The organism is Pseudomonas sp. LBUM1660, from assembly GCF_059695935.1.
In genome coordinates this window covers 5,534,718-5,590,767 of record NZ_CP166795.1, presented here as the reverse complement: position 1 = coordinate 5,590,767, position 56,050 = coordinate 5,534,718, and the positions used below count along the sequence as shown (strand labels likewise).

Here is a 56,050-nt window from a genome sequence, read left to right as displayed (position 1 = left end):
ACCCATTTGCCTTTTTCGAGGTCTTTGTAGTTCTCGAAGAAGTGCTTGATCTGTTCCAGCAGCAGCGGAGGCAGATCGGTGTATTCCTTCACGTCGACGTACAGCTGGGACAGCTTGTCGTGTGGGACTGCGATGACTTTGGCATCGCCGCCGCCGTCGTCGGTCATGTGCAGGATGCCGACCGGACGGGCGCGGATGACCGAACCTGGAGTAACCGGGTAAGGGGTCACGACCAGTACGTCGAGGGGGTCACCGTCGTCGGCCAGGGTGTTCGGAATGAAACCGTAGTTGGCCGGGTAGAACATCGGGGTGGCCATGAAACGGTCAACGAACAGGCAATCGCTGTCTTTGTCGATTTCGTACTTGATCGGCGCGTGGTTGGCCGGAATCTCGATCGCGACGTAGATGTCGTTCGGCAGGTCTTTGCCAGCCGGAATCTTGCTGTAGCTCATTGGGCGTTGCCCCCGTTAGTTGACCAAAAACACTTGGCCGGATTGACCAAAAAGTGGCGGCGATTATAGGCATATTCCGCCGTTGATGCTACGTACCAAGGGTCGTAGAGACCTTAGTCGTGTGCCTGATAGACCGGGTCATTGGCCAGAAGTTGCCGCAGCCGGGCCAACGGATCCTGGCGGTAAAACAGCCTCAGCTGCTCATAGACCTGAGGATACGCCTCGTGCAGCAAATCCGGGGCGCTGAAGAAGTATTCGCTGGTGACGGCGAAGAACTCGGCGGGATTTTCTGCTGCATACGGATCGATGGCTGTTTCGGCGTCTGGATTGCGGTCAAGGTGCCGATTGAGGTCGTCGTAGGCGTGCTGCATGACCTTGGCCCACTCGCTGACGCGCATGTCGGGGTGCAGCGGCGGCAAGCCGTTGGCATCGCCGTTGAGCATGTCGAGTTTGTGCGCGAGTTCGTGAATCACCAGGTTGTAGCCTTCCCAGCCGCCGCTGGCCATCACGCCGGGCCAGGCAAGGATGATCGGGCCTTGCTGCCAGGCTTCGCCGCTGTGTTCGCCGTCCCACTCGTGTTCGACGCCACTGGCATCGCGATGCCGTTGGGGGCTGAGGAAGTCGTCGGGGTAGAGGACGATTTCGTGAAAACCCTGATACCAGTTCAGATCGCCCAGGTTCAGCAGTGGCAATTGTGCCTGGGCGGCGAGCAGCAGGCGTTGCTCCTGGTGGAGTTCGACGCCGGGCAGGGCGGTCAAGTGTTTATCTTCCAGGAACAGCACGCAGGCTTCGCGCAGCCACTGATCTTCCGCGGCGCTGAGGCCATCGAGAAAACTCAAGTGATGGCGCACCCGTTGCCACAGGTCGTCGGCAATCGGGTGTCTGGCCAGGATGCGCCGGCGACGCCAGGCGCTCAGGGACCACATCGCGAGTCAGCGCGATGGGGTTTTAGGCGCGGCGTTGCCGAAGCGGCTGCGGACTACGCCGATGATCATCGGTACCAGCGACAGCAGGATGATGGCCACCACCAGCAGCGAAAGGTTTTTCTTGATGAACGGCACGTTGCCGAAGAAGTAACCCAAGGTCACCAGACCGCCGACCCACAGAATGGTGCCGAGGACACTGAAGGCAAAGAAGCGTGGGTAAGGCATTTTGGCAACGCCGGCGACGAACGGTGCAAAGGTGCGGATGATCGGCAGGAAGCGCGCCAGGGTCACGGTTTTGCCACCGTGTTTGTCATAGAAGTCGTGGGTCTGTTGTAGATAGTCGCGGCGGAAGATTTTCGAGTTCGGGTTGCTGAACAAGCGTTCGCCCGCTGTTCGGCCGATGACGTAGTTGGTGCTGTCACCGAGGATCGCCGCCAGCATCAGCAAGCCGCCCAGCAACACCGGGTCCATGCCGCCGCCGGCCGCAACGGCGCCCGCGATGAACAGCAGGGAGTCGCCCGGCAGGAAGGGCATCACCACCAGACCGGTTTCGCAGAAGATCACCAGAAACAGGATGGCGTAGATCCATGGCCCGTAGTTGTTCACCAGCAAGTCGAGGTAAACATCGAGATGCAGGATAAGGTCGATCGGGTTGAAATCCATGAGGGCACCTGTGGTGACGGCCAGACTCAGCAGGCCTGTGCGGATGACTTCGCGAAAGCCTACAGACGAGTGTAGTTTTTCTTACAAGCCGAAAAGGTCGGCATTATACGGCCTGAGTGGTGAAACGCGCGTCGAGATTGTAGCGGGGGATGTCGATGGGGCGACAGGAAGTCGCGTGACAATAAATAACCCTTTCTGCGAGAAGGGAACGTGCCCACTTCTCACAGAAATTGGCCTGGCTGCAAGGATCAGAGCTCGTCGCTGATCGGCAGCACGTAGTTCTTGAACTCGGTGTCTTCCTTGAACCCGATGGATTCGTAGGTTTTCTGCGCCACTTCGTTATTGCTGCTGGTGGAAACGCGCATGCGCACGGCATTGGTTTCCTTGGCCATTTTCTTCGCGGTACGGATGAGGTTGTCGGCCACCAGCTGGCGGCGGGCGTCTTCGGCGACATAGATGTCGTTGAGGATCCACACGCGCTTGAGCGAAAGGGATGAGAAGCTCGGATATAACTGACAGAACCCCATCAGTTTGTCGTCGCCATCGGCCAGCGCCAGGTAAATCACCGATTCCTTGCGCCGCAGACGTTTTTCAAGGAACGCCCGAGAGGAGTCTGGATAGGCCAGTGAGCCATAAAACTCGCGATATTTGACGAACAACGGGGTCAGCAGGTCCAGGTGTTCGAGGGTCGCTTGAATAATCCGCATCGATAGGTCTCATCTTCAAGTGGCTGTCTTCACGTGCTCTGACGGCGAACGGTTCTTCACTCGGGCAGCCGTGCATCGATCCTGCCTGAAACCGGAACAGAAACGCAATGCGGAAACGGTTCAGGTATTCGGCGGGCTCAGTAGGAAATTACCTTTCATGTCTGCACCTGTGTCCGACTCCAGCGTCTGAACCTGGGCTTCATCCTTCAGATTGACCCCCGACAGTTGCCGCCGGCAAGCCTCACGCATCAGGTACAGCAAACGGTGTGCCGCCATTCCGTAGCTCAAGCCCTCGAGCCGGACATTGGAGATGCAATTGCGGTAGGCGTCGGTCAGCCCGACCTTAGGACTGTAGGTGAAATATAACCCCAGGCTGTCCGGCGAACTGAGGCCAGGGCGTTCACCGATCAGGATCACCACCATTTTCGCGCCGAGCAGTTCGCCAATCTCGTCGGCCACTGCGACCCGGCCTTGCTCCACCAGCACCACCGGTGAAACGGACCAGCCTTCAGCCACAATCTGCTCTTGCATCCGCGCCAGAAACGGCAAGGTATGGCGATGAACGGCCAGCGCCGACAAGCCATCGGCAACTACGATCACCAGGTCCACACCCCCAGGTTTTGCCTGTGCGTACCCGCGCAGGATCTGCGCCGACTCATCACTCAACTTTCGCCCCAGATCGGGCCGCTGCAAGTAACTGTCCCGGTTCGTGGCGGCGCTGTGCAGCAGCAAACTCTCGCGCCCGGCCTCGGCCAGTTGTGAGCTGAGCCCTGCATGGTCGAATGGCAAGTGCACCGCGTCCCGGGCTTGTGCGTGGGCGTATTGGAAATCCAGTTGCGCACTCGTCGGCATGCTGGTGCCGGTTCGACCCAGGGCAATCCGCGCCGGGGTCAGGCGACGCAGTTGCAGCAACGGATTTTCTGGATCAACAGGTGGTTTATCCATTTCAACACTCATCCCAGTTGCGCCATCGCTTGGCGGAAGGCTGGCGGCAGGCTGTCGCCGAAGTGAATCTTGCCGTCCGTCTGGGTCAGGATGCCCATTCTCGCCAGCCATTGTTCGAACTCCGGCGCCGGTTTCAGGCCCAGCGTCTGGCGAGCGTAAAGGGCGTCGTGGAACGAGGTGGTCTGGTAGTTGAGCATGATGTCATCGGAGCCTGGGATGCCCATGATGAAATTGATCCCGGCCACGCCCAGTAGGGTCAGCAGGGTGTCCATGTCATCCTGATCGGCTTCGGCGTGGTTGGTGTAACAGATGTCGCAGCCCATCGGTACGCCCAATAGCTTGCCGCAGAAGTGATCTTCAAGGCCGGCGCGGATGATCTGTTTGCCGTTGTAGAGGTATTCCGGGCCGATGAATCCTACGACGGTGTTGACCAGGAACGGCTTGAAATGGCGCGCCACGGCGTAGGCGCGGGTTTCGCAGGTCTGTTGATCGATGCCGTGGTGGGCGTTGGCTGACAGGGCACTGCCTTGGCCGGTTTCGAAATACATCAGGTTCTGGCCCAGGGGGCCGCGATTCAGGCTCAGCCCGGCGTCGTAACCTTCCTGCAAGACATTCAGGTTGATGCCGAAACTCGCGTTGGCCGCTTCGGTGCCGGCGATCGACTGGAACACCAGGTCCAGCGGAACCCCGCGATTGATCGCCTCGATGGAGGTGGTGACGTGGGTCAGCACGCAGGCCTGGGTCGGGATTTCGTAGCGCTGGATGATCGCGTCGAGCATTTCCAGCATGGCGCAGATCGACGCGATGCTGTCTGTGGCCGGGTTGATGCCGATCATCGCGTCACCGTTGCCGTACAGCAGGCCGTCGAGAATGCTCGCCGCAATGCCGGCCGGTTCGTCGGTGGGGTGGTTGGGTTGCAGGCGCGTGGATAACCTCCCGCGCAAGCCCATCGTGCCGCGGAATTTCGTGACCACGCGGATTTTTTGCGCCACCAGCACCAGATCCTGCACGCGCATGATCTTCGACACGGCGGCGACCATCTCCGGGGTCAGGCCGGGCGCCAGGGCGCGCAGGCTCTGTTCTTCGGCCGCATCGCTGAGCAGCCAGTCGCGAAAACCGCCGACGGTGAGGTGGCTGACGGCCGTAAACGCGTGTTTGTCATGCGTGTCGATGATCAGCCGGGTGACCTCATCAGTCTCGTAAGGAATCAATACTTCCTGCAGGAAGTGAGTCAGGGGGATGTCAGCCAGGGCCATTTGCGCCGCTACGCGCTCGCCATCGTTGAGGGCGGCGACGCCGGCCAGGAAATCCCCGGAGCGCGCCGGGCTGGCTTTGGCCATGACGTCCTTGAGACTCGCGAAGCGGTAGGTCTGGGCGCCGACGGAGTGGGCAAATTGGGCCATGGGACGGTGTCCTCCTGATGTGTAGAAGTCTTGATACCCTGACATTCCCTTGTGGGAGCCAGCCTGCTGGCGATTGCAGTGTGTCATTCAAAATCGATGCTGACTGTCAGACCGCAATCGCCAGCAGGCTAGCTCCCACAGGGGAACTGCGTGCACTTCTATATGGCAGGCGCCGGACAACAGGCCCGGCGCCGGTGCAACTCAGACGCCTTCGAGCATCGCATCGGCCGGTGCGTCGAAGCGCTGCTTGGCGGTCAGATGGAAATACAAGTAACCGGCCGCCATGAAGCCGAGGAACACGCACCCGATCAGCGGGTTGAACCACGCCATCGCCACCAGGCACACCACCGCCAGAAACAGCGCGATCCCCGGAACGATCGGATAGCCCGGCGCGCGGAAGCTGCGTTCCAGGTTCGGTTCGGTTTTACGCAGTTTGAACAGGCTCAGCATACTGATGATGTACATCACGATGGCGCCGAATACCGACATGGTGATCATCGCAGCCGTCAGCGTCATGCCTTGCAGGTTAACCAGGCCGTCGCTGTAAATCGCCGCAATGCCGATTACGCCGCCAGCGAGGATGGCGCGGTGCGGGGTCTGGAAACGCGAGAGCTTGGCCAGGCCGCGAGGCAGGTAACCGGCACGCGCCAGGGCGAAGAACTGCCGCGAATAGCCAAGGATGATCCCGTGGAAACTGGCCACCAGGCCAAACAAGCCGATCCACACCAGCATGTGCATCCAGCTTGAATTGTTGCCGACCACCGCTTTCATTGCCTGAGGCAGCGGGTCGTTGATGTTCGACAGTTGGCGCCAGTCGCCGACGCCGCCCGCCATGACCATTACGCCGATGGCCAGGAACACCAGGGTCAGAATGCCGCTGACATAAGCCCTGGGAATTGTGCGTTTCGGGTCCTTGGCTTCTTCAGCCGCCATCGCCGCGCCTTCAATGGCCAGGAAAAACCAGATCGCAAAGGGGATCGCCGCAAAGATGCCGGGGATCGAGCCCATGGTGAACTCGTTGGCGCCCGACCAGCCGTTAAGTGCGAAATTACTGAAGCTGAAGCCCGGCGCAACGACGCCCATGAACACCAGCAATTCGGCGACTGCCAGCACGGTGACCACCAGTTCGAAGGTGGCGGCGATGCTGACGCCGAGAATGTTCAGGCCCATGAACACGAAATACGCGCCAACGGCCGCGAGCTTGGGATCAAGTTCGGGGTATTGCACGTTGAGGTAAGCGCCGATGGCCATGGCGATGGCCGGGGGCGCAAAGACGAATTCGATCAGGGTGGCGATGCCGGCGATCAATCCGCCTTTCTCACCAAAGGCCCGACGGCTGTAGGCAAACGGCCCGCCAGCGTGAGGAATGGCGGTGGTCAGTTCGGTGAAACTGAAGATGAAGCAGGTGTACATCGTCGCCACCATCAATGCGGTGACGAGGAAACCCAGGGTGCCTGCGGTGCCCCAGCCATAACTCCAGCCGAAGTACTCGCCGGAAATCACCAGGCCGACGGCAATGCCCCATAGATGCAGGGTGCCGAGTGTGGGTTTGAGCTGTGTGGAAGAAGTCATAAGTCCTCGCTGTCTTTTTTATTGTTTGATCTGTTGGACTTGCGGTACGACGTTTTCGTGTAGAGCGGGCACGCAAAGCCCGTGCCAGAGCGGCAGGGCGATGTTAGGTGTGAGGGGGGCGCCATCGCGAGCAAACCAGGCTCTTGTAGGAGCGAGGCTTGCCCGCGAAAGCCGTTACGCGGTGTCGCGCCGCTTTAGAAGAAGCCCAACGGATTGATGTCGTAGCTCACCAGCAGGTTTTTAGTCTGCTGATAGTGATCGAGCATCATCTTGTGGGTTTCACGGCCGACGCCGGACTTTTTGTAACCGCCAAACGCGGCGTGTGCCGGGTACAGGTGGTAGCAGTTGGTCCACACGCGACCGGCCTTGATGGCGCGGCCCATGCGGTAGGCGCGGTTGATGTCGCGGGTCCAGAGGCCGGCACCCAGGCCGAACTCGGTGTCGTTGGCGATCGCCAGGGCTTCGGCTTCGTCCTTGAACGTGGTGATGCTCACCACCGGGCCAAAGATTTCTTCCTGGAACACACGCATTTTGTTGGTGCCCTTGAGCAGGGTCGGCTGGATGTAATACCCGGTCGCCAGGTTGCCCTCGAGTTTTTCCACCTTGCCGCCGGTCAGCAGCTCGGCGCCTTCGCCCTTGGCGATTTCCAGGTACGAAAGGATTTTGTCGAATTGCTGCTCGGACGCCTGGGCGCCGACCATGGTGTCGGTGTCCAGCGGGTCGCCACGCTTGATCGACAACACTTTCTTCATCACGACTTTCATGAAGTCGTCGTAGATCGACTCTTGCACCAATGCACGGGAAGGGCAGGTGCACACTTCGCCCTGGTTGAAGAACGCCAGCACCAGGCCTTCGGCGGCTTTTTCGATGAAGGTTTCTTCGGCTTGCATGATGTCGGCGAAGAAGATGTTCGGCGACTTCCCACCCAGCTCCACGGTGGACGGAATGATGTTTTCGGCGGCGCATTTCATGATGTGCGAGCCGACCGGAGTCGAGCCGGTGAAGGCGATCTTGGCGATGCGTTTGCTGGTGGCCAGGGCCTCGCCGGCTTCTTTGCCGAAGCCTTGCACCACGTTGAGCACGCCCGGCGGCAGCAGGTCGCCGATCAGCTCCATCAGCACAGTAATGCCCAGCGGGGTTTGTTCGGCAGGCTTGAGCACCACGCAGTTACCGGCAGCCAGGGCCGGGGCGAGTTTCCAGGCGGCCATCAGGATCGGGAAGTTCCACGGGATGATCTGGCCGACCACGCCCAGTGGTTCGTGGATGTGATACGCAACAGTGTTGCCATCGATCTCGGCGGCGCTGCCTTCCTGAGCGCGGATGCAACCGGCGAAGTAGCGGAAATGGTCAGCGGCCAGCGGGATGTCGGCGTTGAGGGTTTCACGCACGGCTTTGCCGTTGTCCCAGGATTCAGTGATCGCCAGCAATTCCAGGTTCTGCTCGATGCGGTCGGCGATTTTCAGCAGCACCAGCGAGCGAGCCTGGACGGACGTGGCGCCCCAGGCATCGGCAGCCGCGTGGGCAGCGTCCAGGGCTTTGTCGATGTCTTCGGCCGTGGAGCGCGGGAATTCGGCAATCGGTTGGCCATTTACTGGCGAGGTATTGGTGAAGTACTGACCTTTGACAGGCGCGACGAACTCGCCGCCGATGTAGTTACCGTATTTGCTCTTGAACGAAACGATAGCGCCTTCAGTACCGGGGTGAGCGTAACGCATGATGTTTTCTCCTTGGCTTTTGTACTTATAAGAGAGAGCGCTTGTGCGCTTGTTATAAGCGTAGAGCAAAGGTCGGGCCACTGCCTTGCAGGTCAGACAAATCAAGGCTTTACGCGGTTTTTGTCGGACCGGCGGACGCTGCCTGTGACGCTTTCGGTACAGCCCTGGTGACACTTTGTACCGCTTCTGGCGCAACCTGTGACCGGGCGGTCTTGCCAGCATTGCAATGCAGGCTAGGCTGGAGGATGCTCGGCATCACCTCAACCACGGGTCGCCGAGCTCTCGGGGAGAATAATAAGAAATGCACGACAACCATTTGAGTCGCCATGCCCAGCAAGTCTTGACCGTAACCCAGGGCAAATCCCACCTGCACGGTCCTGGCAGCGACCCGTCCATCGCCCGCTCCTGGTTGCGTTGTCTTGAGGATTATCACCTCGACCCGGCCCTGACGATGGCACCGACGGTGCTGGAGCACGGCCGCGTACTCGAAAGCCGCGAACGCTTGCAGCAAGTGCTGCACATCGCCGGCAACGAAATGACCAGCCTGCATCAGCAACTCTCCGGTGCCGGTCATGCCGTGCTTCTGACCGACGCCCGCGGGGTGATCCTCAACTGCGTCACCGCGCCTGCCGAGCGCAAGATCTTCGAGCGCGCCGGCCTGTGGCTCGGCGCCGACTGGAGCGAAGCGTGCGAAGGCACCAACGGCATCGGCACCTGCCTGGTCGAGCGCCAGTCGCTGACCATCCACCAGGACGAACACTTTCGCGGCCGCCACACCGGCCTGACCTGTTCGGCGAGCCCTGTGTTCGACCCTCACGGCGAGCTGCTGGCGGTGCTCGACGTGTCCTCGGCGCGTCACGAAGTCTCACGTCAAAGCCAGTTCCACACCATGGCCCTGGTCAATCTCTCGGCGAAGATGATCGAGAGCTGCTATTTCCTGCGCTACTTCGACAATCAATGGTTGCTGCGTTTTCACTTGCAGGCGGAGTCCGTCGGGTTGTTCAGCGAAGGATTGCTGGCGTTCGACGGGGAAGGGCGCATCAGCGCGGTCAACCAGAGTGCGCTGAACCTGCTGGGGCACATTCGCGGCGGATTGCTGGGCAAGCCGGTCGAGGTATTTTTCGATTGCTCGCTGGATGACTTGCTCGGCCGCGCAAGTGTCAACGCCAGCGCCAGTTGGCCATTGCGCACCCGTGACGGGCGGAGCCTGTTTGCCGTGTTGCGCGGGCAGCCGCGCAGCATTCCGGTGCCGGTGGTGCCCGGCACGGCGATTGCCGAGCGTCCGCGCCTGTCGGGCATCTGCCTGGGCGATGCCGCGTTGCAGGAAGATTTCCGCAAATCCTTGAGAGTCTTCGAGCGAGACGTGCCGCTGTTGATCAATGGCGAAACCGGTTCCGGCAAAGAGGCCTTTGCCAAAGCCGTGCATCAGGCCAGCCAGCGGGCCGAGAAAGCGTTCGTCGCCCTGAACTGCGCGGCGATCCCTGAAAGCCTGATCGAGAGCGAACTGTTTGGTTATCGCGGCGGCAGCTTCACCGGCGCGCGCAAGGAAGGCATGCGCGGCAAGTTGCAGCAGGCGGACGGCGGCACGCTGTTCCTCGATGAAATCGGCGACATGCCGTTGGCGTTGCAAACCCGGCTATTAAGGGTGCTGGAAGATCGTCAGGTGGTACCGATTGGCGGCGAGCCCGAGTCGGTCAACGTGCGGATCATCAGCGCCACACACCGTAACTTATTGGAGCGGGTGCAGGACGGCAGCTTTCGGGAGGATTTGTATTACCGGCTCAATGGGCTGGAGATTGCGTTGCCGGCGTTGCGTGAACGCAGTGATAAATCGCAGTTGCTTGATTTCCTGCTTGCCGAAGAAGCGGGCGGGGAAACCGTGCAGATCGACGGCCCGGCACGCCAAGCCTTGTTGGGTTTCGCCTGGCCAGGGAACGTGCGGCAGTTGCGCAACGTACTGCGCACCTTGGCGGCGTTGTGTGATGACGGGCGGATCGGGCTGGAGGATTTGCCGATGATGATTCGTCAGGTTCGACCGGTGCCGGTTGTGGCGGTTGAAGAGCCTTCCGAACATCCACTGGACGATGCCGAGCGCCTGGCGTTGCTCAATGCGCTGGAGCAGACGCGTTGGCACATGACCCATACCGCTGAGCAGCTCGGCGTCAGCCGTAATACCCTCTATCGAAAACTGCGCAAACACGGTATCGCCCGCTAGGCACGCCGTACCACTGTAGGAGCGAGGCTTGCCCGCGAAGAACGATTACGCGGTGTATTAGCGGAACCGTGTTATGGCCTTCGCGGGCAAGCCTCGCTCCTACGGGTTTTGCGTTGACCCGAAACAAAGGTGCGATTTTCCCCTCCCTACGCTAACCTGCGGCCATGTTTTACGAGGTCGACTATGCACATTCATATTCTTGGTATCTGCGGCACTTTCATGGGTTCGATGGCGGTTCTGGCCAAAGAGCTGGGCCATCACGTGACGGGCTCCGATGCCAACGTCTATCCGCCGATGAGCACTCAGCTTGAAGCGCAGGGCATTGAGTTGACCCAAGGCTACGACCCCGCCCAACTCGATCCGGCGCCGGATCTGGTGGTGGTCGGCAACGCCATGTCCCGGGGCAACCCGGCCGTTGAATACGTGCTGAACAAAGGCCTGCCTTACGTCTCCGGTCCGCAATGGCTGGCCGACCACGTGCTGCAAGGTCGCTGGGTCTTGGCCGTCGCTGGCACCCATGGCAAAACCACCACCAGCAGCATGCTCGCCTGGGTGCTGGAACATGCGGGCATGAGCCCGGGTTTCCTGATCGGCGGCGTGCCGCAAAACTTCTCGGTGTCGGCGCGTCTGGGTGACACACCGTTCTTCGTCATCGAAGCCGACGAGTACGACAGCGCGTTCTTCGACAAGCGCTCCAAGTTCGTTCACTACCGCCCACGCACGGCCATCCTGAATAACCTGGAATACGATCACGCGGACATCTTCCCGGATCTGCCTGCCATCGAGCGGCAATTCCACCACTTGGTGCGGACCATCCCGAGCGAAGGCCTGGTGATTCACCCGACCACCGAGCCGGCGTTGCAGCGCGTCATTGAGATGGGTTGCTGGACCCCGGTGCAAACCACCGGTGCCGGCGGTCAGTGGCAGGTCAAACTGCTGAGCGAAGACGGCTCGAAGTTTGAAGTGATGTTCGAAGGCGTCGCCCAAGGCGTGGTCGATTGGGACATGACCGGTCAGCACAACGTCGCCAACGCCCTGGCCACATTGGCAGCGGCTCGCCATGTTGGCGTGGTGCCTGCCATGGGTATCGCTGCATTGAGCGCGTTCAAAAGCGTGAAACGCCGGATGGAGAAAGTCGCGGAAGTCCGTGGCATCACCATTTACGACGATTTCGCTCACCATCCGACCGCCATCGCCACGACCCTCGACGGCTTGCGCAAACGCATCGGTGATGCACCGTTGATCGCGATCATCGAGCCGCGCTCCAATTCCATGAAGCTCGGCGCTCACCGCGACGGCCTGCCGGAAAGCGTGGTCGATGCCGATCAAGTGATCTGGTATGCCCCCGCCAACCTCGGTTGGGACCTGGGCGCGACCGCTGCGCTGTGCACGGTGCCATCGATCGTCAGCGATTCCCTGGAAGGCATCATCGAGCGCGTGAAGAGCCAGGCTCAGCCCGGCACCCATGTGGTGATCATGAGCAACGGCGGCTTCGGCGGCCTGCACGGCAAACTCGCCGAGGCGCTGCAATGAACAACGGCCCGGAACGCATCACCCTGGCGATGACCGGCGCTTCGGGCGCCCAGTATGGTTTACGTCTGCTCGATTGCCTGATCCGCGAAGACCGCGAGGTGCATTTCCTGATCTCCAAGGCGGCGCAATTGGTGATGGCCACCGAGACTGACGTGTCGCTGCCGGCCAAACCGCAGACGATGCAGGCCTTCCTCACCGAATACACCGGCGCGGCCGCCGGCCAGATCAAGGTGTACGGCAAGGAAGACTGGATGTCGCCAGTGGCTTCGGGTTCCGGTGCGCCCGCGGCGATGGTGGTGGTGCCGTGTTCCACCGGAACCTTGTCGGCGATCGCGACCGGTGCCTGCAACAACCTGATCGAGCGGGCTGCCGATGTGACGTTGAAAGAGCGTCGCCAGCTGATTCTGGTGCCGCGTGAAGCGCCGTATTCGAGCATTCATCTGGAGCACATGCTCAAGCTGTCGAACATGGGTGTGACGATTTTGCCTGCATCGCCGGGCTTCTATCATCAGCCGCAGACGATCGATGACTTGATCGACTTTGTCGTGGCACGGATTCTCAACCTGCTGAACATCCCGCAAGACATGCTGCCGCGCTGGGGCGAACACCATTTGAGCAGCGATGAATAAGCTGCTGATTGTTCTGCTGGCGCTGCAACTGACGGGTTGCGCCACGGCGCGCACGCTGGACGCGGCCAAGCCGGGCGCTCCGGTGGTGTATGCGGGGACGCGTCTGGATTTGTATGCCATGAATGGCGGTTGCTGCGCGATGGACCGGTTTGGCGCCGAAGCGCCGAGCTACCCCGGCGTCGACCTGCCAGCCAGCGCGTTGCTCGACACACTGTTATTGCCGTTGTCATTGCTGACGGTGATCGGGGTGAGTTTTCAGGCGACGGGTGGGTTGTAGCGTTCGGATTTGAATCGGTGTTGCGCTCTTCGGGAGCAAGCCTCGCTCCTACAGGTTCTCCGTTGCCTGTGTAGGAGCGAGGCTTGCCCGCGAAGGCGCCCGCTCAGACACCACAGGATTATTTGCCTAACTTGCGTAGTTCATCCGACTCGACAATCCGCAACCCATCCTGCTCTTCCAGCGCCAGCCGCCACATGGCGCGGGCCAGTTGGCAGGCCTCGATGCCGCGGTATTTTCCGGGGATCAAGCGCGACAACGGTCCGACAAGTTGCTCGACCGTGCGCGGTTCGAGTCGTTCGCCCAGCAACATGGAAGGTCGGCAAATGGTCAGCTGCGGCCAGTCCTGCGCGCGCAATGCGTATTCCATCTCGCCTTTGACCCTGTTGTAGAAAACCGAGGATCTGCGATCGGCCCCCAAGGCACTGATCACGATCAGGTGCCGTGCGCCCATTTCCCTTGCTCGTTTGGCGAACGCCACCACCATGTCCAGGTCCACTGCGCGAAACGCCTGTTCCGAGCCGGCCTGTTTGATCGTGGTGCCGAGGCAGCAGTAGGCGATGTCGACGCGACCGTTCAGTTGCGGCAGAAACACCGCAGGGTCGCCGACCGGGTTTTCCAGATGGGGATGCTCAGCCAGCGGCCGGCGTGAGGGAGCCAGTACCCTTGAAATCGTTGGCTCATTGAGCAGTCGATCAAGCAAATGCTCACCGGTTAATCCGGTAGCTCCGGCAAGCAATACATGCTGAGGCGTCAAGTACATAGTGTTTCCCCCTTGATACTGTTCAGCTTAGTTGCTCTTTGCGTCCTTGCTGCTGATAGAGACACTTTGTAGCGCTTTTCGTGCCTGCTGTTTGCGTAAAAGCTGCCAGTGCGAGAGGACCGTTTTCGGCGCCCAGATCTGCGGTTCAGAGGCTTCGAAGCCGTCGGCCAGCTCACGTTCCGCCACCGTGGCCTTGGCCAGCTTGAAGGCTTGCTCCAGGTCGTCGGTCTGGTTCAGCGCCTTGGCGAACAGCGCATCGCCGAAGTAGGTGAAGTTGGCTTCTTCCGAGCAACCGAAGGACACCCGATCAGCGCGCGATGCGGTCATGATCAGCGTGCGTTCATCCTTGAGCGCGGGGATGAAGCCGCCGGAATAGCAGGACGAAATCACCACGATCTTGTCGCGATTTTTCAGCGGCGCGAGCACGGCGGCGAGTTCGTCGGCCGGCAGGTCGGCCAACTCCATGCGCGGCTGATCGAGCACCAGCTCATGTTCGCTGCTGCCATGGCTGGTCAGGTAGATGAAGATCAAGTCTTCCGGGCCACTGCGTTCGGCCAGGGTCATCGCGGCGCGGCGCAGGTTTTCCCGGGTGGCCATCGGTCGGTCGACGAGGTGATCGCGATGGTTCACCAGGCGGATCTGGCCGAAGGCGCCGAAGCGGCTGCTGAGCATGTTGCTGACGTAATCGGACTCGCGCAGGAACACGCTCTGCTTGCCGTCGCCGCCCAGGGTCAAGGTGTACAGCTCGACCACCGGGGTCGAGGCCGGCACGTTGGTCAAGGCGTCATCGAGCAGCCGGCCTTGGGCCAGCAAGCCGAGTTCCAGGGTGTCGGGCAGCAACTTGCCATCGGCATCGCGAACACGCTGGCCATTGATCCACGTACCGCTTTGTACCGTGCCATCAGTGAGCACCAAGGTGCCGCGCCCCGAGTAGCTGTCACTGTCGAACTGGCCGATGTAGAAGCTGCCATCGGGCAGGTTCAATCGACCCTGGCCGGTAAAGCGCCAGTCGCTGAACTGGCCGATGTAATGGCTGCCGTCAGCGCCGATCAACTCGCCCTTGCCGTTCAGCGAGCCTTCCTTGAACTGGCCCAGCCAGACATCGCCGTCGGCGTTTTCGTAGCGGCCCTTGCCGTGCAGTTGATTGTTCTTGAAGCCACCGACATAGATGTCGCCGTCGGCGCTGTTGAAGGTCCCGTTGCCTTCCAGCTGACCGTCTTTGAAGTGCCCGGTGAACTGATTGCCGCTGGCGTCGCCGCGCTGGCCTTCACCGTTGGGTTTGCCGTGGGCGAACTGGCCCTGGTAGGTGCTGCCGTCGTCGAGTTCTAGACGACCGAGCCCTGAATATTGATCGGCCTTGAATTCACCGCGATAGGTCATCGCGTTTTCTTTGAGCGTGCCTTCACCGTCACGGCGACCAAGTTTGAATCCGCCGGTGTAGCTGCTGCCGCTGGTGGTCAGTGTGCCCTTGTCGTCGAACAGGCCTTGATTGAATTGGCCGCGATAGACCTCGCCGTTGCTGCCATGCCATTCGCCCTGTCCATGCCATTGCCCCTTGTCGAACTCGCCGGCGTACCAGCTACCGTTGGGGTAGTCGATGCGGCCCTGGCCTTGCAACAAACCGTTGACCAGATCACCGCGATAGCGCCCGCCGTCCGGCAAGCGGGCATCCGGGGGCAGCAGCGATTCGCCATCGCCGCAAGCGGTGAGCAACAGTGTCAAGGCGAGGAGTGCAAGTGAGCGCATAGCGGGATCCGGGCAATTATGCGACGGAGTATGCCGCAGCTATGTGTCGCATTTATAGAGACACGGCAGAGACACGGCGCGAAACAGCGTGAGCTGTTTCGCAATCAGGCCTGTGTCAGACGAAACAGAGGGACAGCGGCTCGGCGATATACGCCGGTTTGTCCGATCCTTCGATTTCAAGCGTGGCGGTGGCTTTGAGCAGCCATTGGCCGGGTTTCTTCTCGATGACTTCGTTCATGTCGACCTTGAGCCGAACCCTGGAGTTGACCTTCACTGGCTGGATGAAACGCACGCTGTCCAGCCCATAGTTGACCACCATCTTCGCCCCTTGAGGGAGGATCAGGATGTCTTCCATCAGTTTCGGGATCAGCGACAGCGACAGGAATCCGTGTGCAATGGTGCTGCCAAATGGCGTTTGCGCGGCTTTGACCGGGTCGACGTGAATAAACTGATAATCGCCTGTGGCTTCTGCGAACAGGTTGATGCGCTCCTGATCGATGGTGAGCCATTCGGAACGTCCGAGTTCCTTGCCGACATAATCTTTGAGCTCTGCAACGGGAACATAGGGCATTGAGACTCTCCTTGGGTTTCATCGGATTTATAGTTTTTCGAGTGGGGGGATTTGGCCTCCCTGTGAACCACTTTAGATCAACATGGCAAATTGCTCCGGTCAACTGACCATGCTTTTGGCGAATGCCGATCCATAGCGTTGACGTGCTTATAATGCCCGGCCCCTTTTTGGTGGGGAGCGCGTGCGGGAGATGCTGGATGTTGTTACGTGGCCTGACCTGGCTGGTGCTGTTCCAATTGCTGGGCACAGCCATCAACCATTTGTTTTTGCCGGTGCTGCCGGGGCCGATTGTCGGCCTGTTGCTGTTGCTGGTGTACCTGATTTCGCGCGGGCAAGTTGGCGAGCCGCTGAACCTGGCGGCCAGCAGCCTTCTGCGTTATTTGCCCTTGCTGCTGGTGCCGCCGGCCGTTGGCGTGATGGTTTATGCCAAGGACATCGCCGCGGACTTCTGGGCCATCGTCGGCGCGCTCGTGTTGTCGCTGGTGTTGTCCATGGCGTTTGCCGGGGTGCTGATGCAGCGCATGGTCAAGCGTCATGCCCATCGCGGAGATCGCCCATGATCCTCGATTGGCACGGCGCGCTGGATTCGGTGATTCATCACCCGTTGTTCGGCATCGGCATTACGTTGGGCGCTTATCAGCTGGTGCTGGCAGCTTTTGAGAAAACCCGCTGGGTCTTTCTGCAGCCGGTGCTGGTCTCCATGTTGTTGGTGATCGGCGTGCTGACGGTGTGCGGGATCACCTTTGCCGAGTACCGCAAGAGCACCGAGATCCTCAGCATCTTGCTCGGACCTGCGACCGTTGCGCTGGCAGTGCCGCTGTACCTCAATCTGCGACGCATTCGGCAGTTGTTCTGGCCGATATTTACTACGCTGGTGATAGGCGGCGTGGTTGCCACGGGCATGGGCGTGTTGTTGGGCTGGTGGTTTGGCGCCGAACACATGATTCTGATGACCATGGCGCCGAAGTCAGTGACGTCGCCGATTGCCATGTTGGTGGCCGAGCAGATCGGTGGTGTCGCGGCGTTGGCCGCGGTGTTCGTGTTGATCACCGGCGTGATCGGTGCGATCTTCGGCCCGAGTCTGTTGACCCGGCTGGGCGTGCACAGCCCTGAAGCCCGGGGCATGGCGCTGGGCATGACCGCCCATGCGGTCGGCACGTCGGTGGCCTTGCAGGAAAGTGAAGAATGCGGCGCCTTCGCGGCGCTGGCGATGAGTCTGATGGGTGTGGCCACGGCGGTGTTCCTGCCGTTGGCGGTGTCGATGGTGGTGTAAGGAAATGTCTATGAACTTGCCGCTTTTTCCGTTGAACACAGTGCTGTTTCCTGGCTGCATCCTCGACTTGCAGATCTTCGAGGCGCGCTACCTGGACATGATCAGCCGCTGCATGAAACAGGGCGGCGGCTTCGGCGTGGTGTGCATTCTCGACGGCGAAGAAGTGGGCATCGCACCGGCCGGCTATGCGCTGGTGGGCTGCGAAGCGTTGATCACTGATTTCAAACAACAGGACAATGGCCTGCTGGGGATTCGGGTGCAGGGTGGGCGGCGTTTTCATGTGTTGCGCACCGAAGTGCAGCGCGATCAGTTGACCCTCGCTGACATCGAATGGCTGGAAGATGAACCTGAACAGCCGCTGCAGGATGAAGACGCGGACCTGGTCGCCCTGCTCAAAGCCTTGGCCGAACACCCGATGGTCGAGGCGTTGAACATGGGCACCGAAGCGACCGGGCAACAGTCGCTGGCGAATCAGCTGGCCTATCTGCTGCCATTTGCCGAAGTGGACAAGATCGACCTGCTGCAACTCGATGATCCCCAGCAGCGGCTGGATGCGATTCAGGCGTTGTTGGATGAGTTGCAGGGTGAGTTGTTTGCCTAGTTGTACTTTGTATTAAGTTGTCTGGTTCGCCACTATTGTCTTCGTAAAGCTCAATCAGTAGTTTGCAGCTATTCGCATGAGGCGAATTAACTGTTAACTATATGGATGTGGTTATGACAATTTATGAAGATGAATGGGTGTTTTGGGATGATATTGCCGGGCGTTATATTTTAAAGCACGCGGGCACCGAGTCTAATACGGCTAATATTATTTACGCCGCTGCTTACTATGCAGATTCAATGGTTGTCGCGCGCCGTAAGCGCAAGCGAGTAAAACTTTCAGTCTCCGGAACGGCTGCCGATGTTTCAGACGCCCCGGCGGCCATTTAGTACACGACTTATAAAATATTCGGCAACGGACTGAATTCCGCACGTATTGCTGAAAAAACAAGAATTGTGTGAAAAGCACATTGAGGTGATCCATGTCTCTGGAAAATCAAAGCAACGCATTTACCGCTAATCTTTACGTCAACGGCATGCCGGTGGTACTCAACCAGCAGCGCCTGAAGCTTCGGCTGCGCGACCCGCGAATCACCCGGCGCGAGCGCCTGGACGTGGAGGTGGCGTTGGCGAGTCACGACAGTGCAAGTATTCTGACGCTGGCCGATCATGAGGATGACAAACCCTTGTTGTTGAAATTTGTGCCCAAGGCTGGCAAATATGAAGTTCTGGCCGTTATTCGAGGTGCCTATGAAGGTAGTCGTTTAACGGTTGATGCCGGAACCCATCATCTTTACATGAATGGCGGTTTGGAAGGTTCCAGTTTTTCCATACGCAAGCACGGGGTGGAGCGAGCTGGTTTTGATGATCTTGTTGCCGGTCCTGTGTATGTGCAGCTCGTGAGTGAGCTTAATAGTCGGCCGCTCTATCTCGCTGACGACAAGGGGAAAGTGCATTTTAAAGATGTTGATCCAAACGCCACCAAGCATGACGCGTTCAATAATGCCCCTGTCAACTTCGTGATCAAGATTGTTGATAAGCCGGGCGAGGTGCGCAAGTAAAAGAACGCCATCAGTCCTGCACTCTGATGGCGTGTACCTCATTAGGTATTAGCCTAATAGGCATATCTCAACATCGCATGCGGCAGATGCCGCAATGCAAAGAACCCGAACAGCGCCACCATCACCGGCAATATCAGCCACCAGACCTTGGGCGGCATGGCATTGAGCGGTGTCTGGCGCTGGCTCAGCCACAGGCTGGCGGCACACACGCACGCCGCCAGCATCGCGCCGGCCAGTATATCCGTTGGCCAGTGCGCGCCCAGGTACACCCGGGACAGGGCAATCGCCAGGGCCGGCAAACAACCCAGCAGCAACCAGGTCAGGCGCATCCGCGGCGGCTGACCGCGACCGGCCAGCACGGCGAGGGCCAGGAACAACGCGAAGGAGCCCGAAGCGTGGCCGCTGGGCATGCTGTAGCTGGTCAGCGGATCACTGAGTACTTCCGGGCGTATGCGGGCGAAAAATTGCTTGGTAAACGTGTTGCCGAGGGCGGTGAAGAGCAGGGCGCTACCGGCAAAAATCGCCTGGCGCCACTGCCGGGTGAGCAGCAGCAATCCGGTCAGCAGGGCGCTGAACACCAGCATGTTGCGGAACTCTCCGATCAGCGTGAAGGTGACGGCCACTTCATCGAGCATCGGGCTGCGGTGTTCCTGAACCAGGGTCATCACGCCTTGATCGAGCGCGGTCAGGTGCGGGTAGCCGATAAACAGCCCCGCCAGAATCAACAGGCCGAGGCTGGCTATATAGGCGGTGGCGTGGCGATGGCGGCGCAGACTGCTGGTCACGCTCAAGCCGATCATTACCGCAATGCTGCCGGCGACGATCCCTGCTTCAGGCCAGAAACCTTCGGGCAATGGCAAGCGAATCGCCGCGCCCGTGGCCCAGCCAGGCAGCAAGTAAGCGACGCTCCAGCCCGCGGCGGCCAGCAAGCTGACAGCGGCGAAGCGCGGGAACGGCATGTCGAACATCCCGGCGACCATCGGTAGCATCGGGCGTAGCGGGCCGATAAAGCGTCCGACCAGCAGGCTGGCAATACCGTAGCGCTGGAAATACGCCTCGGCGCCGGCGATCCATTCCGGATGGTGGCGCAACCCCGGCAGCCGCCGGATGTTCTGGTGGAAATGTCGACCGATGAAGTACGAAACGATGTCGCCCAGCACGCCAGCGACAAACCCCAGCAAAAGCGTTTCGCTCAATGACAGCGCCCCGCTGCCGGCCAGTACCGCCACGGCGAACAGCAACACTGTGCCAGGCACGATCAACCCGGCAATCGCCAGGCACTCGACAAAAGCCACAATGAACACCGCCGCAGCCAGCCATTGCGGGTTAGCCGCCAGCCAACCGGTCACGCTATCGAGCCATGGGCCCATAAAAACAACTCCCTCTGATGTTCATTGGTCCCATGGGACGAACGCAATCTTCAAAACACTACAAGCTCCCACAAGGGGGATATTCATTGTTCAGGACAGCAAAAAATAGTCGCGACCTTCGACCTGCCCCCGTCGCAGCGGGTTCCGCGTGCAATACGGCGCGTAAGCCGCATCGACGAAGCGATACATCAAATGCTCATCGCGTCCGTGGGGAATGCCCAGGCGCGTGGTCTGGATAATCTGGGCAGGCGCTGGGCCGATGTCTTCGACCAGCAACACTTCATGGTCAAAACGCTTGGCATCCCAGATGGGCACCTTCAACCCCAGCGACTTGCACAACAATGTCTGCCCGGCGCAGAGCTTTTGCGAGGGGCGAGGGCGACCTTGGGCGTCGGGATTGTTCAACAGCATCTGCGCCAAGCTCGCCGGCCCGCTCAACTCATCGACCCATGGATAGGCGGATTTGATCAGCACCGCGTTGCCCGGCCCTTGGGCGCTGAAGTTGAGGGAGTCGCCGCCGCGGGCGTAATACATATAGATGTGCCCGCCATCCAGAAACAAAGCCTTACGTTTTTCTGTGTAGCCGAGGGACGCGTGGCTGTCTTTTTCTTCGCAGTAATAGGCCTCGGTTTCGATAATCCGAGCGCTCAGCCACAGGTCGCCGACCCGATGACGGATGACCTTCCCGAGTAAATCCCGGGCCAGGGTTTGCGCGTCGCGGTCGAAAAATGCGTCCGGGAGCCCCGTGGGCAGGCGTGCAGCGGACGCTCGAACAGTCAGGTTGGACATGATGAACGGTGTTTATCAAGGCTGATTGAGTCGTGATGATAACAATTTGCAGCTTAATCCCGGCTGAACGTCGGCAAATTGCCCTCCATTTCGACCATCCGCCCGTCACCGCTGTTAGTCCCGGGACGCGACAGCTATAATCTGCCGCTTTACTCTTTACCAAGACCTTAGCAAAGACCCCCACAGACAATGACTGAGTCCGTTCTTGACTACATGACCCGCTTGGGTCGCGCTGCCCGTGAAGCTTCTCGCGTCATTGGCCGTGCCAGCACTGCGCAGAAAAACCGCGCGTTGCAGGCGGCTGCCAATGCGCTGGACGCTGCACGCGTCGAGCTGACGGCGGCCAATGAGCTGGATTTGGCCGCGGGCCGCGCCAATGGTCTTGAGCCGGCATTGCTTGAGCGTCTGGCGCTGACCCCGGAGCGCATCGACGGCATGATCGTCGGTTTGCGTCAGGTGGCGGCACTGCCGGACCCGGTCGGCGCGATTCGCGACATGAGCTATCGGCCATCGGGTATTCAGGTCGGCAAGATGCGCGTGCCGTTGGGCGTGATCGGGATCATCTACGAATCCCGGCCGAACGTGACCATCGACGCCGCGAGCCTGTGCCTGAAGTCCGGCAACGCGACCATCCTGCGTGGCGGCTCCGAGGCAATCAATTCCAATCGTGCCATTGCCGCCTGCATCCAGCGCGGCCTGGCCGAAGCCGATCTGCCGGCTGCCGTAGTGCAAGTGGTCGAAACCACCGATCGTGCGGCCGTTGGCGCGTTGATCACCATGCCGGAATACGTCGACGTCATTGTGCCCCGTGGTGGCCGTGGCCTGATCGAACGCGTCAGCCGCGATGCCCGCGTGCCAGTCATCAAACATCTGGACGGTATCTGCCACGTCTACGTCAGCGCCCACGCCGATCTGCCGAAAGCCCAGCGCATCGCGTTCAACGCGAAGACTTACCGCTACGGCATCTGCGGCGCGATGGAAACGCTGTTGGTGGATCAAGCCGTTGCCAAGGATTTCCTGCCGTCGATGGCTGCACAGTTCCGCGAAAAAGGCGTCGAACTGCGCGGTTGCGAACGCACCCGGGCGATCATCGATGCGGTGGCGGCCAGCGAAGAAGACTGGAACACCGAATACCTGGCGCCGATTCTTTCGATCCGCGTCGTTGACGGGCTGGACCAGGCGATCGAACACATCAATCAGTACGGCTCGCATCACACCGACTCGATCGTCAGCGAAAACCTCGCCGATACCCGGCGTTTTGTGGCGGAAGTCGATTCATCGTCGGTGATGATCAACACACCGACCTGCTTCGCCGATGGCTTCGAATACGGATTGGGTGCCGAGATTGGCATTTCTACTGATAAGCTGCACGCCCGCGGCCCGGTGGGCCTCGAAGGTCTGACCTGCGAGAAGTACATCGTGGTCGGTGATGGCCAGTTGCGCGGCCAGGCGTCAGTCTGACTTGGGCGACCTCAAACAGGCAGCCCCGCAAACCGCCAGCGAGCCTGCGCCTCGACGCATCGGCGTGCTGGGCGGGACGTTCGACCCGGTGCACATCGGCCATTTGCGCGGTGCGCTGGAGGTCGCCGAGTCGCTGGCGCTCGATGAGTTACGCCTGACACCCAGTGCCAGGCCGCCGCATCGCGGTACGCCGCAGGTGTCGGCAAAGGACCGTCTGGCGATGGTCGAGTGCGCGGTGGCCGGTGTGGCGCCGTTGGTGGTGGACGCCCGCGAATTGCAGCGGGACAAACCGTCCTACACCATCGACACCCTGGAACTGATGCGCGCCGAACTGGCCGCCTCTGACCAGGTTTTTCTACTTTTGGGCTGGGACGCATTTTGCGGCCTGCCCACTTGGCACCGCTGGGAAGAGTTGCTCCAGCATTGCCACATCCTGGTGCTGCAACGCCCGGATGCCGACAGCGAACCGCCGGATGCCTTGCGCAATCTGTTGGCGGCTCGCTCGGTGAGCGACCCGCTGGCCCTCAAAGGGCCGAGCGGACAGATTGCATTCGTCTGGCAGACGCCGCTCGCGGTATCCGCCACCCAGATCCGTCAACTGCTGGCCAGCGGTAAGTCGGTACGTTTCCTGGTGCCCGACGCGGTCCTGGCCTACATCGATGCGCACGGTCTCTACCGTGCGTCGAACTGAAAAAGGGAGCGCTTCAAAACACGTGAACGCGTGTACCGAAGCGCCCGAACATACGAGCAAAACGAGTTTTATATGACGAACAAAGACGTAACTAAAGTAAAGCGCAAAGGCACGTTCAAAAGCGCCCCGCTGCCTGAGCCGGTTCTCACCACCGAGCCACTGAAGGGTGATGAGCTGGTCAAGGTGGCCGTAGCCGCCCTGGAAGACGTGAAAGGCCAGGACATTCAGGTCATCGACGTTCGTGAAAAGCAGAGCATCACGGACTACATGATCATCGCGACCGGTACCTCCAACCGCCAGATCGGCGCCATGCTGGATAAAGTCCGCGAAGCCGTCAAAGCCCTGGGCGTCAAGCCGTTGGGTGAAGAAGGCAAGGGCGACAGCGACTGGGTGCTGCTGGATATGGATGACGTCATCGTTCACATGATGACCGCATCGGCTCGTCAGTTTTACGACCTCGAGCGTCTGTGGTCCGGTGCAGAGCAGAGCCGTGCTCTGAACGCGGCTCACCACAGCCCGGAAAACACCCATGAGCATTTCGTCAAGCTCAACAAAGACCAGCAATAAGGGACCGCTGTGCGACTGCGACTGATCGCCGTCGGCTCCCGCATGCCCAAGTGGGTGGAAGAAGGCTGGCATGAATATGCCAAGCGTCTTCCGTCCGAGCTGGCGCTGGAACTGGTGGAAATACCGCTCAATACCCGTGGCAAGAACGCCGACGTGGCGCGCTTCATCCGTCAGGAAGGCGAAGCCATGCTGGCCAAGGTCGGGCCAAATGAGCGTGTTGTGACCCTCGAAGTCCATGGCAAGCCCTGGAGCACCGAGCAGTTGGCGGTCGAGCTCGATCGCTGGCGTCTGGACTCGCGCACGGTGAATTTCATGGTTGGCGGCCCCGAAGGGCTGGCGCCGGAAGTCTGTGCGCGGGCCGATCAGCGCTGGTCGTTGTCGCCGTTGACGTTGCCGCACCCGCTGGTGCGGATTCTGATCGGCGAACAGCTGTACCGTGCCTGGACAGTCCTGTCCGGCCATCCTTACCACAAGTAGTTCTGCCCTCATGCCTCAGCCGATCCGCATCAAGGACCACGAAAAAGACGCCCGTCTGGTGCGTGGCCGCGTCGTGTTCGGGGCTATTGCGGTGGTGTTGCTGATCTGTGTGCTGATCGCGCGGCTGTATTTCCTCCAGGTGATTCAGTACGAATACCACTCGACCTTGTCGGAAAACAACCGCGTCCATGTGCAGCCGATTCCGCCGACACGCGGGCTGATCTTCGACCGCAATGGCGTGGTGGTGGCCGATAACCGGCCCAGCTTCAGCCTGAGCATGACCCGCGAACGGTCCGGCGACTGGCAGCAAGTGCTCGATGTGATCGTCGAAGTGCTTGAGCTGACGCCCGAGGACCGGGTGATCTTCGAGAAGCGCATGCGTCAGGGGCGTCGGCCGTTCGAGCCGGTGCCGATCCTGTTCGAGCTGACTGAAGAGCAGATCGCCCGCATCGCAGTGAACCAGTTCCGTCTGCCGGGCGTGGAAGTGGTCGCGCAGTTGGTGCGTCACTACCCGCAGGGCGCGCATTTCGCGCACTCGGTGGGCTACATGGGGCGGATCAACGAGAAAGAGCTGAAATCCCTCGATCCGGTCAACTACAGCGGCACCCATCACATCGGCAAAACCGGCATCGAGCGTTTCTACGAGCCGGAGCTGCACGGTCAGGTGGGTTACGAAGAAGTCGAAACCAACGCTCGCGGCCGCGTACTGCGCGTGCTCAAGCGTACAGATCCGATTCCCGGCAAGGACATCGTCCTGAGCCTGGACATCAAATTGCAGGAGGCGGCCGAAGCGGCACTTGGCGGTCGTCGTGGCGCGGTGGTGGCGCTGGACCCGAAAACCGGCGAAGTCCTGGCGATGGTCAGTGCGCCGAGTTTCGACCCTAACCTGTTCGTCACCGGCATCAGCTTCAAGGCCTATTCCGAGTTGCGCGATTCCATCGACCGGCCGCTGTTCAACCGCGTGCTGCGCGGTTTGTACCCACCGGGTTCGACCATCAAGCCGGCGGTAGCGATTGCCGGTCTGGATGCCGGCGTCGTCACTGCGTCGAGTCGAGTGTATGACCCCGGCTATTACCAGTTGCCCAACTACGATCACAAATACCGTAACTGGAACCGTACCGGTGACGGCTACGTCGATCTGGACACGGCGATCATGCGGTCCAACGACACCTACTTCTACGACCTGGCCCACAAGCTGGGAATCGATCGCTTGTCGGCGTACATGAGCAAGTTCGGAATCGGTCAGAAGGTTTCGTTGGACATGTTCGAAGAGTCGCCGGGGCTGATGCCTACACGTGAGTGGAAGCGTGCAACCCGGCGTCAGGCCTGGTATCCGGGCGAAACACTGATTCTGGGAATCGGTCAGGGCTACATGCAGTCGACGCCGCTGCAACTGGCCCAGGCCACCGCGCTGGTGGCCAACAAAGGCATCTGGAACCGCCCGCACCTGGCCAAGACCGTCGAAGGCGAGCGGCCGAAGGATGAAAACCCGATGCCGGACATCATCCTGCGTGACCCGTCCGACTGGACCAGGGTCAACCACGGCATGCAGCAGGTGATGCACGGTGCCCGGGGTACGGCACGCAAAGCGGCGATCGGTTCGCAATACCGCATCGCCGGGAAAAGTGGTACGGCCCAGGTGGTCGCGATCAAGCAGGGCGAGAAGTACGACCGCTCCAAGGTTCAGGAGCGCCACCGCGACCACGCCTTGTTCGTCGGCTTCGCGCCGGCCGACAATCCGCAAATCGTGGTGTCGGTGATGGTCGAGAACGGCGAGTCCGGTTCTGGCGTCGCCGCGCCCGTAGTGCGTCAAGTCATGGACGCCTGGCTTCTGGATCAGGACGGTCGGTTGAAGGCCGAATACGCCAGCCCTATCAGTGCGGAGGCTACGGCCCGTGAAGAGTAATTTCGATCGCATCCTCTCCAGTGAGGATGTGATGCGTCGCCGTGCGACGCTGTTGCAACGCATGCACATCGACGGCCCGTTGCTGATCCTGCTGCTGACCCTCGCTGCCGGCAGCCTGTTCGTGCTGTATTCGGCCAGTGGCAAGAGCTGGGACCTGCTGGCCAAGCAAGCCACTTCGTTCGGCATCGGCCTGGTGTCGATGATCGTCATCGCCCAGTTCGAGCCGCGTTTCATGGCCCGCTGGGTGCCGGTCGGTTATGTGATCGGCGTGCTGTTGCTGGTGGTGGTGGACGTCATGGGCCACAACGCCATGGGCGCTACGCGCTGGATCAACATTCCGGGTGTGATCCGCTTCCAGCCTTCGGAGTTCATGAAGATCCTGATGCCTGCGACTATCGCCTGGTACTTGTCCAAGCGCACCTTGCCGCCTCAGCTCAAGCATGTGGGTGTCAGTCTGTTCCTGATCGGCTTGCCCTTCATCCTGATCGTGCGGCAGCCGGACCTCGGCACCTCGTTGCTGATTCTCGCCGGTGGCGCTTTCGTCTTGTTCATGGGCGGGTTGCGCTGGCGCTGGATCATGAGTGTGCTGGCGGCGGCCGTACCGGTGGCCGTGGCGATGTGGTATTTCATCATGCACGACTACCAGAAGCAGCGAATCCTGACGTTCCTTGATCCGGAGAGCGATCCGCTCGGCACGGGCTGGAACATCATTCAGTCAAAAGCCGCCATCGGTTCCGGCGGCGTGTTCGGCAAAGGCTGGCTGCTCGGCACTCAGTCGCACCTGGACTTCCTGCCGGAAAGCCACACCGACTTCATTATTGCGGTCATGGGCGAGGAATTCGGCCTGGTGGGTATCTGCGCACTGCTGCTGATTTACCTATTGTTGATCGGTCGTGGGCTGGTGATTACCGCCCAGGCCCAGACATTGTTCGGAAAATTGCTCGCGGGCAGCCTGACCATGACGTTTTTTGTTTACGTTTTCGTCAACATCGGTATGGTCAGTGGCCTGTTGCCAGTCGTGGGGGTGCCGTTGCCGTTTATTAGCTACGGAGGAACTTCGCTGGTGACGCTGCTGTCAGCGTTTGGGGTTTTGATGTCGATCCATACCCATCGTAAGTGGATCGCACAGGTTTGAATAAGGTGAAGATGTCAATGCAAGTAATGCGTGGCTGGGCGACTCGATACGCGCCGTGGGTCGGCCTGGTAAGCATCCTTGGCACAGCGCAGGACGCGTTGGCCGGCGACTACGAAGGCTCACCCCAGGTGGCCGAATTCGTCGGTGAAATGACCCGCGACTACGGTTTTGCCGGTGAACAGCTGATGGGCGTGTTCCGCGAAGCCGAGCGTAAGCAGTCGATTCTGGACGCGATCTCGAAACCCGCCGAACGAGTCAAGCAGTGGCACGAATATCGCCCGATGTTCATCACCGACGCGCGCATCGCCCGTGGTGTGGATTTCTGGCGTCAGCACGAGGCGGTACTGGCCCGTGCCGAGCAGGAATACGGCGTGCCGGCTCAAGTCATTGTCTCGATCATCGGCGTTGAGACCTTTTTCGGCCGCAATACCGGAAATTTCCGGGTGATCGACGCTTTGTCGACCCTCGGTTTCGACTATCCCCCTCGTGCCGAATTCTTCCGCAAGGAATTGCGTGAATTCCTGTTGCTGGCCCGGGAAGAGCAGGTCGATCCGCTGACCCTCAAAGGCTCCTACGCCGGCGCCATGGGTTTGCCGCAGTTCATGCCGAGCAGTTTTCGAGCCTACGCGGTGGACTTCGACGGTGACGGCCACATTAATATCTGGACCAATCCGGTCGATGCCATTGGCAGCGTCGCCAGTTATTTCAAGCGTCACGGCTGGGTCGCCGGCGAACCGGTGGTCAGCCGCGCTGATGTGCGTGGCGAACAAGTGGATGAAGGTTTGACGACGGGCATCGAGCCGACTAAAACGGTCGGGGAGTTGCGAGCCTTGGGCTGGTCGAGTCATGATGCGCTGCGCGATGATATGCCGGTCACGGCTTTCCGCCTGGAAGGTGACAATGGCCCCGAATACTGGATGGGCCTGAAGAATTTTTACGCAATCACGCGTTATAACCGCAGCGTGATGTACGCCATGGCCGTACATCAACTGTCTGAACAGCTGGTCCAAGCACGGGGCGTCAAGTAATGCGGGCATTGCCTATGAATAAACCCCTGAAGCTGATGGCATTCGCCGCGTTGGCGGTGCTGGTCGCCAGTTGTTCGACCAGCCGCGCGCCGACGCAAAAGTCTTCAACGGCCGTGCGCGCAACGCCTGGCCTGGACATCAACCGTGCCCACAAAGACGGCGCGCCATGGTGGGACGTCGACGTATCGCGCATCCCGGATGCCACGCCGACCCTGCACTCCGGTCCTTATAAAGCCAACCCGTACACCGTGCTGGGCAAGACTTACTTCCCGCTGCAAGAATCCAAGACCTACGTTGCCTCGGGCACAGCGTCCTGGTACGGCACCAAATTCCACGGTCAGAACACTGCCAATGGCGAGGTGTATGACCTGTACGGCATGAGTGCCGCTCACAAGACATTGCCACTGCCAAGTTACGTTCGGGTGACCAACCTGGACAACAACAAAAGCGTAATCCTGCGGGTCAACGATCGCGGGCCGTTCTACTCGGACCGCATCATCGACTTGTCCTACGCCGCCGCGAAAAAACTCGGTTACGCCGAAACCGGCACCGCGCGGGTCAAGGTCGAAGGCATCGATCCGCAACAGTGGTGGGCACAAAAGGGCCGTCCGGCGCCTTTGATGCTCAACGAGCCGCAAGTAGCGCAAAATGCCGCGCCGACGATTACCGCTTCGGCCGGCACCGTCGAGCAATGGACGCCACCGCCGCAGCAACACGCGGCCGCCGTGGTGCCCGTGCAGATTGATGCAAAAAAAAACGCTTCTGTACCAGCCTCTGGCCAGTATCTGCAGGTGGGCGCGTTCGCCAACCCGGACGCTGCAGAACTCCTGAGATCGAAGCTCAGCGGGATGGTGAGCGCTCCGGTGTTCATCAGCTCGATCGTGCGCAATCAACAGACGCTGCATCGGGTGCGCCTGGGGCCGATCGGTTCGCAGGGTGAAATCCAGCAAGTGCAGAACAGCGTGCGCCTGGCCAATCTCGGTTCGCCGAGCGTGGTCACCGCCGAATAATACGTAGTACCTGATTGAGGGTTCGCTTGCGGTTTGGGGGGTGAACCTGGTTGTTGGCTCGTTGAAGAACAAAAGCCCGGCAAGGGTTCTGAGTGAGCAACTGAACACGCGATGGCCCGTTAGAAGGCCATCTGATTAGTTTTGCCTTCGGGCAGTTTCCATTAGCGATTTCGAGAGACGGATGAACATCACCACCTTTGCCAAACGCCTGTGTCTGCTAGTCCCGCTGCTCCTCTCGCCTGCCGCTTTCGCGGTCGAGATGATGCCGTCGCCACCACAACTGGCCGCTAAATCCTACGTGCTCATGGACGCCAGCAGCGGCAACGTGCTGGTCGAGAACAATGGTGACCAGCGTCTGCCGCCGGCCAGTCTGACCAAGCTGATGACCGCGTACATCGCGACCCTGGAAATCCGTCGTGGCCAGATCGGTGAAAACGATCCGGTGACCGTCAGCGAAAACGCCTGGCGTACCGGCGGTTCGCGGATGTTCATCAAGGTCGGCTCGCAAGTCACCGTCAGCGACCTGCTGCACGGCATCATCATTCAGTCGGGCAACGACGCCAGTGTTGCGCTCTCCGAGCACATCGCCGGCAGCGAAGACGCGTTCGCCGACATGATGAACAAAACCGTGGCCGACCTGGGCATGACCAACAGCCACTTCATGAACCCGACCGGTCTGCCGAACCCTGAGCACTACTCGTCGGCTCACGACATGGCCGTGCTGGCTCGCGCGATCATCCATGAAGACCCGGCTCACTATGCGATCTACTCGCAGAAAGAGTTCTTCTGGAACGGCATCAAGCAACCTAACCGCAACCTGCTGCTGTGGCGGGACAAGACCGTCGACGGTCTGAAAACCGGTCACACCGACGAAGCCGGCTACTGCATGGTGTCTTCGGCCGTCCGTGATGGCATGCGTCTGATCGCCGTGGTGTTCGGCACCAACAGCGAAGTGGCCCGTGCCTCCGAAACCCAGAAGCTGCTGACCTACGGTTTCCGCTTCTTCGAAACCCAGACCTTCTATCAGAAAGGCGCCGAGCTGGCTCAGGCACCTGTCTGGAAAGGCAGCACCAATCAAGTCAAGGCCGGCCTGGCTCAAGACCTGACCATGACCCTGCCAAAAGGCCAGCTGAAAAAGCTCGCCGCCAGCATGACCATGAACCCGCAACTGGTTGCGCCAATCGCCAAGGGCGACGTAATCGGTAAAGTCGAAGTGAAACTGGACGATAAAGTGGTGCACAGCGCCGACCTGATCGCCCTGGACGCTGTCGAGGAGGGTGGTATCTTCCGCCGCATGTGGGATAGCATCCGTCTATTCTTCTACGGCTTGTTCAACTGAATTAGTGTGGACTTGCATGACCCCGTTCCAATCCGGAGCGGGGCCATGTCCGTTGCCACGGCTTACGAGGCCGTTACGCCATGACAGATACCGAAGTAAAGGCGCCAAAGATCGAATTCCCTGCCAATGATTACCCGATCAAAGTGATCGGCGACACCATTGTGGATATCAAGCAAAAGATCATCGATATCGTTAAGAAACACGCAACGATCAACGATGAAAAGGTGGACGAACGCCAGAGCAGCAACGGCAAGTACACCACCATCCAGTTGCACATCATCGCCACCGGTCAAGACCAGCTGTACGACATCAACAGCGAACTGCGGGCTACCGGTTTCGTGCACATGGTGCTGTGATGTCTGGCACGCTGGGCTTTCGCGAGCTCGGCCAGATGGCTTACGAGCCGGTCTGGCATGCCATGCAACGCTTCACCAACGAACGCGGCAGCAATGCCGCGGACGAGATCTGGCTGGTCGAACACCCGCCGGTGTTTACACAGGGCCAGGCCGGCAAGGCTGAGCACGTGTTGCTCCCGGGAGATATTCCGGTAGTAAAGGTTGATCGCGGTGGTCAGGTGACTTATCACGGCCCCGGCCAATTGGTGGCCTACCTGCTGCTCGATGTGCGCAAGCTGGGTTTCGGTGTGCGTGACCTGGTCAGCCGCATGGAACACTGCCTGATCGAGTTGCTGGCCAGCTACGGCGTGACTGCCGTGGCCAAGCCGGATGCTCCGGGTGTCTACGTCAACGGGGCGAAAATCGCGTCCCTGGGTCTGCGGATCCGCCACGGTTGCTCCTTTCATGGCCTGGCCCTGAACGTGGACATGAACCTGGAACCGTTTCGACGGATTAATCCCTGCGGTTACGCCGGGCTGGCGATGACCCAGCTGAGCGATCACGCAGGATCGATTGAATTTGCCGAGGTAAGTGCCCGGCTGCGCGCGCAGCTCGTCAAACACCTCGACTATGCTGAGCAGACGACCCTAACGGGCGGAATCGACTGATATGACTACTGATGCAGTGCAAACCATGATCCCGACGCTGGATGTCACCGAGCGTCCGGCCCCGCGTGCCAAGGTTGAAGCCGGCGTCAAGCTGCGCGGCGCCGAGAAGGTTGCACGTATCCCGGTAAAGATCATTCCGACCACCGAACTGCCGAAGAAACCTGACTGGATCCGCGTGCGCATCCCGGTTTCGCCGGAAGTCGACCGCATCAAGGCGCTGCTGCGCAAACACAAGCTGCACAGCGTGTGCGAAGAAGCGTCCTGCCCGAACCTCGGCGAGTGCTTCTCCGGCGGCACCGCCACGTTCATGATCATGGGCGACATCTGCACCCGTCGCTGCCCGTTCTGCGACGTGGGCCACGGTCGTCCGAAACCACTGGACGTCAACGAGCCGGAAAGCCTGGCCATCGCCATCGCCGACCTGAAACTCAAGTACGTGGTGATCACCTCGGTCGACCGCGACGACCTGCGTGACGGCGGTGCCCAGCACTTTGCCGACTGCATCCGCGAGATCCGCAAGCTGTCGCCGAACGTGCAGCTCGAAACCCTGGTCCCGGACTACCGTGGCCGCATGGACGTGGCGCTGGAAATCACCGCCGCCGAGCCACCGGATGTGTTTAACCACAACCTGGAAACCGTGCCGCGCCTGTACAAGGCTGCGCGTCCGGGTTCGGATTACCAGTGGTCGCTGACCCTGCTGCAACGCTTCAAGCAGATGATGCCGCACATTCCGACCAAGTCCGGCCTGATGCTGGGTCTGGGCGAAACCGACGAAGAAGTCATCGAAGTCATGAAGCGCATGCGCGAACACGATATCGACATGCTGACCCTGGGCCAATACCTGCAACCGTCCCGCAGCCACTTGCCGGTCCAGCGCTTCGTGCACCCGGACGTTTTCGCCTGGTTCGCCGAGGAAGGTTACAAGATGGGCTTCAAGAACGTCGCTTCCGGCCCGCTGGTACGTTCCTCGTATCACGCCGACGAGCAGGCGAAGCTGGTTAAAGCTGAATTGATGTCGTCTCTGTAATAAAGCGCCCGTAAGGCTTTTCAGCCTTGCGGGCGTTTTTGTTGGCCGTGCCTACGGCCGCTACCGTCTTTTCCTGCAACCTGCGGGGCGCCTGATCCTCTTCTGTTTGTCCCCGTTCCTGACTACTGTGTGCTGAAGCTTTTTCGCGCAGGGAGATTCATGGATGACCGTTCGACCGACCCACACGCTGTTTCCTCACTCAGCCGTTCCGGCCTTGCCCTCGGAAGGGCTGATCGGTGTGATCGCGCCCGCCGGTCCCGCCAGGCTGGACACCGATAAAGCCGTTGCCTGGATGCGCGCTCGCGGTTATGCGCTGCGGATATTTCCCGGGGTGTACGAACAGGATGGCTACCTGGCCGGTAGCGACGATGTGCGGCTCAATGATTTGCACGCGGCGTTCGCCGACACGGAAGTCGATGCGATCATTTGCCTGCGCGGCGGTTACGGTACGCCGCGTCTGCTCGATCGCATCGATTTCGAGTTGCTGCAAAACAACGCCAAGCCGTTCATCGGCTACAGCGACATCACTGCGCTGCACGTGGCGATCAGCCGTTACGCCGGTTTTGTGACCTTCCATGGTCCGCTGCTCAATGCCGATTTGTTGGGCGAGAAGCAGAAGCCGACGGAGTCTTCGTTTTTCAACATGCTCAGAGGGCAGGTGAAGGCGGGCAGTGTGCTTTCGCACCCGGTGGCCTGGCCGCTGACCACGATCGAACCAGGCATCGCTCACGGGCGTTTGCTGGGAGGCAATCTGTCGATGATTGCCGCGACCATGGGCACGCCATTTGAGATGGCGGCTGAAGGCGTCATTCTTTTCATTGAGGACATCAACGAGCCGCTGTATCGCATCGACCGCTTGCTGACTCATCTGCGCCTGGCCGGCACGCTGGGCAAGTTGCGCGGGGTTCTGGTGGGGGATGTGGCGGGGGTAGATACGGTTGCGCTGGAACGATTGCTCAAACAGACGTTCGAGCCGTTGCGGATACCGGTGCTGGCCGGGTGGCGCAGCGGGCATTGTGATCCGAACCTGACGTTGCCGATGGGGGCGTTGGTCAGGCTGGATGCGGGGAAGAAGGAATTGGTGTTGGAGCAGGATGTGGTGGTCAAGCGGTAGTTCGATAGCGCCTGATAGTCAGTCTTCGTCGGAACGCCGCCCGGAGCCGGCTCGCTCCCAGGTGACCGAGTTCTTTCATGTAAATACGGTCAAATGTGGGAGCGAGCCTGCTCGCGATGGCGGCAGTCGCCATACGGCTAACTATCGGTTACGCAGGCCTTCGAGCAGCTTGTGCGTCGGATACCCGTCCGCCGGCCAGCCAAACGACTGCTGTGCACTGCGGATCGCCTTGCGAGTGTTCGCGCCGATGATGCCGTCAGCAGTGCCCGCATCGTAATTCTGCGCACTCAGCAGGCTTTGCAGTTCAATCCGCTCGGTGCGGCTCAACGGCAAGTCATCTTTTGGCCAGGTGCCATTGATCAGGCCGCCGCCATTGAAGCGCTCGGACAACAGGCTCACCGCCAATGCATAAGACGACGAGTTGTTGTACTTGAGGATTGCGCGGAAGTTGTCGAGCACCAGGAACGCCGGGCCACGATAACCGGCCGGCAGCAGCAGGGCGGCGGACAGGTGTTCGGAGCCCGCCGGAGCCTGGGCGCCATTGGGCAGCGAGACACCCAACTGTTGCCATTCGGCGACGCTCTTGCGAATCGTGCCGTCGGCCAGAACGTAATTGAAGCTCCCCGGCAACTGCACTTCAAAACCCCATGGCTGGCCTCTCTGCCAGCCGGAGCTTTGCAGGTAGTGCGCCGTCGAGGCCAACGCATCGGCCGGGCTACCCCAGATGTCGCGGCGGCCGTCACCGTCGAAATCCACGGCGTGGGTGTTGTAGGTGGTCGGGATGAACTGGGTCTGGCCCATGGCGCCCGCCCAGGAGCCGAGCATTTTCTCAGGCTCGATATCGCCTTGTTGCAGGATTTGCAAGGCGGCGATCAGTTGCGCATGAGCAAAGCCCGGACGCCGGCCTTCATAGGCCAGGGTCGCCAGGGAGTTGATCACTGACTTGTTGCCCTGGAACTGACCGAAGTTACTCTCCATGCCCCACACCGACACCAAGGCCTGGCGATCAACGCCGTAGCGCTGCTCGATGCTTTGCAGGATGTCGGCGTATTGGCTGACCAGCGCCTGACCTTTGCGTACCCGTAGCGGCGACAGGGCACCATCGAGGTATTCCCACACCGGGCGGGAGAATTCGGGTTGGCTGCGATCGGCGCGGATCACGCTGGTGTCGAGGCTGACATTGGCGAAGGCGCGGTCGAACAGATCAGCGCGGATGCCAGCGGCCAGCGCGTCTTTGCGGAAACCCGCCTGCCATTCGGCGAAGGTCTGGGTGGGCTGGATGTCGAGGTTTTCGCCGGTTGGCACCACGGGCGGAATGACCGCAGGGGCTGTCGCGATGGGGAGGGTCTGAAGCGGCTGGGCGTCGGCGGCGGTCGGTTTTTCCGCGCAGGCGACTAGCAAAATGAGGCTGGAGGCAGCGATCAGTTGGCGCAGTGGCCAACGACGGGAAAGACAAAGGGGCATGCACAGGTCCAGGGAGTACGAATCAGGTGCAGACCTTAACATGTTGAGCGGGCGCTTGCCTTTCAGGCCGCCAGAAAGTAAGAAGCCTCCCAACTATTAGGCTGGAAGGCTTCGCGGCGGTAGCTGCCTTTGCCCTTGCCGGCTCGTTCCTGACGGCTGCGGAACAATGGCTGGGCGATGATGGATTTGGCCTTGTTGGGGCCATTTTTAGATGGCTTTTGGCTCATGATCGGATCTCTCGATTGAGTGGGTTTTGCGGGGGAAATAATCTGCCGAAGTTGGGGGGCTGTCTAGTCCCCACATTGTGTAGGACCTTTCGGACGCCTTCGCGGGCAAGCCTCGCTCCTACGGGTTGGGGTCGCACACATAATTGTGGGTCGACTGAGGTCTGTAGGAGCGGGGCTTGCCCGCGAATGGCCGTTATGCAGTCGAAAACCTTACTCCGCGGGTAGCGACAATCTCTGGCCCGCCATCAACAACGACAACCGACTCAAACTCATCCACGGCGAACCCGCCGCCTGGCCCTTGATCTGTGCATCAATGCGCTGCGCTTCCAGCAACAACTGCGCCCAGCGTTGCGCCGGGTAGCGTTGCAGGGCCTTGCTCATCAGCGGTTTGCGCTTGTCCCAGACCGGCGGTCGGGCCTGGCTGAAGGCTTTGTCCAGTGGCACACCCTGGCTGTATTGCAGCGAAAGGTTGGCCAGCAGACGCAGCTCCCGGGCCAGCGCCCAGAGAATCACGGGAGGTTCGACGCCTTCACCGCGCAGCCCTTCGAGGATGCGCAGGGCATGGGCGGCTTCGCCGTTGAGAATCGCGTCGGTCAGGCCAAACACATCGAAGCGCGCACTGTCGGCCACCGCCGCTTGCACGGTTTCAACGGTGATCTGGCCACCTTCGGCCATCAGCTTGAGTTTTTCGATTTCCTGGGCGGCGGCCAGCAGGTTGCCCTCGACCCGCGCGGCAATCAGTTCCACGGCGTCCTGGCTGGCGGAAAGCCCTGCCTGGGATAGCCGTTGACGAATCCAGCTCGGCAACTGGTTGGCATCTACCGGCCAGATCTGCACGAACTGCGTCTGCTGACCTTCGATCAGCGCCTTGCCCCACTTGGTCTTCTGCGCACTGCCATCCAGCTTGGGCAGGCTGATCAGCAGAACCGTATCTTCCGCCGGGCGCGAGCAGTACTCGATGAATGCGGCGGCACCTTTGTCGCCGGGTTTGCCGGACGGCAGACGCAGTTCCAGCAGGCGCTTTTCGGCGAACAGCGACATGCTCGCGCCGGCTTGCAGCAACGTTCCCCAGTCGAAACTGGCGTCGGCGGCAAAGACCTGGCGTTCGTCGAAACCCTGTTGGCGAGCGGCGGCCCGAATGGCGTCGGCGGCCTCCTGACACAGCAACGGGTCATCGCCGCTGATGATGTAGACCGGCGCGAGGGCACCTTGCAGGTGTTTGGCGAGTTGGGCGGGGGCGAGTTTCATAAGAGAGGGCGAACGGGGCGCCTGTGCGCCCCGTCAGTCTTATTGCTGCGGGATTTCGATGGGCGACTGACGCGGGGTTTCCGCTTCAGCTTTCTGCGCCGCTTCCAATGCCTGGGCTTCGGCTTTCGCCTTGGCGTCGGCGGTCTGCTGCAGCTGGTCCAACTGAGTCGGCGAGAGCTGTGACAGGCGCAGCATCATGCGTTGAACCAACTCGCGACGGGTTTCTGTGCGGGCGGTATTCGCTTCCTGGTCGGAACCCACCAGGTTGTTGCCGTCGTGGAGAAAGATCTTCTGCACTTCGAGCTTGTCGCTCAGCAGCGGCAGGCCTTGCGCACCCCGGATGTCATAGCTCAGCACGGTGCTCACCTGATATTCGCCAGTACGGCCGGCACCGGCGTAGCTGAGGATGCGCTGACTTTCCTGCTCATCGGTCAGCACCAGTTTGTACGGCGCTCCGGTGTAAACCTTGACGCCGCTGCTTTCCAGTACCTGACGCAGTTGCGTCACGGTTTCGCCGTAGGCGTTGCGGGCGCTCAGATCGAGCTCCCTGATCGCCATTTCATTGGTGCCGGTGCCGCGCAGTTGGAAACCGCAGGCGCTCAACAGGACCGCGAGGCCCATCACCAGCAAATTGCGTTTGATCATCTTGTTGCTCCCCTTGAAACCATGTGGGCCGACCGTGCGGCCCGAAAGGTTTTACTCGGCGCCAGGCTCACCTGGCGCCTGATCCAATTAGCTGGCGACGATATTGACCAGTTTCCCGGGCACTACGATCACTTTACGAATAGTCAGGCCGTCGACGAAGCGCAGCACGTTCTCGTTGACCCGGGCTGCCGCTTCGACTTCTTCGCGAGTCGCGGTGGCTGGCATTTCGATCTGGCCGCGCAGCTTGCCGTTGACCTGGATAACCAGCGTCAGGCTGTCCTGCACCAGCGCGGTTTCGTCCACCACCGGCCAGCCGGCGTCGATCACAGGGTCAGCGTGACCCAGTTGATGCCATAGCTCGTGGCTGATGTGCGGGGTGATCGGAGCCAGCAGCAAGGTCACGGCTTCCAGACCGTCGTGAACCAGTGCGCGATCCTGTTCGGTGACTTGCGCGGCTTTTTCCAGCACATTCATCAGCGTCATCACCTGGGCGATGGCGGTGTTGAATTTGTGGTTCTGGCCGACGTCGTGGCTGGCCTGCTTGATGGCCAGGTGGATCGAACGGCGAATGGCTTTCTGCTCGTCGTTCAGGCTGGCGACGTCCAGTTTGCCCGGCAGACCCTGAATGACGTGGGCTTGAGCCAGACGCCAGACGCGCTTGAGGAAGCGGTGCGAACCTTCCACACCCGAGTCAGACCATTCCGCGCTCATGTCAGGTGGCGAGGCGAACATCATGAACAGGCGGCAGGTGTCTGCGCCGAACTGGTCGATCATTGACTGTGGGTCGACGCCGTTGTTTTTCGACTTGGCCATCTTCTCGGTGCCGCCGATTTCCACTGGCAGGCCGTCTGCGATCAGCTTGGCGCTGATGACTTTGGCCTTGCTGTCGCGTTCGAGTTCGACGTCAGCCGGGTTGAACCAGGTGTAAGCACCGTTGGCTTCACGACGATAGTAAGTCTCGGCGATCACCATGCCCTGGGTCAGCAGGTTCTTGAACGGTTCGTTGGAGCTCACCAAGCCTTCGTCACGCATCAGCTTGTGGAAGAAGCGCGCGTAGAGCAGGTGAAGAATCGCGTGTTCGATACCGCCGATGTATTGATCAACCGGCAGCCAGTGGTCGGCTGCCGATTTTTCCACCAGACCGCCTTCATAGTGCGGCGAGGCGTATCGGGCGTAGTACCACGAGGACTCGACGAAGGTGTCCATGGTGTCGGTTTCACGCTTGGCCGGTGCGCCGCATTTCGGGCAAGCGCACTCGTAGAACTCAGGCATGCGCGCCAAAGGCGAACCCGCGCCGTCCGGCACGACATCTTCCGGCAGTACCACAGGCAATTGGTCTTCCGGGACCGGCACATCACCGCAGGTGTTGCAGTGAATGATCGGGATCGGGCAGCCCCAGTAGCGCTGACGGCTAATGCCCCAGTCGCGCAGGCGGAACTGGGTGCGTGAGGCGCCGAGGTTTTTCTTGATCAGCGCAACTTCAATGGCGTCGAACGCGCCTGCGAAGTCCAGACCATCGAACTCGCCGGAGTTGATCAGCGTGCCGTGCTCGCCGTAAGCGTCCTGCCACGGAGCCGGGTTTGTATCACCGGAGCTGGTGTGCACCACGGACTTGATCGGCAGGTCGTACTTGGTGGCGAACTCGAAATCACGTTCGTCGTGAGCCGGTACAGCCATCACCGCGCCATCGCCGTAATGCATCAGCACGTAGTTGGCGACCCATACGGGGAGTTTCTCACCGGTCAGCGGGTGCTCGACGAACAGCGAGGTCGGCAGACCTTTTTTCTCTTGGGTGGCGACGTCGGCTTCGGCAACGCTGCCGCCCTTGCATTCGGCGATGAACGCCTGCAGCTCAGGGTTGTTCTGTGCAGCCAGGGTCGCCAACGGGTGTTCGGCGGCCACGGCAACGTAGGTGGCACCCATCAAGGTGTCCGGACGAGTCGTGAAGACTTTCAGCGCGCCGGCTTCGCCGATGGAATCGACGTTGTAGGGGAACTGCACTTCCATGCCGCGGGATTTGCCGATCCAGTTGCGCTGCATGGTCTTGACCTGTTCAGGCCAGCCAGTCAGTTCGTCGAGGCTCTCCAGCAGCTCATCCGCGTAGGCGGTGATCTTGAAGTAGTACATCGGGATTTCGCGCTTCTCGATCAGCGCGCCGGAACGCCAGCCGCGACCGTCGATCACTTGTTCGTTGGCCAGGACGGTCTGGTCGACCGGGTCCCAGTTCACGGTGCCGCTTTTCTTGTAGATCACGCCTTTTTCGAACAGGCGAGTGAACAGCCATTGTTCCCAGCGGTAGTAATCGGGCTTGCAGGTGGTCACCTCGCGGGACCAGTCCACCGCCAGGCCCAGGCTGCGCAGCTGGTTTTTCATGTAGGCGATGTTTTCGTAGGTCCACTTGGCGGGCGCTACGTCGTTCTTCATCGCGGCGTTTTCCGCCGGCATACCGAAGGCGTCCCAACCCATGGGTTGCAAGACGTTCTTGCCTTGCATGCGCTGGTAGCGGGAGATCACGTCGCCGATGGTGTAGTTGCGCACGTGCCCCATGTGTAGCTTGCCGCTGGGGTAAGGGAACATCGACAGGCAGTAGAACGTCTCCTTGCCTGGCTGTTCACTGACTTCAAAGGACTTTTGCTCGTCCCAGAACGACTGGGCGGCGGCTTCGATTTCACGGGGCTGATATTGTTCGTGCATGGCTACTTTTGAACTGAATAGGGGTGGCCTAATCCTCTTCAATGCAACGTTGGGCGATGACGACGCCAAATCGGCGTTTCGGTGCCCGAACGAGCTGGAAGTGGAGTTACAGGAAGCGCCGTAGCATACATGACCGCACTCTACCGAGGGAAACCCTGATTACTGCCGCGCGTCTTGCGAAAACCGCCGCGAGGGCCGTTGGTCGCGGCATCCAGCCGGTTTGTTCATGGAAGCTAAGCTCTAAATGGGGAGCGAGTCTTATCTTCAATGAGGTGAGGGATGGTTGAGTCACAGCAAAAAGTCACGAAACCGCAGCTGTACGAAAGACTGATCGATCGTCTGGGGATGGCCCTGGACGCTGCAAAAACCGCTGACCGGCTACGCGATGAGCGTCCCCTGGAGCTGGAACTGCGTGGGTTGAGCCCCGCAGAGTTTGCACTGGTCAAAGCCTATCTGGATCGCAGTGAACGTGAGACGCACGGATGCTTGTCCGCAGCAGTGAAGCAACTCGACGCACCACGTTCGGCCAAGATCATCTGGCTCAAGGACAAGGCACCTGGCAGGGGCACGGAAAAGGTCCGGTCTCTGCAATTCAAGTAACGGCTGCACGCCATGACCCATGGTTTTTTAAAGCATAGCCTTCCGCATTTGTTGTCGCATTGCGTCAACCCACTTAGGCTTCGGGCATCTTATGGAGATGCTCGATGCCTTTTCGTTATTTCGTGAAACAACTTCTGTTGCCGCCCGGCATTCTTTTGCTGCTGTTGATGCTTGCGTGGTGGTTGCGCCGCTCAAGGCCGCGGCTCGCAGGCGTGTGCTTTGCCTTGGGGTTCGGCGGCTTCTTGTTAATGAGTTTGCCGGTGGTGGTGCAGTGGGGCGCCAAGGCCCTGGAAAGTGAGCCGCCACTGGCGCGCGAGGAATGGGCCACCCTGGGTCAGCGCGCGGATGCGATTGTGCTGTTGGGTTCGGGGCGTGAGCGTGGTGATATTGCCTGGGGGGCTGATCAGCCGACGGGCATCGGTCTGGAGCGCGAACGGTATGCGGCACGTCTGGCCAAGGCATCCGGGTTGCCCATTCTCACCAGCGGCGGCCTGCATTACGGCACACCGCCCACTGAAGCGAAGCTGATGGCGGATTCATTACTCGATGATTTCGGTGTGACCGTGCGCTGGCAGGAAGGACGCAGCCGCACGACGTGGGAGAACGCTCAGTTCAGCGCCGAGGTGTTGCTGCCACAGGGAATCAAACGGGTGGTGGTGGTGACTCAGGCCTGGCACATGCCGCGATCGGTCTGGAGTTTTCAGCAGGCTGGATTTGAAGTGGTGCCGGCACCGGTGGGTTTTTTAGGCGTGGACAATGCCCGGCCGCTGGGCGGCTGGATGCCGGAGTTCAAGTCGATCTGGCAGAGCGGGCAGTTGTTGAATGAGGCAGTGGGGCAGATCGGGTATTCGCTGTTTTACCGATAGTTATGTCGAGCGAAAACCTGTGGCGAGGGAGCTTGCTCCCGCTGGACTGCGCAGCAGTCCTATTTTGGGGGCGCTGCGCGACCCAGCGGGAGCAAGCTCCCTCGCCACAAAAGCACGCCAGTCTCAGACCGTTTTGGCCATCCGGCTCGCCACCAGCGCCCAGCCAAACAACAACACACAAACGATGATCAGCGGCCACGAACGCCATTCCAGGTAAGGCGTCAGGTTATGCATCGGCACGACTTCGCCGTACAGAATGCCGCGTTCGAACTGCGGGATCTGCGCCGTGATCTGCCCGAACGGGTTGATCAGGCCGGTCACGCCGTTGTTGGTGGCGCGGATCATCCAGCGACCCGCCTCCAGCGCACGCATCTGTGCCATCTGCAAATGTTGCAGCGGACCGATGGAGGTGCCGAACCAGGTGTCGTTGCTGATGGTCAGCAGCAAATCACTGCGGGCCGCCAGGCTGGCGGCGAATTCCGGGTAGACCACTTCGTAGCAGATGAACGGCGCAATCTGATAGCCCTTGGCTTGCAGCATGGCCTGGTCAGCCGGGCCACGGGCAAAGTCGGACATCGGTAGGTCGAAAAACGCGATCAGCCCGCGCAGGACGTCTTGCAACGGAACGTATTCGCCAAACGGCACCAGCTTCTGCTTGAGATAAGTGCCATCGCCTTCACCGAGGACGGTGATGCCGTTGAAGAAGCGCTTCTCGTGTCGAACTTCCTGGCGGATCGGTACGCCGGTTATCAGCGCAGATTTACGCTCAGCGGCGAAATTCCCCATCATGTTGAGGTAGCCCTCGGCGGACTCCCTCAACACCGGGACGGCCGTTTCCGGCCAGATCAGCAGGTCGACCCGTTTCGAACTGAAACTCATGTCGCGGTACAGCGCCAGCTGCGCGTTGAGCTGCGCCGGGTCCCACTTCATGCTTTGTTCGATATTGCCCTGAAGGGCGGCAACGCTCAGCGCCGGGCCCGCCGGGCTGGTCCAGGCGTGTTCCTTCAGCGCCATGCCGGCCACCCAGGGGCCGACCAGCAGCAACGCGCCTGCAGCGATGAAGCCTTTACGGCCGGTGTGTACCAGACGCAAAGCGTTGTAAATCAGCGCCGCCGTCAGGGCCAGGGTGAAGGAAATCAGCCACATTCCGCCGACGGGCGCGAGCCCGGCCAGCGGGCCGTCGAGCTGGCTGTAACCGGAGTAGAGCCACGGGAAACCGGTGAGAAACCAGCCACGAAAGGCTTCCTGGCCGACCCACAGCGCGGCAAACGCCAACGCATCCGCCAGCGGCGCTTCGTTGCGACGCAGCCAGCGCGCCCAGATCCAGGCGGGCAGGGCGAAGAACCAGGCAATCGCGGCCGTGAAGATCAGCATCAGGAAACCGGCCAGCAGCACCGACGCGCCGCCGAAATGGTGAATGCTGTAATAGATCCAGCTGGTACCGGCGCCAAACAGGCCGAAACCGAAGCACCAGCCACGGCCCAGGGCCTGACGGGGGCTCAGTTCGCGCAAGCCGGCATAGAAGAAACCGACCGCCAGCAACGCCAACGGCCAGATATCGAACGGCGCCAGGGCCAGGGTGGTGAGTGCACCGGCCGCCACGGCCAGCAGGTTACCGGGCCAGCCGGGGCGGGTTATCCAGCGCATTTCTATCCTTAGTTTTTACCGAGCAATAGGCGTCAGGCGAAGCAAGTGAATCCGACGGCTGTCGGCGTTCAGGATGCGGAAGCGATAAGGGCCGATTTCAGTGATTTCGTTGCGTTTTGGCAAATGCCCGAACGCGCTCATCACCAGGCCGCCCACTGTGTCGAACTCGTCGTTGGAGAATTCGCTGTCGAAGAACTCGTTGAAGTTCTCGATCGGCGTCAGGGCCTTGATCAGGAAGTCACCGCTGGGCAGCGGCTTGATGTAGCTGTCTTCTTCGACGTCGTGTTCGTCTTCGATGTCGCCGACGATTTGTTCCAGCACGTCTTCGATGGTCACCAGGCCTGCCACGCCGCCGTATTCGTCAATGACGATGGCCATGTGGTTGTGGTTGGCGCGGAACTCGCGCAGCAGCACATTCAGACGCTTGGACTCGGGCACGAAGGTGGCCGGGCGCAGCAGATCCTTGATGTTGAAGCTGTCGCCATTCTCCTTGAGGATCAATGGCAGCAAGTCCTTGGCCAGCAACACGCCCATCACGTCATCGTGGCTTTCGCCGATGACCGGGTAACGGGAGTGGGCCGAGTCGACCACGGCAGGCAGGAACTCGCGAGGTGTCTGGGTCGCCTTGATGCTGACCATCTGCGAGCGCGGGACCATGATGTCCCGTACTTGCAGGTCAGCGACCTGGATGGCGCCTTCGACGATGGCCAGCGCTTCGCTGTCCAACAGTTTGTTCTGGTGTGCGTCGCGCAGCAGCTCCAGCAGCTCCTGGCGGTTCTTCGGCTCGTGGGCAAAAGCCTGGGTGAGCTTACCCAGCCAAGACTTTTGCCCGTTGCTCGATCGATCTTCGCTCATAGCGATTACTCTGAATCCTTTGTTGTAACGATAGGGTTTGTGTCTGTTTCGTCGTCCGCATAAGGGTCGGGATAGCCCAACTCGGCAAGCAACGTTCGTTCCAGTGTTTCCATTTCTTCGGCTTCGTCATCATCTATATGGTCGTAACCCAGCAGATGCAAGCAGCCGTGAATCACCAGATGCGCCCAGTGGGCCTTTAGTTCTTTGCCTTGTTCGGCGGCTTCGCGCTCGACCACTGCCACGCAGATAACCAGATCGCCCAGCAGCGGGATGTCGAGAAACTCGTCGGGCACATCGGCAGGAAACGACAGGACGTTAGTGGCGTAATCCTTTTGCCGCCAGGTGTGGTTCAGCTCGCGGGCTTCTTCGTCATCGACCAGGCGGATGGTCATTTCAGAGTCGGCAGTGCGCTGGCGCAGGGCCAGTTCGCACCATTGGCGGAACTCGGCTTCGCTGGGGGAAGACGCTTGTGTAGCCAGTTGCAGATCAAGCTCAAGCATCGCGGCGACTGTCCTTTGGTGTTTCGTCTGTCGCGCGATTTTCGAAGCGCTCATAGGCTTCGACGATGCGCTGCACCAGTGGATGGCGCACAACGTCTTTTGGCTTGAAATGGGTGAAGCTGATGCCCGGCACGTCTTTGAGCACTTCGATCACATGGTGCAGCCCGGACTTGGTGCCTTTCGGCAGGTCGACCTGGGTGATGTCACCGGTGATGACTGCGGTAGAGCCGAAGCCGATCCGGGTCAGGAACATCTTCATTTGCTCGACGGTGGTGTTCTGGCTTTCGTCGAGGATGATGAAACTGTTGTTCAGCGTGCGACCGCGCATGTAGGCCAGCGGTGCAACTTCGATCACTTGGCGTTCGATCAGTTTGGCGACGTGTTCGAAGCCGAGCATCTCGTAGAGTGCGTCGTAGAGCGGGCGCAGGTACGGGTCGATCTTCTGCGACAGGTCGCCGGGCAGGAAGCCGAGCTTTTCGCCCGCTTCAACCGCCGGACGCACCAGCAGGATGCGACGAATCTGCTCGCGTTCCAGCGCATCGACTGCGCAGGCAACGGCCAGGTAGGTCTTGCCGGTACCGGCCGGGCCGATGCCGAAATTGATGTCGTTACCGAGGATTTCCTTCACGTAGCGCAGCTGATTCAAGCCGCGAGGGCGAATCATGCCTTTTTTGGTGCGCAGGGCGACGGAGGGTTCGGACGGGGAGACGTTGTCCAGCTCTTCGACGGCCGATTCCTGCAGGAACAGGTGAACCGTGTCCGGCGACAGCTCGGTACCTTTGGTTTCCCGATACAGACGGCGAATCAGATTTTCTGCAGAAGTGGTGTGCTTGGGTTCGCCGATCAGCTCGAACTGGTTTCCGCGGTTGCGGATCTCGATGGTCAGGCGCTGTTCGATCAAGCGCAGATGCTCGTCGAATTGCCCGCACAGATTGGCGAAGCGACGGGCCTCAAAGGGCTCGAGGATGAAACGATGAGGTTCTATGGGTGCGTTCAAGGTCGTATTTAGCCGCCCTGGGGCAATTAAGATGAAATCAAGGATAACGCCAGTGGGCTGGGTGCGAAAGCTCTTAAATAATCCAGCGCCAAACACCGTCCCTGTAGGAGCGAAGCTTGCTCGCAAAGGCGGAATTTCAGGCGACTCATGCTGTGAGTGTCAGTCCGCCTTCGCGGGCAAGCCTCGCTCCTACAAGTCATGCGGTGTTACTGGATCAGCGAGCCCCGCAGCGAGTGCGGCTGCGCGGCGTCGATGTGCACGTCGGCGAACTGGCCGATCAAGGTCGGATTGTCGCAGCGGAAGTTGACGATACGATTATTCTCGGTCCGGCCTTGCAGTTCGCCGGGGTCTTTTTTCGAATAATCGGTGACCAGAATCCGCTGAATCGAGCCGACCATTTGTCGGCTGATTTCGAAGCCTTGCTGGTTCAAGCGATGCTGCAGCGCGTTCAGCCTTTCTTTTTTCAGTTCTTCCGGCGTCTCGTCGGCCAGATCCGCAGCCGGGGTGCCCGGGCGCTGGCTGTAGACGAACGAGTAGGAGAAGTCGAAACCGACGTCTTCGATCAGCTTCATGGTCTGTTCGAAGTCTTTCTCGGTCTCGCCCGGGAAGCCGACGATAAAGTCCGAGCTGATGCAGATCCCCGGCACGGCGGCGCGCAGCTTGCGCAGTTTGGATTTGTATTCCAGCGCGGTGTGGTTGCGCTTCATTGCCGACAGAATGCGGTCAGACCCCGATTGCACCGGCAAATGCAGGTGTTTCACCAGTTCCGGCACATCGGCGTGGGCCTGGATCAGGCTGTCGGAGAACTCCAGCGGATGCGAGGTGGTGTAGCGAATCCGGTCGATGCCATCGACGGCGGCCACGACGCGGATCAGCTCGGCGAGATCAGCCAGGCGCCCATCGTGAGTGGTCCCGCGGTAGCCATTAACGTTCTGCCCCAGCAGGGTTACTTCGCGCACGCCGTTTTCAGCCAGGTGGATGATCTCGGCGATCACGTCATCGAAGGGGCGACTGACTTCTTCACCACGGGTGTAAGGCACCACACAGAACGTGCAGTACTTGCTGCAGCCTTCCATGACCGACACGTAGGCGCTTGGGCCGTCGATGCGCGGCTCGGGCAAATGGTCGAACTTTTCGATTTCCGGGAACGAAACGTCGACTTGCGGCAGCTTGGTGGCGCGCGCGGCGTCAATCATTTCCGGGAGGCGGTGCAGGGTTTGCGGGCCGAAGACCACATCGACATACGGCGCGCGATCGCGGATAGCCGCGCCTTCCTGACTGGCCACGCAACCGCCGACGGCGATGACCATGTCCGGGTTGGCCAGTTTCAGTTCGCGCCAGCGGCCGAGTTGGGAATACACCCGGTCCTGGGCGCGTTCGCGGATCGAGCAGGTATTGAGCAGGATCACGTCGGCGTCTTCAGCGCGAGCGGTCACTTCCAGGGCCTGATGTTCACCCAGCAGATCGACCATGCGCGAGCTGTCGTACTCGTTCATCTGGCAACCGTGGGTTTCGATGTAAAGCTTCTTGGCCATGGACAGAGTCATCACGTGATTCAAAGAACCGCGCATTATAGGGAACATGTCTCTAGGTTCCTACCGTTGTGCGTCCGGCGGCTATGCTATAGTTCGCGCCCTCATTTTTATCCCCTATGTGTTGCCCGCCCACCATGACCAAACGTGAAGCCCCAATCTACAAGGTGATTTTCCTCAACCAGGGCCAGGTGTACGAAATGTATGCCAAGCAGATCTATCAAAGTGATCTGTGGGGCTTCCTGGAAGTGGAAGAGTTCGTCTTTGGCGAGCGCACGCAAGTGGTCGTCGACCCGAGCGAAGAGAAGTTGAAAGCTCAATTCGAAGGCGTTGTGCGCAGTTTTGTGCCGATGCATTCGATTGTGCGCATCGACGAAGTGGAACGCCTCGGCACTCCGAAAATCAGCGAAGCCCGCGGCGCGGTCGGCAATGTCATGCCGTTTCCGATGCCGATGCCTGAGAAGTAAGACCGAGTCGCTCCCTTCGCGGGCAAGCCTCGCTCCTACAGGTTTAATGCACGCCGTGAAAACGACGCATACCTGTAGGAGCGAGGCTTGCCCGCGAAGGCGTCAGTAGGGTCGAAGAAGATTTAAGGCAGCGGAGAAAACGGCGTGCGCCCATCGGCGCTTTGCAATTCCATCAGGTATTTACGGAAAATTTGCCCCAGCACCTGGGTAGCGACTTCCAGATCTTCGCGCGGCATCTTCTCGGCCACTTCATCCGCCGTGTCCAGCGCATCTTCAGCGCCGTTGACCGCGGCCATTTTCAGCACGATATACGCCTGAACGTTATTGGCCGGTACGCCTTCGCCGTGAAAGAACATGGTGCCGAGTTTGAATTGCGCCTGAGCGTGGCCTTGCAGTGAAGCCTTTTCGAAATAGCCCAGGGCTTTATTGAGGTCGCGCGGGGTGTTTTTGCCGTCGTAGTAGAACTCACCCAACTCGTATTGCGCTTGTGCATCCCCTTCATCCGACGCTTTCTGGCAGGCGGCGAGCGCTTGCGTCAGGTCTTGCGGCTGAGTATTGAGGGTGCAGCGACCCATCGCTGGGATTAACAACGAGTTGCCGCCTGCTTGTGCGAGCGCGAGCAGGGGCTGAAGGAGCAACAGGCAGCCCAGTGCAAGGGCGCGGCCGGTGCGGTTCATGGGAATCGACTTACCTCTGAAGGGCGCGCGGACCCATCGAGGGGATCCAATAAGCGCGCATTATGAAATAAGCAGGGCCAACCTTACAAAGTCTTTACTCGTTTTTCTGCTGCGCGGGGAATATATCGTCCCATTTACGGGGGATTATTAGCAGAAGCACAGGAATAAGGGTGCAAATCCAGGTGAAAGCTGACGCTGGCAATCGCCAACGTCAGCGTTACAACGTTATTTCAAGGCGGCGAATGCACGCTCGGCGGCATCCAGCGTCAGTTTCAACTCGGTTTCGCCATGAGCGATCGAGGTGAAGCCGGCTTCGAAAGCGCTCGGCGCCAGGTACACGCCGCCTTCAAGCATCAAGTGGAAGAAGCGACCGAACAGCTTGGCATCGCTGGCCATCACGTCATCGAAGGTCACGATGTCGTCGGCGCCGCTGAAGTAAAGACCAAACATGCCGCCGGCCTGAGTGGTCACAAACGGAATGCCCGCGGCATCGGCGCGCTGTTGCAGGCCATCGAGCAAGCGGCTGGTGTAGTCGCTCAGCTCGTCGTGGAAACCGGGACGGCTGATCAGGCGCAGCGTCGTCAGGCCCGCCGCCATAGCCAATGGATTACCCGACAGAGTGCCAGCCTGATAGACCGGGCCCAGTGGCGCGATGTGCGACATGATTTCGCGCTTGCCGCCGAAACAGCCGACCGGCATGCCGCCGCCGATGATCTTGCCGAACGTGCTCAGGTCCGGCGTCACGCCGAAGTGCGCTTGTGCACCGCCGAGGGCGACGCGGAAACCGGTCATCACTTCGTCGAAAATCAGCACCACGCCGTGCTTGTCGCACAGGGTCCGCAGGCCTTCGAGGAAACCTGGCGCTGGCGGTACGCAGTTCATGTTGCCGGCAACCGGCTCGACGATGATGCAGGCCACGTCCTGGCCGACGTCGGCGAGCATGGTTTCGACTGCGTCGATGTCGTTGAACGGCAACGTCAGGGTGTGCTTGGCAAAATCCGCCGGCACACCGGCTGAGCTCGGCACGCCTTGGGTTAAAGCGCCGGAGCCGGCCTTGACCAGCAGGCTGTCAGAGTGACCGTGGTAGCAGCCTTCGAACTTGATGATGTTGTCGCGGCCGGTGAAACCACGGGCCAGACGGATGGCGCTCATGGTCGCTTCGGTGCCGGAGCTGACCATGCGCACCATTTCCATCGACGGCACAATCGAGCAGACCAGGTCGGCCATCTCGGTTTCCATCGCGGTTGGGGCGCCGTAGGACAATCCGTGCTCAAGCTGTTTACGCACTGCGTCCAGCACGTCCGGGTGGCTGTGGCCGAGAATCATCGGGCCCCAGGAACCAACGTAGTCAACGTAACGCTTGTCGTCTTCGTCGGTGACGTAGGCGCCTTCGGCGTGTTTGAAGAACAACGGTGTGCCGCCCACGCTTTTGAACGCGCGAACAGGCGAGTTCACGCCACCGGGGATGTGTTTCTGGGCATTGGCAAACAGGGTTTCGGAACGAGACATGATCGGGCTCTCAAATCAGACTTTTAGTAATTCGTTGAAGGCGCGGGCGCGGCGTGTCACTTCAGCCGTGCTCTCGGCGCCAAAAAGGCCATGCACGACCGCCAGCAGATCGACCCCGTGGGCCACCAGCGGGGCGGCGTTTTCCAGGGTGATGCCGCCAATCGCGCAGATCGGCAGGTGCAGTTTGCTGCGGGCCTGGTCGAGCAGTTCAAGGCTGCAAGTCGGTGCGCCGGGTTTGGTATTGGAATTGAAGAAGCGACCGAAGGCGACGTAACTGGCGCCTTCCTTGGCTGCTTGCTCGGCGAGTTCGAGTTGCGCGTGGCAGGTCGAACCGATGATCGCCTGGCGACCGAGCAGTGCTCGGGTCGGCGACAAGGGGCCGTCGGTCTGGCCCAGGTGTACGCCAACGTTCAAGCGAGCGGCCAGTTCGGCGTCGTCGTTGATGATCAGTTGTGTCTTGTAGCGATCACACAAGTCGCGCAGGGCTTCGGCCTCACGCAAGCGTCGGGCCTCGTCGCTGCTCTTGTCGCGATATTGCAGCAGGGTGACGCCGCCTTCCAGCGCTGCTTCCACGTACAAGAGAAATTTACCGGCCAGCAACTGGCTGTCGGTAACGGCGTACAGGCCACGTAGTTTCATCGGACAAGCCTCACCGCGTTGCGAATAGAAAGTTACGAACAGAAATCCAGCGGCAGACGGCGCGGCACGAACTGGCCTTTGCCCAGTTGCTCCGCGTCACGCAGGGTACGCCAAGTGTAGTTAAGCGCGGTCTGCACGGCGCTGGCGAGATGTTCACCCTGGGCCAGTCGACCGGTCAGGGCGCTGGCCAGGGTGCAACCGGAACCGTGATAACTGCCGGGCAAGCGTTGGCAAGTAAAGGTTTCGCGGTGGCCATCGCGGCTGTACAGGCGATTGTGGATTTCGTGTTCGTCGCCATGACCGCCCGTGATCAGCAGGTGCTTGACGAACGGCAGGAGTTTTTCAGCGCACTCGTCCGCAGTGCCTTCGGGCAGTTCGGCGAGGATGCGGGCTTCGGGAAGGTTGGGGGTGGCGATGATCGACAGAGGCAGCAGGCGCTCGCGCATGGCATAGCCGACTTCATCCTTGCCCAGGCGTCCGCCGCCGCCGGCGCGCAGCACCGGGTCGCAGACCACCGGCAAATGCGGGTGTGCCGAAAGCAGTTCGACGACAGTGTCGACCATCTCCAGGGAGCCGAGCATGCCCAGTTTCACGGCAGCAACTTCGGAGTCGTTGAGTACGGCGTTGGCCTGGGCCAGCACCCACTCGCGGTCGAGCACGCGAAAGTCAGTGACGTTGACCGTGTCTTGCACGGTCAGGGCGGTGACGGCCGGAGCCGCATGACAACCCTGAGCGAGCAGGGCTTCGATATCTGCCTGCAAGCCGGCGCCACCACTGGGGTCGTGGCCGGAGAGACAGAGGACAACGGGGCGAGAGCTGTAGATATTCATGGTGCGCGAGCTTACCACCAAACATCGATTTTCGGGTGCAGTGGCCGCAAGGTCTGCCGATACATTGTGGTGAGGGGCTTGCCCCCTTTTTTGCATTCGGTCGGCAACATCGCGTCGTCAGATTCACGACTGCTTCGCAGCCGAACGCAGTGGTGTGGCATTGCGTCAAGTCCCCTCGCCACAGATGTTCAGTATTCCCATAAGCTGACCGTATAAACAGATTTGCCTCAATCGCGCCGCTGTAACACCCGTACTAGAGCCTTTTCAGGAAATATTTCAATGGTGCTCAATGGCCATCAACGGCTATGCTAGAGTGGATCCAAACCAATAACAGGTAATACCGGTTTTACGTCTACTCAAAGGGAATGAGGGGCTTCCTGAGATAACCGGACAGGCCACGCTGGGGCTTAAATGCGCTATTTGCTGATGTTGCTGTTGTGCTTGCCCCTCATGGCGAGCGCCGTCGAATTCGATGAATTCACCCAGAGCCTTCCCCTGGGCCGAACCCTGCAGGTGTACGAAGACGCGGGCGGTCAGGCGACCTTCGCCGATGTCCGTGCGCAAGCTGCGGCCGGTAACTTCAAGCCTCACGATAAAGCCACCCTCAACGCGGGTTATTCGCGTTCGGTGTTCTGGCTGAAAATCGATCTGCATTACCGTCCTTCGAACCCGGTTGCGCAACGGACCTGGCTTCTGGAGCTGGCCTACCCGCCCCTCGATCACCTCGATCTCTACTTGCCCGATGCTGTGGGTGGTTACCGATTGGCGGGACAAACAGGTGACGCGTTGCCGTTCGCCAGTCGCGAGATCCGCCAGAACAACTACCTGTTCGATCTGGATTTCGTGCCTGACCAGGCGCAGACCGTTTTCCTGCGTCTGCAAAGCGAAGGGTCGATCCAGGCGCCCGTCACCTTGTGGTCGAGCACCGCTTACCTCGAAGAACAGCCGGTACGCCTTTATGTGCTGGGGCTGATTTATGGGGTGTTGTTGGGGATGCTGGTCTACAACCTGTTCATCTACCTCAGCGTGCGCGACACCAGTTACCTCTATTACATCTTTTACATCGCTTCCTTCGGCCTGTATCAACTGTCGGTGAACGGCGCAGCCGTGGAATATTTCTGGCCGGACAACCCGTGGTGGGCCAACGCAGCAACGCCATTTTTTATCGGTTGTGCAGGGCTGTTCGGCAGTCAGTTCGCCCGCAGCTTCTTGCAGACGGCCAACTACGGTCGTTGGCTCGACCGTTTACTCTTGGCACTGGTCGCGTTCAGTGCGGTGGTGGTCGGGTTGTCGTTGATGGCCAGTTACGCCCTGGCCTTGCGCCTGGCAACAGTCTTGGCGTTGGTCTTCACCGTGGTGATTTTCATCGCCGGGTTGTGCGCCTGGCTGCGTGGCCTGCGGGTGGCACGGTATTTCATCATCGCCTGGTCGGCTTTCCTGCTCGGCGGCATCGTCAACACGATGATGGTGTTGGGTTACCTGCCGAACGTGTTCCTGACGATGTATTCCAGCCAGATCGGTTCTGCCATCGAAGTGGCGCTGCTGTCTCTGGCCCTGGCCGACCGCATCAACGCCATGCGCGAGCAGCAGGCGCAGACGCTGTTTGATGCCGGTCAGAAGCTCGAAGTGCTGAACCAGCAACTGGCCCACAGTAACAAGCTCAAGGATGAATTTCTCGCCACCCTGACCCACGAGTTACGCACGCCCATGAACGGTGTGATCGGTTCGCTTGAATTGATGCAGACCGTCGAGATGGACCCGGAACTGGAGCAATACCAGCAGACCGCCGCCGGTTCCGCGCGGGACATGATGCGCATGGTCAACGGCATCCTGACCCTGACCGAGTTGCAGGCCGGCAAGCTTAAAGTCAGTCCGGCAACGTTCAGTCTGCGCGGCGTGGTCGAGACCTTGCGCGCACAGTTCGAGGGCAATGCTTCAAGCAAGTCGCTGGACTTCAAAGTGGAAGTGACACCGGGTCTGCCGGATCGCTTGAACGGCGACAGCGCCAAGCTGACGCAATGCCTGGAATGCCTGTTGGACAACGCCATCAAATTCACCCGGGTCGGCGGGCTGGCCCTGCGGGTGACGGGCAAACCGGTGGAAAGCGGTCGGATGTCGCTGTCGTTTGCGGTGATCGACACCGGTATCGGCTTTACCGATCTGGGAGAGGCGACGATGTATCAGCGCTTCTTCCAGCTCGATGGTTCGATGACCCGCGAATACGGTGGCCTGGGCGTTGGCCTGGCGATCTGCCGGCAACTGGTCGAATTGCTCGGCGGGCGCCTGACCCATCGATCCGAGCCCGGCAGCGGTAGCCGTTTCCAGTTGGACGTCGAGTTCGAACTGCCCGTGATCGAGCGGCCGGCAGTGCCCTTGATGACCCGCAAGTTTGCGCGTCTTCGATTGCCACAGGACTGCACGGTGCTGTTGGTGGATGACAACAGCATCAATCAATTGGTGATGCGTGGCATGTTGCTCAAGCTCGGGTTCCGGGTACGCGCCACCGACGGCTGCGCAGCCGCGCTTGATCTGTTGCAGCGAGAAACATTCGATGCGGTGCTGCTCGATTGCCAGTTGCCGACGCTGGATGGCGCCGCCCTTTGCTGCCAGATCCGCACCTTGCCGGGCTGTGCCGATTTGCCGGTGTTCGTGATTGCCGTCAGCGCCGATCGGGAGCGCTGCCCGACGGGAGCCTTGATCGATTACCTGAGTAAACCGGTTAAATTCGAGGATCTGCAAGCGGCGCTCTATCGGCGGGTACTCTGTTCGGGGCAAGGCGAAAGCGCCGACATTTAGGCGGGTATGACACTTTGTTCGGTCAAGGGGCGGTGCTTAACTGAGCCTCTTGGCTGATCAAAGGAGCCCCGTCATGAACCTGCATCAGTTCGCCGAAACCCACGAAGTCACCAACCAGCCACCGTCGCTAGACGGCACCAACCTCTATCGCATCGACCTGCCCTTGCAAGAGTGGTCGCGGCGTTTCGGGGCCGGTTGGGCCGAGTCGCGGATCGACGCGTATGGCGCACTGGCCGGTGGGCCGCTGATGGAAGCAGGGTTCCTGGCCAATCAGAACAAACCGCTGTTCGTCAGCCATGACCGTTACGGCCATCGCATCGACCTGGTGGAATTTCACCCGGCCTATCACCAGTTGATGCGCACGGCGGTCGAGCACGGCTTGACCTCGTTACCCTGGGCGCATCCGCAACCCGGCGCCCATGTGGCTCGCGCGTCCATGTCGTACCTGCACAGCCAGGCCGAAGCTGGCAGCGGTTGCCCGCTGACCATGACGTTCGCCAGCGTCCCGGCGATGCGCCTGCAACCGGATCTGGCCAAACAATGGCTGCCGAAAATCCTCTCGACCGAATACGACTCGCGCAATGTCGGCATGGCCCACAAGGCGGGTGTCACCATCGGCATGGCGATGACCGAGAAACAGGGCGGCACCGACGTGCGGGCCAACACCACCAAGGCGTACCCGGTTGGCGCCAGTGGCCCAGGCCAGGCCTATGAATTGGTGGGGCACAAGTGGTTCTGTTCCGCGCCAATGTGCGATGCCTTCCTGACGCTGGCGCAGACGGACAAGGGTTTGACCTGTTTCCTGCTGCCACGCCATCGCCCGGACGACACGCGCAATCAGTTCTACATCCAGCGCCTGAAGAACAAACTCGGCAATTGCTCCAATGCCTCCAGCGAGGTGGAGTTCCGTGGCGCGCTGGCGTGGATGGTCGGCGAAGAGGGGCGGGGAGTTCCGACCATCATCGAAATGGTTGCCATGACCCGCTTCGATTGCATGGTCGGTTCCAGCTCGCTGATGCGCCAGGCGCTGACTCAGGCCAGTCATCACTGCGCTCATCGCATGGTCGGCGGCAAGTTGCTCAGCGAACAGCCGTTGATGCAAAACGTACTCGCCGATCTGGCGCTGGAAAGCGAAGCGGCCCTGGCCTTGAGCCTGCGCATGGGCAAGGCGCTGGATCATCTGGATGACAGCCACGAAGCCAAATTCGCCCGGTTGGTCACGGCGGTGGGCAAGTACTGGATCTGCAAGCGCGCGCCCGCAATGATCAACGAAGCCGCCGAATGCATGGGCGGCGCGGGCTATGTCGAGGAAAGCATCCTCCCGCGCCTGTACCGTGAGGCGCCGGTCAATTCGACGTGGGAAGGTTCCGGCAACGTGCAATGCCTGGACGTGTTGCGAGCATTATCGAAGGAGCCGGGCGTGCTCGATGTGCTGTTCAGCGAGCTGGGCGATGGGCATGGCGATAAGCGCCTGGCTGCGCACATCAGCCAGTTGCAGGCGGCGTTCAAGGACACCAGCGACATTCAATACCGCGCGCGGCAGCTGACTGAAGACATCGCGTTGGGGCTTCAGGCCAAGTTATTGCTGGAGGCCGGGAACTCGGCGGTCAGCGATGCCTTTATCGCCAGCCGCCTAGGTTTGGCCGGTCGGGTGTATGGCGCGTTGCCGCGTGGGCTGGATGTTGAAGCGATCGTCGCCCGCTCGACTCCGCTCCTATAAACAACAAAGAACCCTTGTGGGAGCGGGCTTGCTCGCGAACGCGGTGTTTCAGTCGACATCTCTATCGCCTGACACGGCGTATTCGCGAGCAAGCCCGCTCCCACAATTGATCTTTGGCGAACTGAGCAAATTGCGTATCAGCACGCCACTGTTTCCGTCTGGCAGCGATGCAGGCAAGATGAAGCTCTGCAAGTCAGAACACAGGATGCTGATCGTGACCGAAGCTTTTATT

General features: G+C 60.3%; 55 protein-coding genes (2 of these 55 only partly in view). 28 read left to right on the top strand and 27 right to left on the bottom strand.

Annotated elements, in window-relative coordinates; all coding sequences use genetic code 11:
• The 8 genes from ppa to exaC form a co-directional block, all read right to left on the bottom strand.
• Nucleotides 1–452, bottom strand: partial view of an inorganic diphosphatase gene (ppa, locus tag ACA068_RS25960; RefSeq protein ID WP_282379152.1) — the 5' portion only. Its footprint begins 76 nt before the window's first position; 452 of the gene's 528 nt are visible here — the first part of the coding sequence; it begins with the start codon at nt 450–452; its stop codon lies beyond the left edge, outside the window.
• Between the two features lie 113 nt (nt 453–565).
• On the bottom strand, nt 566–1,378 hold the full coding sequence (locus ACA068_RS25955; RefSeq protein ID WP_497305752.1) for a M90 family metallopeptidase: 813 nt from the start codon (nt 1,376–1,378) through the stop codon (nt 566–568).
• Between the two features lie 6 nt (nt 1,379–1,384).
• Nucleotides 1,385–2,041 (bottom strand): DedA family protein, encoded by a 657-nt coding sequence (locus ACA068_RS25950; protein WP_497305751.1) that lies wholly within the window; start codon nt 2,039–2,041, stop codon nt 1,385–1,387.
• A gap of 248 nt (nt 2,042–2,289) precedes the next feature.
• Complete coding sequence (locus tag ACA068_RS25945; protein ID WP_109635166.1) at nt 2,290–2,748, bottom strand: GNAT family N-acetyltransferase; 459 nt, start codon at nt 2,746–2,748, stop codon at nt 2,290–2,292.
• 120 nt (nt 2,749–2,868) lie between these two features.
• Nucleotides 2,869–3,693 carry an ethanolamine ammonia-lyase subunit EutC gene (eutC, locus tag ACA068_RS25940; RefSeq protein WP_497305750.1) on the bottom strand — a complete coding sequence of 275 codons (825 nt, stop codon included), beginning with the start codon at nt 3,691–3,693 and terminating at the stop codon, nt 2,869–2,871.
• An 8-nt stretch (nt 3,694–3,701) separates the two neighbouring features.
• On the bottom strand, nt 3,702–5,096 hold the full coding sequence (locus ACA068_RS25935; protein ID WP_497305748.1) for an ethanolamine ammonia-lyase subunit EutB: 1,395 nt from the start codon (nt 5,094–5,096) through the stop codon (nt 3,702–3,704).
• A gap of 201 nt (nt 5,097–5,297) precedes the next feature.
• Nucleotides 5,298–6,668 (bottom strand): ethanolamine permease, encoded by a 1,371-nt coding sequence (gene eat, locus ACA068_RS25930; protein WP_497305746.1) that lies wholly within the window; start codon nt 6,666–6,668, stop codon nt 5,298–5,300.
• Nucleotides 6,669–6,862: 194 nt separating this feature from the next.
• The gene (exaC, locus tag ACA068_RS25925) at nt 6,863–8,383 is read right to left on the bottom strand and encodes an acetaldehyde dehydrogenase ExaC (RefSeq protein WP_497305744.1); all 1,521 of its coding nucleotides are present in this window, start codon (nt 8,381–8,383) and stop codon (nt 6,863–6,865) included.
• A gap of 301 nt (nt 8,384–8,684) precedes the next feature.
• On the opposite strand from exaC, the gene ACA068_RS25920 reads away from it, so the two are divergent.
• From ACA068_RS25920 to ACA068_RS25905, 4 genes are all read left to right on the top strand, one after another.
• Complete coding sequence (locus ACA068_RS25920) at nt 8,685–10,598, top strand: sigma-54-dependent Fis family transcriptional regulator (RefSeq protein WP_497305742.1); 1,914 nt, start codon at nt 8,685–8,687, stop codon at nt 10,596–10,598.
• Between the two features lie 183 nt (nt 10,599–10,781).
• Nucleotides 10,782–12,131: a UDP-N-acetylmuramate:L-alanyl-gamma-D-glutamyl-meso-diaminopimelate ligase gene (gene mpl, locus ACA068_RS25915; protein ID WP_497305740.1), complete on the top strand. Its 1,350-nt coding sequence runs from the start codon at nt 10,782–10,784 to the stop codon at nt 12,129–12,131.
• Complete coding sequence (gene ubiX / locus ACA068_RS25910; RefSeq protein ID WP_219096022.1) at nt 12,128–12,760, top strand: flavin prenyltransferase UbiX; 633 nt, start codon at nt 12,128–12,130, stop codon at nt 12,758–12,760. The genes mpl and ubiX overlap by 4 nt, the downstream gene beginning before the upstream one ends.
• Nucleotides 12,753–13,037 (top strand): YceK/YidQ family lipoprotein, encoded by a 285-nt coding sequence (locus ACA068_RS25905; protein ID WP_497305738.1) that lies wholly within the window; start codon nt 12,753–12,755, stop codon nt 13,035–13,037. Before ubiX ends, ACA068_RS25905 begins: the two co-directional genes overlap by 8 nt.
• A gap of 118 nt (nt 13,038–13,155) precedes the next feature.
• On the opposite strand, the gene ACA068_RS25900 is transcribed toward ACA068_RS25905, so the two are convergent.
• From ACA068_RS25900 to ACA068_RS25890, 3 genes are all read right to left on the bottom strand, one after another.
• Nucleotides 13,156–13,797 carry an oxidoreductase gene (locus tag ACA068_RS25900; protein ID WP_497305736.1) on the bottom strand — a complete coding sequence of 214 codons (642 nt, stop codon included), beginning with the start codon at nt 13,795–13,797 and terminating at the stop codon, nt 13,156–13,158.
• A 27-nt stretch (nt 13,798–13,824) separates the two neighbouring features.
• Complete coding sequence (locus tag ACA068_RS25895) at nt 13,825–15,543, bottom strand: C13 family peptidase (protein ID WP_497305734.1); 1,719 nt, start codon at nt 15,541–15,543, stop codon at nt 13,825–13,827.
• A gap of 115 nt (nt 15,544–15,658) precedes the next feature.
• Nucleotides 15,659–16,114 carry a MaoC family dehydratase gene (locus tag ACA068_RS25890; protein WP_010467353.1) on the bottom strand — a complete coding sequence of 152 codons (456 nt, stop codon included), beginning with the start codon at nt 16,112–16,114 and terminating at the stop codon, nt 15,659–15,661.
• A 197-nt stretch (nt 16,115–16,311) separates the two neighbouring features.
• Between ACA068_RS25890 and ACA068_RS25885 the strand changes: the two genes are divergently transcribed.
• The 5 genes from ACA068_RS25885 (at nt 16,312) to ACA068_RS25865 (ending at nt 18,988) form a co-directional block, all read left to right on the top strand.
• Complete coding sequence (locus ACA068_RS25885) at nt 16,312–16,674, top strand: CidA/LrgA family protein (RefSeq protein WP_109635147.1); 363 nt, start codon at nt 16,312–16,314, stop codon at nt 16,672–16,674.
• Complete coding sequence (locus ACA068_RS25880) at nt 16,671–17,387, top strand: LrgB family protein (RefSeq protein ID WP_497305732.1); 717 nt, start codon at nt 16,671–16,673, stop codon at nt 17,385–17,387. The genes ACA068_RS25885 and ACA068_RS25880 overlap by 4 nt, the downstream gene beginning before the upstream one ends.
• Nucleotides 17,388–17,397: 10 nt before the next feature.
• Nucleotides 17,398–17,988 carry an LON peptidase substrate-binding domain-containing protein gene (locus tag ACA068_RS25875; protein ID WP_497305731.1) on the top strand — a complete coding sequence of 197 codons (591 nt, stop codon included), beginning with the start codon at nt 17,398–17,400 and terminating at the stop codon, nt 17,986–17,988.
• A gap of 113 nt (nt 17,989–18,101) precedes the next feature.
• On the top strand, nt 18,102–18,317 hold the full coding sequence (locus ACA068_RS25870) for a hypothetical protein (protein ID WP_497305729.1): 216 nt from the start codon (nt 18,102–18,104) through the stop codon (nt 18,315–18,317).
• A gap of 92 nt (nt 18,318–18,409) precedes the next feature.
• Nucleotides 18,410–18,988, top strand: coding sequence for a hypothetical protein (locus ACA068_RS25865; RefSeq protein ID WP_497305728.1), 579 nt, complete (start codon nt 18,410–18,412; stop codon nt 18,986–18,988).
• A gap of 53 nt (nt 18,989–19,041) precedes the next feature.
• Here ACA068_RS25865 and ACA068_RS25860 read toward each other — a convergent pair whose 3' ends face one another.
• Both ACA068_RS25860 and ACA068_RS25855 read right to left on the bottom strand, forming a co-directional pair.
• On the bottom strand, nt 19,042–20,358 hold the full coding sequence (locus ACA068_RS25860) for a bifunctional DedA family/phosphatase PAP2 family protein (protein ID WP_497305726.1): 1,317 nt from the start codon (nt 20,356–20,358) through the stop codon (nt 19,042–19,044).
• Nucleotides 20,359–20,448: 90 nt separating this feature from the next.
• A complete protein-coding gene (locus ACA068_RS25855; RefSeq protein ID WP_497305724.1) occupies nt 20,449–21,147 on the bottom strand; it encodes a DNA-3-methyladenine glycosylase in 699 nt (232 codons plus the stop codon).
• 189 nt (nt 21,148–21,336) lie between these two features.
• On the opposite strand from ACA068_RS25855, the gene ACA068_RS25850 reads away from it, so the two are divergent.
• The 13 genes from ACA068_RS25850 to ACA068_RS25790 all read left to right on the top strand — a co-directional run bounded on the left by ACA068_RS25850 (nt 21,337) and on the right by ACA068_RS25790 (nt 33,905).
• Complete coding sequence (locus ACA068_RS25850) at nt 21,337–22,608, top strand: glutamate-5-semialdehyde dehydrogenase (RefSeq protein ID WP_497305722.1); 1,272 nt, start codon at nt 21,337–21,339, stop codon at nt 22,606–22,608.
• Nucleotides 22,577–23,299 carry a nicotinate-nucleotide adenylyltransferase gene (gene nadD, locus ACA068_RS25845; protein WP_497305720.1) on the top strand — a complete coding sequence of 241 codons (723 nt, stop codon included), beginning with the start codon at nt 22,577–22,579 and terminating at the stop codon, nt 23,297–23,299. Before ACA068_RS25850 ends, nadD begins: the two co-directional genes overlap by 32 nt.
• Nucleotides 23,300–23,371: 72 nt before the next feature.
• Nucleotides 23,372–23,866: a ribosome silencing factor gene (gene rsfS / locus ACA068_RS25840; protein ID WP_010467363.1), complete on the top strand. Its 495-nt coding sequence runs from the start codon at nt 23,372–23,374 to the stop codon at nt 23,864–23,866.
• A gap of 9 nt (nt 23,867–23,875) precedes the next feature.
• Nucleotides 23,876–24,343, top strand: a complete 468-nt coding sequence (gene rlmH, locus ACA068_RS25835) for a 23S rRNA (pseudouridine(1915)-N(3))-methyltransferase RlmH (protein ID WP_007937439.1) — start codon at nt 23,876–23,878, stop codon at nt 24,341–24,343.
• 10 nt (nt 24,344–24,353) lie between these two features.
• Nucleotides 24,354–26,249, top strand: coding sequence for a penicillin-binding protein 2 (gene mrdA / locus ACA068_RS25830; protein ID WP_497305718.1), 1,896 nt, complete (start codon nt 24,354–24,356; stop codon nt 26,247–26,249).
• A 31-nt stretch (nt 26,250–26,280) separates the two neighbouring features.
• Nucleotides 26,281–27,384, top strand: coding sequence for a rod shape-determining protein RodA (gene rodA, locus ACA068_RS25825; protein ID WP_497310668.1), 1,104 nt, complete (start codon nt 26,281–26,283; stop codon nt 27,382–27,384).
• Between the two features lie 17 nt (nt 27,385–27,401).
• A complete protein-coding gene (gene mltB / locus ACA068_RS25820) occupies nt 27,402–28,412 on the top strand; it encodes a lytic murein transglycosylase B (protein WP_497305716.1) in 1,011 nt (336 codons plus the stop codon).
• Complete coding sequence (locus ACA068_RS25815; protein ID WP_497305714.1) at nt 28,412–29,422, top strand: septal ring lytic transglycosylase RlpA family protein; 1,011 nt, start codon at nt 28,412–28,414, stop codon at nt 29,420–29,422. Before mltB ends, ACA068_RS25815 begins: the two co-directional genes overlap by 1 nt.
• 181 nt (nt 29,423–29,603) lie before the next feature.
• On the top strand, nt 29,604–30,761 hold the full coding sequence (locus ACA068_RS25810) for a D-alanyl-D-alanine carboxypeptidase family protein (RefSeq protein ID WP_497305712.1): 1,158 nt from the start codon (nt 29,604–29,606) through the stop codon (nt 30,759–30,761).
• 80 nt (nt 30,762–30,841) lie between these two features.
• Nucleotides 30,842–31,117, top strand: a complete 276-nt coding sequence (locus tag ACA068_RS25805) for a DUF493 domain-containing protein (RefSeq protein WP_054052426.1) — start codon at nt 30,842–30,844, stop codon at nt 31,115–31,117.
• Nucleotides 31,117–31,764, top strand: a complete 648-nt coding sequence (gene lipB / locus ACA068_RS25800; protein ID WP_497305710.1) for a lipoyl(octanoyl) transferase LipB — start codon at nt 31,117–31,119, stop codon at nt 31,762–31,764. Before ACA068_RS25805 ends, lipB begins: the two co-directional genes overlap by 1 nt.
• Nucleotide 31,765: 1 nt before the next feature.
• Complete coding sequence (gene lipA, locus ACA068_RS25795; RefSeq protein ID WP_131063091.1) at nt 31,766–32,791, top strand: lipoyl synthase; 1,026 nt, start codon at nt 31,766–31,768, stop codon at nt 32,789–32,791.
• A 163-nt stretch (nt 32,792–32,954) separates the two neighbouring features.
• Nucleotides 32,955–33,905 (top strand): S66 peptidase family protein, encoded by a 951-nt coding sequence (locus tag ACA068_RS25790; RefSeq protein ID WP_497305708.1) that lies wholly within the window; start codon nt 32,955–32,957, stop codon nt 33,903–33,905.
• A gap of 141 nt (nt 33,906–34,046) precedes the next feature.
• Here the strand turns inward: ACA068_RS25790 and ACA068_RS25785 are convergent, their stop codons facing one another.
• From ACA068_RS25785 to leuS, 5 genes are all read right to left on the bottom strand, one after another.
• Nucleotides 34,047–35,369, bottom strand: a complete 1,323-nt coding sequence (locus tag ACA068_RS25785; RefSeq protein ID WP_497305706.1) for a lytic murein transglycosylase — start codon at nt 35,367–35,369, stop codon at nt 34,047–34,049.
• A 62-nt stretch (nt 35,370–35,431) separates the two neighbouring features.
• A complete protein-coding gene (gene arfA, locus ACA068_RS25780; protein ID WP_497305704.1) occupies nt 35,432–35,596 on the bottom strand; it encodes an alternative ribosome rescue factor ArfA in 165 nt (54 codons plus the stop codon).
• A gap of 210 nt (nt 35,597–35,806) precedes the next feature.
• The gene (gene holA / locus ACA068_RS25775; RefSeq protein WP_497305702.1) at nt 35,807–36,844 is read right to left on the bottom strand and encodes a DNA polymerase III subunit delta; all 1,038 of its coding nucleotides are present in this window, start codon (nt 36,842–36,844) and stop codon (nt 35,807–35,809) included.
• 39 nt (nt 36,845–36,883) lie between these two features.
• Nucleotides 36,884–37,489: an LPS-assembly lipoprotein LptE gene (locus ACA068_RS25770; RefSeq protein ID WP_497305700.1), complete on the bottom strand. Its 606-nt coding sequence runs from the start codon at nt 37,487–37,489 to the stop codon at nt 36,884–36,886.
• Nucleotides 37,490–37,576: 87 nt separating this feature from the next.
• Nucleotides 37,577–40,183 (bottom strand): leucine--tRNA ligase, encoded by a 2,607-nt coding sequence (gene leuS, locus ACA068_RS25765; protein ID WP_497305699.1) that lies wholly within the window; start codon nt 40,181–40,183, stop codon nt 37,577–37,579.
• Between the two features lie 279 nt (nt 40,184–40,462).
• On the opposite strand from leuS, the gene ACA068_RS25760 reads away from it, so the two are divergent.
• Nucleotides 40,463–40,783, top strand: coding sequence for a hypothetical protein (locus ACA068_RS25760; RefSeq protein WP_094470479.1), 321 nt, complete (start codon nt 40,463–40,465; stop codon nt 40,781–40,783).
• A 104-nt stretch (nt 40,784–40,887) separates the two neighbouring features.
• Nucleotides 40,888–41,649 (top strand): YdcF family protein, encoded by a 762-nt coding sequence (locus ACA068_RS25755; protein WP_497305697.1) that lies wholly within the window; start codon nt 40,888–40,890, stop codon nt 41,647–41,649.
• Between the two features lie 123 nt (nt 41,650–41,772).
• Here ACA068_RS25755 and lnt read toward each other — a convergent pair whose 3' ends face one another.
• The 5 genes from lnt to miaB form a co-directional block, all read right to left on the bottom strand.
• Entirely contained in the window at nt 41,773–43,296 is a 1,524-nt protein-coding gene (gene lnt / locus ACA068_RS25750) for an apolipoprotein N-acyltransferase (RefSeq protein ID WP_497305695.1), read from the bottom strand.
• A 15-nt stretch (nt 43,297–43,311) separates the two neighbouring features.
• Nucleotides 43,312–44,151 (bottom strand): CorC family transporter, encoded by an 840-nt coding sequence (locus tag ACA068_RS25745; protein ID WP_497305694.1) that lies wholly within the window; start codon nt 44,149–44,151, stop codon nt 43,312–43,314.
• Nucleotides 44,152–44,156: 5 nt separating this feature from the next.
• Nucleotides 44,157–44,651 carry an rRNA maturation RNase YbeY gene (gene ybeY, locus ACA068_RS25740; protein WP_497305692.1) on the bottom strand — a complete coding sequence of 165 codons (495 nt, stop codon included), beginning with the start codon at nt 44,649–44,651 and terminating at the stop codon, nt 44,157–44,159.
• On the bottom strand, nt 44,644–45,648 hold the full coding sequence (locus ACA068_RS25735) for a PhoH family protein (RefSeq protein ID WP_497305690.1): 1,005 nt from the start codon (nt 45,646–45,648) through the stop codon (nt 44,644–44,646). Before ACA068_RS25735 ends, ybeY begins: the two co-directional genes overlap by 8 nt.
• A 206-nt stretch (nt 45,649–45,854) precedes the next feature.
• Nucleotides 45,855–47,183 (bottom strand): tRNA (N6-isopentenyl adenosine(37)-C2)-methylthiotransferase MiaB, encoded by a 1,329-nt coding sequence (miaB, locus tag ACA068_RS25730; RefSeq protein ID WP_033049358.1) that lies wholly within the window; start codon nt 47,181–47,183, stop codon nt 45,855–45,857.
• A 134-nt stretch (nt 47,184–47,317) separates the two neighbouring features.
• Here miaB and ACA068_RS25725 point away from each other — a divergent pair, with 134 nt between their 5' ends.
• A complete protein-coding gene (locus ACA068_RS25725) occupies nt 47,318–47,647 on the top strand; it encodes a DUF1820 family protein (protein ID WP_007894425.1) in 330 nt (109 codons plus the stop codon).
• Nucleotides 47,648–47,769: 122 nt separating this feature from the next.
• Here the strand turns inward: ACA068_RS25725 and ACA068_RS25720 are convergent, their stop codons facing one another.
• The 4 genes from ACA068_RS25720 to ACA068_RS25705 form a co-directional block, all read right to left on the bottom strand.
• A complete protein-coding gene (locus tag ACA068_RS25720; protein WP_403102585.1) occupies nt 47,770–48,324 on the bottom strand; it encodes a tetratricopeptide repeat protein in 555 nt (184 codons plus the stop codon).
• Between the two features lie 225 nt (nt 48,325–48,549).
• Complete coding sequence (hemL, locus tag ACA068_RS25715) at nt 48,550–49,833, bottom strand: glutamate-1-semialdehyde 2,1-aminomutase (RefSeq protein ID WP_497305689.1); 1,284 nt, start codon at nt 49,831–49,833, stop codon at nt 48,550–48,552.
• Between the two features lie 15 nt (nt 49,834–49,848).
• Entirely contained in the window at nt 49,849–50,472 is a 624-nt protein-coding gene (gene thiE, locus ACA068_RS25710) for a thiamine phosphate synthase (protein ID WP_497305687.1), read from the bottom strand.
• A gap of 32 nt (nt 50,473–50,504) precedes the next feature.
• Entirely contained in the window at nt 50,505–51,302 is a 798-nt protein-coding gene (locus ACA068_RS25705; protein ID WP_497305685.1) for a hydroxymethylpyrimidine/phosphomethylpyrimidine kinase, read from the bottom strand.
• A gap of 411 nt (nt 51,303–51,713) precedes the next feature.
• Between ACA068_RS25705 and ACA068_RS25700 the strand changes: the two genes are divergently transcribed.
• The 3 genes from ACA068_RS25700 to amn form a co-directional block, all read left to right on the top strand.
• Entirely contained in the window at nt 51,714–54,098 is a 2,385-nt protein-coding gene (locus ACA068_RS25700) for a hybrid sensor histidine kinase/response regulator (protein ID WP_497305684.1), read from the top strand.
• Between the two features lie 73 nt (nt 54,099–54,171).
• Nucleotides 54,172–55,818, top strand: coding sequence for an acyl-CoA dehydrogenase family protein (locus ACA068_RS25695; RefSeq protein ID WP_497305682.1), 1,647 nt, complete (start codon nt 54,172–54,174; stop codon nt 55,816–55,818).
• A 178-nt stretch (nt 55,819–55,996) separates the two neighbouring features.
• Nucleotides 55,997–56,050 carry the beginning of an AMP nucleosidase gene (amn, locus tag ACA068_RS25690; protein WP_169858286.1) on the top strand. It continues 1,446 nt past the right edge of the window, so only the first 54 of its 1,500 coding nucleotides appear in the window; its start codon is at nt 55,997–55,999; its stop codon lies beyond the right edge, outside the window.

What these genes read in the sequence shown, in the direction of transcription:
- mltB (WP_497305716.1), top strand. Translation starts at nt 27,402, where the DNA reads ATGCAAGTAATGCGTGGCTGGGCGACTCGATACGCGCCGTGGGTCGGC.
- lnt (WP_497305695.1), bottom strand. Translation starts at nt 43,296, where the DNA reads ATGCGCTGGATAACCCGCCCCGGCTGGCCCGGTAACCTGCTGGCCGTG.
- nadD (WP_497305720.1), top strand. Translation starts at nt 22,577, where the DNA reads ATGGCCAGTTGCGCGGCCAGGCGTCAGTCTGACTTGGGCGACCTCAAA.
- ubiX (WP_219096022.1), top strand. Translation starts at nt 12,128, where the DNA reads ATGAACAACGGCCCGGAACGCATCACCCTGGCGATGACCGGCGCTTCG.
- lipB (WP_497305710.1), top strand. Translation starts at nt 31,117, where the DNA reads ATGTCTGGCACGCTGGGCTTTCGCGAGCTCGGCCAGATGGCTTACGAG.
- ACA068_RS25745 (WP_497305694.1), bottom strand. Translation starts at nt 44,151, where the DNA reads ATGAGCGAAGATCGATCGAGCAACGGGCAAAAGTCTTGGCTGGGTAAG.
- ACA068_RS25935 (WP_497305748.1), bottom strand. Translation starts at nt 5,096, where the DNA reads ATGGCCCAATTTGCCCACTCCGTCGGCGCCCAGACCTACCGCTTCGCG.
- ACA068_RS25885 (WP_109635147.1), top strand. Translation starts at nt 16,312, where the DNA reads ATGTTGTTACGTGGCCTGACCTGGCTGGTGCTGTTCCAATTGCTGGGC.
- lipA (WP_131063091.1), top strand. Translation starts at nt 31,766, where the DNA reads ATGACTACTGATGCAGTGCAAACCATGATCCCGACGCTGGATGTCACC.
- rsfS (WP_010467363.1), top strand. Translation starts at nt 23,372, where the DNA reads ATGACGAACAAAGACGTAACTAAAGTAAAGCGCAAAGGCACGTTCAAA.
- eat (WP_497305746.1), bottom strand. Translation starts at nt 6,668, where the DNA reads ATGACTTCTTCCACACAGCTCAAACCCACACTCGGCACCCTGCATCTA.
- ACA068_RS25755 (WP_497305697.1), top strand. Translation starts at nt 40,888, where the DNA reads ATGCCTTTTCGTTATTTCGTGAAACAACTTCTGTTGCCGCCCGGCATT.
- rodA (WP_497310668.1), top strand. Translation starts at nt 26,281, where the DNA reads ATGCGTCGCCGTGCGACGCTGTTGCAACGCATGCACATCGACGGCCCG.
- ACA068_RS25895 (WP_497305734.1), bottom strand. Translation starts at nt 15,543, where the DNA reads ATGCGCTCACTTGCACTCCTCGCCTTGACACTGTTGCTCACCGCTTGC.
- ACA068_RS25950 (WP_497305751.1), bottom strand. Translation starts at nt 2,041, where the DNA reads ATGGATTTCAACCCGATCGACCTTATCCTGCATCTCGATGTTTACCTC.
- ybeY (WP_497305692.1), bottom strand. Translation starts at nt 44,651, where the DNA reads ATGCTTGAGCTTGATCTGCAACTGGCTACACAAGCGTCTTCCCCCAGC.
- ACA068_RS25760 (WP_094470479.1), top strand. Translation starts at nt 40,463, where the DNA reads ATGGTTGAGTCACAGCAAAAAGTCACGAAACCGCAGCTGTACGAAAGA.
- leuS (WP_497305699.1), bottom strand. Translation starts at nt 40,183, where the DNA reads ATGCACGAACAATATCAGCCCCGTGAAATCGAAGCCGCCGCCCAGTCG.
- eutC (WP_497305750.1), bottom strand. Translation starts at nt 3,693, where the DNA reads ATGGATAAACCACCTGTTGATCCAGAAAATCCGTTGCTGCAACTGCGT.
- ACA068_RS25875 (WP_497305731.1), top strand. Translation starts at nt 17,398, where the DNA reads ATGAACTTGCCGCTTTTTCCGTTGAACACAGTGCTGTTTCCTGGCTGC.
- ACA068_RS25705 (WP_497305685.1), bottom strand. Translation starts at nt 51,302, where the DNA reads ATGAATATCTACAGCTCTCGCCCCGTTGTCCTCTGTCTCTCCGGCCAC.
- ACA068_RS25810 (WP_497305712.1), top strand. Translation starts at nt 29,604, where the DNA reads ATGAACATCACCACCTTTGCCAAACGCCTGTGTCTGCTAGTCCCGCTG.
- mrdA (WP_497305718.1), top strand. Translation starts at nt 24,354, where the DNA reads ATGCCTCAGCCGATCCGCATCAAGGACCACGAAAAAGACGCCCGTCTG.
- ACA068_RS25785 (WP_497305706.1), bottom strand. Translation starts at nt 35,369, where the DNA reads ATGCCCCTTTGTCTTTCCCGTCGTTGGCCACTGCGCCAACTGATCGCT.
- ACA068_RS25770 (WP_497305700.1), bottom strand. Translation starts at nt 37,489, where the DNA reads ATGATCAAACGCAATTTGCTGGTGATGGGCCTCGCGGTCCTGTTGAGC.
- ACA068_RS25850 (WP_497305722.1), top strand. Translation starts at nt 21,337, where the DNA reads ATGACTGAGTCCGTTCTTGACTACATGACCCGCTTGGGTCGCGCTGCC.
- ACA068_RS25890 (WP_010467353.1), bottom strand. Translation starts at nt 16,114, where the DNA reads ATGCCCTATGTTCCCGTTGCAGAGCTCAAAGATTATGTCGGCAAGGAA.
- ACA068_RS25945 (WP_109635166.1), bottom strand. Translation starts at nt 2,748, where the DNA reads ATGCGGATTATTCAAGCGACCCTCGAACACCTGGACCTGCTGACCCCG.
- ACA068_RS25865 (WP_497305728.1), top strand. Translation starts at nt 18,410, where the DNA reads ATGTCTCTGGAAAATCAAAGCAACGCATTTACCGCTAATCTTTACGTC.
- ACA068_RS25905 (WP_497305738.1), top strand. Translation starts at nt 12,753, where the DNA reads ATGAATAAGCTGCTGATTGTTCTGCTGGCGCTGCAACTGACGGGTTGC.
- ACA068_RS25880 (WP_497305732.1), top strand. Translation starts at nt 16,671, where the DNA reads ATGATCCTCGATTGGCACGGCGCGCTGGATTCGGTGATTCATCACCCG.
- ACA068_RS25920 (WP_497305742.1), top strand. Translation starts at nt 8,685, where the DNA reads ATGCACGACAACCATTTGAGTCGCCATGCCCAGCAAGTCTTGACCGTA.
- ACA068_RS25855 (WP_497305724.1), bottom strand. Translation starts at nt 21,147, where the DNA reads ATGTCCAACCTGACTGTTCGAGCGTCCGCTGCACGCCTGCCCACGGGG.
- ACA068_RS25815 (WP_497305714.1), top strand. Translation starts at nt 28,412, where the DNA reads ATGCGGGCATTGCCTATGAATAAACCCCTGAAGCTGATGGCATTCGCC.
- ACA068_RS25790 (WP_497305708.1), top strand. Translation starts at nt 32,955, where the DNA reads ATGACCGTTCGACCGACCCACACGCTGTTTCCTCACTCAGCCGTTCCG.
- ACA068_RS25720 (WP_403102585.1), bottom strand. Translation starts at nt 48,324, where the DNA reads ATGAACCGCACCGGCCGCGCCCTTGCACTGGGCTGCCTGTTGCTCCTT.
- arfA (WP_497305704.1), bottom strand. Translation starts at nt 35,596, where the DNA reads ATGAGCCAAAAGCCATCTAAAAATGGCCCCAACAAGGCCAAATCCATC.
- holA (WP_497305702.1), bottom strand. Translation starts at nt 36,844, where the DNA reads ATGAAACTCGCCCCCGCCCAACTCGCCAAACACCTGCAAGGTGCCCTC.
- hemL (WP_497305689.1), bottom strand. Translation starts at nt 49,833, where the DNA reads ATGTCTCGTTCCGAAACCCTGTTTGCCAATGCCCAGAAACACATCCCC.
- exaC (WP_497305744.1), bottom strand. Translation starts at nt 8,383, where the DNA reads ATGCGTTACGCTCACCCCGGTACTGAAGGCGCTATCGTTTCGTTCAAG.
- ACA068_RS25695 (WP_497305682.1), top strand. Translation starts at nt 54,172, where the DNA reads ATGAACCTGCATCAGTTCGCCGAAACCCACGAAGTCACCAACCAGCCA.
- ACA068_RS25805 (WP_054052426.1), top strand. Translation starts at nt 30,842, where the DNA reads ATGACAGATACCGAAGTAAAGGCGCCAAAGATCGAATTCCCTGCCAAT.
- mpl (WP_497305740.1), top strand. Translation starts at nt 10,782, where the DNA reads ATGCACATTCATATTCTTGGTATCTGCGGCACTTTCATGGGTTCGATG.
- ACA068_RS25700 (WP_497305684.1), top strand. Translation starts at nt 51,714, where the DNA reads ATGCGCTATTTGCTGATGTTGCTGTTGTGCTTGCCCCTCATGGCGAGC.
- ACA068_RS25900 (WP_497305736.1), bottom strand. Translation starts at nt 13,797, where the DNA reads ATGTACTTGACGCCTCAGCATGTATTGCTTGCCGGAGCTACCGGATTA.
- ACA068_RS25870 (WP_497305729.1), top strand. Translation starts at nt 18,102, where the DNA reads ATGACAATTTATGAAGATGAATGGGTGTTTTGGGATGATATTGCCGGG.
- ACA068_RS25955 (WP_497305752.1), bottom strand. Translation starts at nt 1,378, where the DNA reads ATGTGGTCCCTGAGCGCCTGGCGTCGCCGGCGCATCCTGGCCAGACAC.
- miaB (WP_033049358.1), bottom strand. Translation starts at nt 47,183, where the DNA reads ATGGCCAAGAAGCTTTACATCGAAACCCACGGTTGCCAGATGAACGAG.
- thiE (WP_497305687.1), bottom strand. Translation starts at nt 50,472, where the DNA reads ATGAAACTACGTGGCCTGTACGCCGTTACCGACAGCCAGTTGCTGGCC.
- ACA068_RS25860 (WP_497305726.1), bottom strand. Translation starts at nt 20,358, where the DNA reads ATGGGCCCATGGCTCGATAGCGTGACCGGTTGGCTGGCGGCTAACCCG.
- ACA068_RS25725 (WP_007894425.1), top strand. Translation starts at nt 47,318, where the DNA reads ATGACCAAACGTGAAGCCCCAATCTACAAGGTGATTTTCCTCAACCAG.